This window comes from Paenibacillus sp. Soil522 (assembly GCF_001428245.1).
GTDB lineage: Bacteria > Bacillota > Bacilli > Paenibacillales > Paenibacillaceae > Pristimantibacillus.
The window spans coordinates 1-45573 of sequence record NZ_LMRV01000052.1 but is presented as its reverse complement, the minus strand read 5'-3'; the positions used below and the strand labels follow the sequence as shown (position 1 = coordinate 45573).

42 protein-coding genes and 1 other annotated feature are annotated in these 45573 nt (G+C 47.9%); of the genes, 13 read left to right on the top strand and 29 right to left on the bottom strand.

The window, feature by feature from the left end; genetic code table 11:
- Positions 1-132: 132 nt before the first annotated feature.
- Both ASG81_RS17245 and ASG81_RS17240 read right to left on the bottom strand, forming a co-directional pair.
- Positions 133-564, bottom strand: coding sequence for a CBS domain-containing protein (locus tag ASG81_RS17245; RefSeq protein ID WP_056636691.1), 432 nt, complete (start codon positions 562-564; stop codon positions 133-135).
- A 67-nt stretch (positions 565-631) separates the two neighbouring features.
- Entirely contained in the window at positions 632-1780 is a 1149-nt protein-coding gene (locus ASG81_RS17240; protein ID WP_056636698.1) for an amidohydrolase, read from the bottom strand.
- A 406-nt stretch (positions 1781-2186) separates the two neighbouring features.
- Between ASG81_RS17240 and ASG81_RS17235 the strand changes: the two genes are divergently transcribed.
- Positions 2187-2531: a YugN family protein gene (locus tag ASG81_RS17235; protein ID WP_056636689.1), complete on the top strand. Its 345-nt coding sequence runs from the start codon at positions 2187-2189 to the stop codon at positions 2529-2531.
- 10 nt (positions 2532-2541) lie between these two features.
- Positions 2542-3690 carry a putative lipid II flippase FtsW gene (gene ftsW, locus ASG81_RS17230; protein WP_056636687.1) on the top strand — a complete coding sequence of 383 codons (1149 nt, stop codon included), beginning with the start codon at positions 2542-2544 and terminating at the stop codon, positions 3688-3690.
- A gap of 63 nt (positions 3691-3753) precedes the next feature.
- Here ftsW and ASG81_RS17225 read toward each other — a convergent pair whose 3' ends face one another.
- A complete protein-coding gene (locus ASG81_RS17225) occupies positions 3754-4137 on the bottom strand; it encodes an Asp23/Gls24 family envelope stress response protein (RefSeq protein WP_056636685.1) in 384 nt (127 codons plus the stop codon).
- A 207-nt stretch (positions 4138-4344) separates the two neighbouring features.
- Between ASG81_RS17225 and cax the strand changes: the two genes are divergently transcribed.
- Complete coding sequence (gene cax, locus ASG81_RS17220; RefSeq protein WP_056636683.1) at positions 4345-5403, top strand: calcium/proton exchanger; 1059 nt, start codon at positions 4345-4347, stop codon at positions 5401-5403.
- 59 nt (positions 5404-5462) lie between these two features.
- Here cax and ASG81_RS17215 read toward each other — a convergent pair whose 3' ends face one another.
- The 5 genes from ASG81_RS17215 to ASG81_RS17195 form a co-directional block, all read right to left on the bottom strand.
- Entirely contained in the window at positions 5463-5750 is a 288-nt protein-coding gene (locus ASG81_RS17215; protein ID WP_056636681.1) for a YlaN family protein, read from the bottom strand.
- 137 nt (positions 5751-5887) lie between these two features.
- The gene (locus tag ASG81_RS17210; RefSeq protein ID WP_056636679.1) at positions 5888-6130 is read right to left on the bottom strand and encodes an HPr family phosphocarrier protein; all 243 of its coding nucleotides are present in this window, start codon (positions 6128-6130) and stop codon (positions 5888-5890) included.
- 138 nt (positions 6131-6268) lie between these two features.
- The gene (locus tag ASG81_RS17205; RefSeq protein WP_056636677.1) at positions 6269-7384 is read right to left on the bottom strand and encodes an aminopeptidase; all 1116 of its coding nucleotides are present in this window, start codon (positions 7382-7384) and stop codon (positions 6269-6271) included.
- A 34-nt stretch (positions 7385-7418) separates the two neighbouring features.
- Positions 7419-8156: a hypothetical protein gene (locus ASG81_RS17200; RefSeq protein ID WP_056636675.1), complete on the bottom strand. Its 738-nt coding sequence runs from the start codon at positions 8154-8156 to the stop codon at positions 7419-7421.
- Between the two features lie 134 nt (positions 8157-8290).
- A complete protein-coding gene (locus ASG81_RS17195) occupies positions 8291-10258 on the bottom strand; it encodes a sensor domain-containing diguanylate cyclase (RefSeq protein ID WP_235548914.1) in 1968 nt (655 codons plus the stop codon).
- A gap of 331 nt (positions 10259-10589) precedes the next feature.
- Here ASG81_RS17195 and rpsD point away from each other — a divergent pair, with 331 nt between their 5' ends.
- A complete protein-coding gene (gene rpsD / locus ASG81_RS17190; protein WP_056636670.1) occupies positions 10590-11192 on the top strand; it encodes a 30S ribosomal protein S4 in 603 nt (200 codons plus the stop codon).
- Between the two features lie 51 nt (positions 11193-11243).
- On the opposite strand, the gene ASG81_RS17185 is transcribed toward rpsD, so the two are convergent.
- The 4 genes from ASG81_RS17185 to ASG81_RS17170 form a co-directional block, all read right to left on the bottom strand.
- Entirely contained in the window at positions 11244-12755 is a 1512-nt protein-coding gene (locus ASG81_RS17185) for a flotillin family protein (RefSeq protein WP_056636668.1), read from the bottom strand.
- A gap of 26 nt (positions 12756-12781) precedes the next feature.
- Positions 12782-13312 (bottom strand): protease, encoded by a 531-nt coding sequence (locus tag ASG81_RS17180; protein WP_056636665.1) that lies wholly within the window; start codon positions 13310-13312, stop codon positions 12782-12784.
- A 132-nt stretch (positions 13313-13444) separates the two neighbouring features.
- Complete coding sequence (gene tyrS, locus ASG81_RS17175; protein WP_056636664.1) at positions 13445-14701, bottom strand: tyrosine--tRNA ligase; 1257 nt, start codon at positions 14699-14701, stop codon at positions 13445-13447.
- 53 nt (positions 14702-14754) lie between these two features.
- Positions 14755-15073: a binding site (T-box leader), on the bottom strand.
- A 199-nt stretch (positions 15074-15272) separates the two neighbouring features.
- Positions 15273-15575 (bottom strand): helix-turn-helix domain-containing protein, encoded by a 303-nt coding sequence (locus ASG81_RS17170; RefSeq protein ID WP_056636662.1) that lies wholly within the window; start codon positions 15573-15575, stop codon positions 15273-15275.
- 200 nt (positions 15576-15775) lie between these two features.
- Here ASG81_RS17170 and ASG81_RS17165 point away from each other — a divergent pair, with 200 nt between their 5' ends.
- Together ASG81_RS17165 and ASG81_RS17160 are read left to right on the top strand one after the other, a co-directional pair.
- Positions 15776-18814 (top strand): transglycosylase domain-containing protein, encoded by a 3039-nt coding sequence (locus ASG81_RS17165; RefSeq protein WP_056636660.1) that lies wholly within the window; start codon positions 15776-15778, stop codon positions 18812-18814.
- Positions 18815-19111: 297 nt separating this feature from the next.
- Positions 19112-19495, top strand: a complete 384-nt coding sequence (locus tag ASG81_RS17160; RefSeq protein ID WP_056636657.1) for a VOC family protein — start codon at positions 19112-19114, stop codon at positions 19493-19495.
- Between the two features lie 79 nt (positions 19496-19574).
- Here the strand turns inward: ASG81_RS17160 and acsA are convergent, their stop codons facing one another.
- Entirely contained in the window at positions 19575-21299 is a 1725-nt protein-coding gene (gene acsA, locus ASG81_RS17155) for an acetate--CoA ligase (protein ID WP_056636656.1), read from the bottom strand.
- 242 nt (positions 21300-21541) lie between these two features.
- Here acsA and ASG81_RS17150 point away from each other — a divergent pair, with 242 nt between their 5' ends.
- Both ASG81_RS17150 and ASG81_RS17145 read left to right on the top strand, forming a co-directional pair.
- Positions 21542-22177 (top strand): GNAT family N-acetyltransferase, encoded by a 636-nt coding sequence (locus tag ASG81_RS17150; protein ID WP_056636654.1) that lies wholly within the window; start codon positions 21542-21544, stop codon positions 22175-22177.
- Between the two features lie 127 nt (positions 22178-22304).
- Complete coding sequence (locus ASG81_RS17145) at positions 22305-23483, top strand: acetoin utilization protein AcuC (protein ID WP_056636652.1); 1179 nt, start codon at positions 22305-22307, stop codon at positions 23481-23483.
- 138 nt (positions 23484-23621) lie between these two features.
- On the opposite strand, the gene ASG81_RS17140 is transcribed toward ASG81_RS17145, so the two are convergent.
- The 4 genes from ASG81_RS17140 to ASG81_RS17125 all read right to left on the bottom strand — a co-directional run bounded on the left by ASG81_RS17140 (position 23622) and on the right by ASG81_RS17125 (position 26722).
- Positions 23622-24320: a 5'-methylthioadenosine/adenosylhomocysteine nucleosidase gene (locus ASG81_RS17140; RefSeq protein WP_056636649.1), complete on the bottom strand. Its 699-nt coding sequence runs from the start codon at positions 24318-24320 to the stop codon at positions 23622-23624.
- Between the two features lie 5 nt (positions 24321-24325).
- Positions 24326-25330, bottom strand: coding sequence for a catabolite control protein A (gene ccpA / locus ASG81_RS17135; protein WP_056636647.1), 1005 nt, complete (start codon positions 25328-25330; stop codon positions 24326-24328).
- A 381-nt stretch (positions 25331-25711) separates the two neighbouring features.
- Positions 25712-26125, bottom strand: a complete 414-nt coding sequence (locus tag ASG81_RS17130) for a hypothetical protein (RefSeq protein ID WP_056636645.1) — start codon at positions 26123-26125, stop codon at positions 25712-25714.
- A 159-nt stretch (positions 26126-26284) separates the two neighbouring features.
- Positions 26285-26722: a VanZ family protein gene (locus tag ASG81_RS17125; RefSeq protein WP_056636644.1), complete on the bottom strand. Its 438-nt coding sequence runs from the start codon at positions 26720-26722 to the stop codon at positions 26285-26287.
- A 52-nt stretch (positions 26723-26774) separates the two neighbouring features.
- Here ASG81_RS17125 and ASG81_RS17120 point away from each other — a divergent pair, with 52 nt between their 5' ends.
- Complete coding sequence (locus ASG81_RS17120; RefSeq protein WP_056636642.1) at positions 26775-27305, top strand: type 1 glutamine amidotransferase domain-containing protein; 531 nt, start codon at positions 26775-26777, stop codon at positions 27303-27305.
- Here ASG81_RS17120 and ptsP read toward each other — a convergent pair.
- The 6 genes from ptsP to ASG81_RS17090 form a co-directional block, all read right to left on the bottom strand.
- Positions 27302-29044, bottom strand: a complete 1743-nt coding sequence (gene ptsP, locus ASG81_RS17115; RefSeq protein WP_056636639.1) for a phosphoenolpyruvate--protein phosphotransferase — start codon at positions 29042-29044, stop codon at positions 27302-27304. The two genes, ASG81_RS17120 and ptsP, sit on opposite strands and share 4 nt — an antisense overlap.
- Complete coding sequence (locus ASG81_RS17110) at positions 29041-30927, bottom strand: glucose PTS transporter subunit IIA (protein ID WP_056636637.1); 1887 nt, start codon at positions 30925-30927, stop codon at positions 29041-29043. The genes ptsP and ASG81_RS17110 overlap by 4 nt, the downstream gene beginning before the upstream one ends.
- A gap of 171 nt (positions 30928-31098) precedes the next feature.
- A complete protein-coding gene (locus ASG81_RS17105) occupies positions 31099-31743 on the bottom strand; it encodes a hypothetical protein (protein ID WP_056636635.1) in 645 nt (214 codons plus the stop codon).
- A 142-nt stretch (positions 31744-31885) separates the two neighbouring features.
- Positions 31886-32320, bottom strand: a complete 435-nt coding sequence (locus ASG81_RS17100) for a CoA-binding protein (RefSeq protein WP_056636633.1) — start codon at positions 32318-32320, stop codon at positions 31886-31888.
- 53 nt (positions 32321-32373) lie between these two features.
- Positions 32374-33669: a 3-phosphoshikimate 1-carboxyvinyltransferase gene (gene aroA, locus ASG81_RS17095; RefSeq protein WP_056636631.1), complete on the bottom strand. Its 1296-nt coding sequence runs from the start codon at positions 33667-33669 to the stop codon at positions 32374-32376.
- A gap of 78 nt (positions 33670-33747) precedes the next feature.
- A complete protein-coding gene (locus ASG81_RS17090) occupies positions 33748-34272 on the bottom strand; it encodes a shikimate kinase (RefSeq protein ID WP_056636694.1) in 525 nt (174 codons plus the stop codon).
- Between the two features lie 145 nt (positions 34273-34417).
- On the opposite strand from ASG81_RS17090, the gene ASG81_RS17085 reads away from it, so the two are divergent.
- On the top strand, positions 34418-34741 hold the full coding sequence (locus tag ASG81_RS17085) for a hypothetical protein (protein ID WP_056636629.1): 324 nt from the start codon (positions 34418-34420) through the stop codon (positions 34739-34741).
- 13 nt (positions 34742-34754) lie between these two features.
- On the opposite strand, the gene gndA is transcribed toward ASG81_RS17085, so the two are convergent.
- From gndA to ASG81_RS17055, 6 genes are all read right to left on the bottom strand, one after another.
- Positions 34755-36167 carry an NADP-dependent phosphogluconate dehydrogenase gene (gene gndA / locus ASG81_RS17080; protein ID WP_056636628.1) on the bottom strand — a complete coding sequence of 471 codons (1413 nt, stop codon included), beginning with the start codon at positions 36165-36167 and terminating at the stop codon, positions 34755-34757.
- Positions 36168-36453: 286 nt separating this feature from the next.
- Positions 36454-37050 carry a hypothetical protein gene (locus ASG81_RS17075; protein WP_056636626.1) on the bottom strand — a complete coding sequence of 199 codons (597 nt, stop codon included), beginning with the start codon at positions 37048-37050 and terminating at the stop codon, positions 36454-36456.
- Between the two features lie 251 nt (positions 37051-37301).
- Complete coding sequence (locus ASG81_RS17070; RefSeq protein WP_056636692.1) at positions 37302-39002, bottom strand: proline--tRNA ligase; 1701 nt, start codon at positions 39000-39002, stop codon at positions 37302-37304.
- A 365-nt stretch (positions 39003-39367) separates the two neighbouring features.
- Positions 39368-40528, bottom strand: coding sequence for an ABC transporter permease (locus tag ASG81_RS17065; RefSeq protein WP_056636623.1), 1161 nt, complete (start codon positions 40526-40528; stop codon positions 39368-39370).
- The gene (locus ASG81_RS17060; protein WP_056636621.1) at positions 40521-41690 is read right to left on the bottom strand and encodes an ABC transporter permease; all 1170 of its coding nucleotides are present in this window, start codon (positions 41688-41690) and stop codon (positions 40521-40523) included. Before ASG81_RS17060 ends, ASG81_RS17065 begins: the two co-directional genes overlap by 8 nt.
- 12 nt (positions 41691-41702) lie before the next feature.
- Entirely contained in the window at positions 41703-42647 is a 945-nt protein-coding gene (locus ASG81_RS17055; protein ID WP_056636620.1) for an ABC transporter ATP-binding protein, read from the bottom strand.
- A gap of 221 nt (positions 42648-42868) precedes the next feature.
- On the opposite strand from ASG81_RS17055, the gene ASG81_RS17050 reads away from it, so the two are divergent.
- The 3 genes from ASG81_RS17050 to ASG81_RS17040 are packed head-to-tail and all read left to right on the top strand — an operon-like array spanning position 42869 to position 45349.
- Positions 42869-43999 (top strand): sensor histidine kinase, encoded by a 1131-nt coding sequence (locus tag ASG81_RS17050; RefSeq protein WP_056636618.1) that lies wholly within the window; start codon positions 42869-42871, stop codon positions 43997-43999.
- A gap of 40 nt (positions 44000-44039) precedes the next feature.
- Entirely contained in the window at positions 44040-44681 is a 642-nt protein-coding gene (locus ASG81_RS17045; protein WP_056636616.1) for a response regulator transcription factor, read from the top strand.
- A gap of 26 nt (positions 44682-44707) precedes the next feature.
- Positions 44708-45349, top strand: coding sequence for a DUF1054 domain-containing protein (locus tag ASG81_RS17040; RefSeq protein ID WP_056636614.1), 642 nt, complete (start codon positions 44708-44710; stop codon positions 45347-45349).
- Positions 45350-45573: the final 224 nt, after the last annotated feature.

Genomic DNA, 45573 nt, shown 5'->3' with positions numbered 1-45573 from the left:
TCTCTGGTGCGCTATACTGTTCTTTTGACATGAAAAAGCTCCCCTCACAGCAGCAGGTTTTATTATTTAACCTGTCTACTGTATGGGGAGCATATCACTACGCCCTCCGGCAGCCTTATTTATTTGAACACATTAGTGAACCGCTGCATGCTCCGGTTCGGAAATCGCACTTAACGCTTCCCCTGCTTCATTGACGAAAATTTCACGAATTGCCAAATCTCCGATTGCCAGCACGCCGATCAGCTCGCCGCCTTCGACCACTGGAAGCCTGCGGATTTGCTTTGCTGCCATCAGTTCCGCTGCCTCATCTGTTGAAGTGTCGGAAGTGATGGTCTCAACATCCGTTGTCATGACTTCCGAGACTGCCGTTGATCCGGAATGCTTCTCCGCATAGCCGCGAACGACCAAATCTCTGTCCGTAACGACACCGATCAGCTTCTTGCCGTCTACAATCGGAACGAATCCGATATCATGCTGCTTCATCTTCACGGCAATTTCGTATACGTTATCCTGCATCGTAGCTGTGACACAATCCGTAGACATGATTTGTTTAATGGTTTTCATGTGGATACCCTCCTCGATAATCAGTTCGAGGTTTAGTATGTCCGTCTTCGCGTTCGCATATCCGAGTTTAAGAAGATGGAGCAGATCCAGAGGCGGCATAATCTTCCGCCATCCCGATCAGGAGTCTTGCTGCGCGAAGCATCGCTCTTTCATCGATATCAAATTTCGGATGGTGATGGGAGTATGCGGCGCCGCAATTTTCGTTTCCGGCTCCTACAAACATGAAGCAGCCCCGCACCTTCTCCAAGTAATAGGAAAAGTCCTCCGCAACCGTTATGGCTTCCGACCGTATGACAGCCGCTTCACCGAATAATTGCTCCCCTACTCTGAAGAAGCGCTCGGCCTCCCCCTCATCGTTCACCACTGCCGGATATCCGATTCGCATCTGATAATCGAATTCCGCGTCATGCATCTGGCAGACATGAGTCACAAGTGATTCCAAACGTTCATGGATCATCTTCCTCGTCTTCTCGTCAAACGTTCTGACGGTACCCTTAAGCCTGCAGCGTTCCGCGATAATGTTGTTCGTTGATCCCGCTTGAAATGAACCGATTGTCACTACTGCCGGATGAAGCGGGTTTACATTGCGGCTAACAATCGATTGAACCGCTTGAACAAGCGTTGAGCCGATCATAATCGCATCGGTGGCTTGATGCGGCAATCCGCCATGGCCTCCGCGTCCGATTATATCAATAACGAACTCATCCGCTGCGGACATGAATGGTCCTGCTTTAGACGCGATTAAGCCATGCGCAAGCGGCGTCCACAAGTGCACGCCATAAATGGCGTCTACGCCGTCAAGCGCCCCGTCATTAATCATTGGCAACGCTCCGCCCGGAGTAACCTCCTCAGCCGGCTGGAACAACAGCCTGCGCTCACCGCTAATTCCGGCGCGATTAACCGAATAATAGGATGCGATAGCAAGCAGCGTAGATGTATGGGCATCATGGCCGCAAGCATGCATAACATTAGGCACCTTCGATGCGTAATCGCATATTTTCTCATCCTGTATGGGAAGCGCGTCGATGTCCGCCCGCAGTGCAACAGTCGGCCCTGGCTTATCCCCTCTAAAGACTGCAATTAACCCATGTCCGCCAACACCTGTCCGAACCTCGCAGTCCAAATCGCTTAACTGGTTCGCAATCCAGCTTGACGTTACACGTTCATGGAACGACAGCTCCGGATATTGATGGAGATGCCTGCGCCAATCAATCATTTTGGGATACAGCTGCCCAAGCTCCAGATCTACGATATCCTTTGTTTGCAAATCGCAACCCCCTAACATTTTTGTGAAACAACTATCCTGTAGACATAAATTTTTCATTTTGCGTTTTGTTTCACATAGTTCTCCCCGGAAGCCTCACTTCCGGACGAATGGGATCATTTCATCTAGTTTACCAGAAAAAAGCCTGATTAAGAAAGCTTATACGCCATTCAATAGATAGGATTCATACATTTCTTCAAAATGTCACTTTTGACCGCGGTCAGGGGTGGGAGTAAGGGTTGCGCTTGCTGGGGAAACATACTATCATGAGAAAAGAATGCATAACTCTGTCTTTTAAATTGGAAGCATATGCTTACGAAGTCAGTTTTGCTTCACAAAACCTTTGGGAGGAACTATCATGATTATTGAAAATACCGGCTTAAACGGTGTTAAAAGCGAACTGGACCATTTAGACGAATCTACTGAAAAGGTTGGCTTTGTCCGTTGGCAGTGGGAATATTATCGCGCTACATACGATTTGAAACTAGAGGACCGTGCTAGCGGCTCCGATTATTATTTAAGAATTACGACTCGTGCGGTTGAAGGCAAGCTGGAATCGCCGCATGCCGTGCTCGTTATTGAATCCGTCTACATCGGACGCTCCACTTTCCCGCATGGTCTTGAGTATGAGTCCCCGGTACCGCAGCCTATCATGAATACGGCAACGCAAAGACTTCAACAATTGAAACAGCTGCTAACGTAACGGTGAAAACATGAAAGCCACGCAGAACGGTAGCCGTGGAAGACCGGACTTTCTGCTTCTCATCTTAACTCTTCTGCTCGTAGGCTTTGGACTTGTAATGGTGTTTAGCGCAAGCTCCAGCATTGCGGTCGTAACGAAAGAAGATGCCCTGTATTTCACCAAGCGCCAGTTCATGTGGGCTGGCCTTGGCATCATCGTTATGTTATTTATGATGAATCTTCGCTACCAAGTATTTAAACGCTTGTTTATGCTCTTTTTTATCCCTGTCGTTATCATGCTTATGCTCGTACCTTTTGTCGGCCAAGAAATCAATGGCGCACACAGCTGGTTCGGAGTAGGATCGCTCGGCATTCAGCCGACAGAACCTGCAAAGCTCGCCATCATTTTGTATCTCGGCGCCCTCATTACGAAGAAGGGCGACAAATTCCGCAGCTTCAAAAAAGGGCTGCTGCCGGTAATATTAATTGTCGGCTTTATCTGCGGTCTCATTATGATGCAGCCTGATCTCGGGTCCTGCATTGTGCTTGCCGCAAGCGCATCCGTAATGATTTTGGCCGGCGGCGCGAATTTAAAGCAAGTTTTCGTATCCGGAATGCTGGTCGTCGTGCTGCTTGCTGTCATTTTCAGTATTTCCATGGCGATTTCTCCAGATGCTTGGGCTTACCGGATCGACCGGCTTACGGTTTTCAGAGATCCGCTCAGCGATTCGCAAGATTCCGGCTGGCATCTTGTATCCTCGCTTCAGGCATTCGGTCACGGCGGATTAACAGGTGCCGGATTTGGTGAAAGCGTGCAAAAGCTGCATTATTTGAAATATCCGTATAATGATTTTATATTTGCAATCATTGGCGAAGAATTCGGCTTTATCGGCAGTACAATTTTCTTGCTCTTTTATCTATTTTTCTTATGGCGCGGACTCATTGTTGCCCTGCGCTGTCCTGATCAATACGGTACTGTAGTTGGCGTCGGAATTGTGGGCTTGATCGCAATCCAGGCGTTCGTCAACATAGGCGGCGTTACCGCTACGATACCGCTTACCGGCGTCACGCTGCCATTTATAAGCTATGGGGGCTCATCACTGCTATTTTGTCTTATGTCTATCGGCGTACTGCTAAGCATTTCGAGAGAATCGAACCGTGTAGAGAATACAAAGCGCTAAACGCCACAAAAAAACGGTACCTCTTATATAAGAGATACCGTTTTTTCTTATCGCTGCGTAACCTTACTTTAACCGCAACTGCTGCGGATCCTCAATCTCTTCCTCTTTAAAGGCAACCCCTTCAACCTTTACGTTCACTTCCACCACGTGCAAGCCTGTCATGTTTTCTACCGATTCTCGTACATTAAGCTGCAGCTGGCGGCAAACCTCTTGAATCGGGATGCCATAGTGAACAATGATTCGAAGATCAATTGCAGCTTCCGTCTGCCCTACTTCGACAGATACGCCCTTCTGCACATTTTTTCCGCTTAGACGTTTAGCGAGTCCTTCTGATATCCCACCCGACATTGCCGCTATACCTGGCGTTTCAAGCGCTGCGAGCCCAGCTATCGTTGCTACTACATCATCTGAGATTCGGATAAGACCTGTTTGAAGTTCTTCGGTCATGTGACTCACTCCTCATTTTTCCATATACGTTTATTGTAATAGAACCTCACCCGTGAAGCAAGAACAGCGCTACTAAATGGAAGCGATTAGCCGCTTTTTATAGATAAGAATTTGTAAGTTTCACTTGTTGCTGGTAAAGTTTACATGGGTGATGATTTTCGATATAGTATTAACAGGTTTTCAGCATATCGCGAAGAGGTGTTTAGTTTGAATCAAAAAATGTTTTTTTCCGGGTTAATTATAATGTTTGTGCTCAGCGGGATTGGCCATTTCGCCCACTGGGACAACACGGTACAGTTCGTCATTTCAGCGATCGCCATTATTTTCGTGGCTGGGTTCCTTGGCAAAGCTACAGAGAGCGTGGCGCACTATGCCGGGCAACGGCTCGGCGGATTTCTAAACGCGACCTTCGGAAATGCCGCCGAGCTCATTATCGCTATTTTCTTGATAAAGGCCCAGCAATTCGACATGGTAAAAGCGAGCTTGACGGGCGCTATTATCGGAAATCTTTTGCTTGTGCTGGGACTTAGCATCTTACTTGGCGGACTGAAATACAAGGAGCAGAAATTTAACAATCGCTTAGCAGATCACAATTCAACGCTCATGATCATGGCCGTTATCGGCCTCTTCGTACCGGCCGTATTCGTCGTATCGCAAAATTTCACGATTGAGAAGGATCAATTTCTAAGCCTTGCGGTTGCCGGCATCCTGATCATCTCCTACATATTGTGGTTGATATTTTCTATGGTCACCCACAAGGATATGCTTTCTGATGAGGTCATGAATGCCGATCACGGCGAGGAGCCGGCCTGGTCCAAAGGGATGTCGATCTTCTTCCTCCTCCTTGCTACCGTTATGGTAGCCTTTGTGAGCGAATGGCTCGTTCATACCCTTGATGCGTTTGCGGAGAAATTCGGCCTGTCTGAGCTGTTTATAGGAGCATTCGTTATCGCTATCGTCGGTAATGCCGCAGAGCATAGCGCAGCCGTTATTTTGGCCATGAAGAACAAGATCGGCGCCGCCGTCGAAATCGCAATCGGAAGCAGCCTGCAAATCGCTTTGTTCGTAGCTCCCGTGCTCATTCTCATCAGCTTCATGTTCGGCAACACGATGGATATCGTCTTCACGCCTATTGAGCTGACCGCAATCGGCGTATCCGTCTTTATCGCCAAATCAGTATCTCGTGATGGACAGACCAACTGGTACGAGGGTGTGCTGCTTCTTATGGTCTATATCATTCTTGGCGTAGCCTTTTATCTTGTTTAAACTAAGCTGCATACGGAACAAGAGAATATAAGAAAAGAAAAGAGTAGTCTCCGCGGAGACTACTCTTTTCTTTCCAAGGCTTCGTATAACATAGCTAAATTCCGCTCTAACCTGCTCACTATTTCCTTGCCTGCTAATTCTGCAATTAGGCCTGCGCGAACAGCAAAGTCGATCTCTCGCGAGAAACCATACATTTGCGTATCTAGCACTTCTTCGTACAGCGGACATTGACGGGTTGTCAAGTTTTCCATTTGAACTTCGATTAATTTTTCTATTTTACTCGCATCTTCCTGAAGGAGACGAAGCGCTTTCTCATGCAATTGTACCGTAATTTCCGGTGAAGACATCGTTTTCCCCCCTGTGCGCGTATCCGCCATCTTCTATACCCTTTATATTAGACGAAAAAGAGTGATTATACAAGTTCAAAACGAAAAGCACCTCTTCAACAATGAAGGGGTGCTTTCTCTAAAATATTATATTCCTACTAATCCGTAATAACCGTAACGTTCAAGTTATGCTTCGCAAATACATTAGCCATTGCTGTTTTTGCTTCTTCAGCATCAGGACCGTGTACATGCAGTTCGTAAGCATGTCCGCCCACTAGTGTTGTGAATAGTCCGAGTATGCTTTTTACATCGATATATTTGCTCTCGGCTTGCAGAACGATGGACGAAGTGAATTGGCTAGCCGTTTGGGAAATTTCTACAATAGCTGCATTGTTGGACATGGGAGATCCCTCCAGTTAAATTAGTAAAGCTTACCTTTGTCACCATGATAACCCGAATTGTAATATCCAGCAAGAGGTAAAATGAAAATCACTTTATTTCCCATCAATTACATAGGAATGTAGTGTCAGAGTCTTAGCTTATTTCAAATTTTCGGCATTTAGTCCTTCCAGCTCTGGAATAACGAAAACGCCATCCTTACGAATGAGCACATCGTCGAAATAAATTTCTCCGCCGCCGTACTCAGGACGCTGAATTAGCACTAAATCCCAATGAACAGAGGAGCGGTTGCCATTATCTGTCTGCTCATACGCCTGACCGGGAGTGAAGTGAAGACTGCCCGCAATTTTCTCATCAAACAAAATATCATTCATCGGATGCAAAATATGCGGATTAAATCCAATCGCGAATTCCCCAATATAACGCGCGCCCTCGTCCATGTCTAAAATCTCATTCAAACGAGCCGTGTCATTGCTTTCTGCTTTTACGATTTTCCCGTCCTCGAACGTGAGCGAAATGTTCTGGAACGTTACCCCGGAATAAACGCTAGGCGCGTTATATGTAATCGTTCCTTGCACGGAATCGCGTACAGGCGCGGAGAAAACTTCGCCGTCGGGTATATTGCGGTGGCCGGAGCATTTTTTGGCTCCGATATTTTTGATCGAGAAGCTCAAATCGGTTGACGGCGATACGATGCGGACACGGTCCGTTTTGATCATTAGCGCCTGCAGAGGATCCATCGCTCTGTCCATTTTAGAATAATCCAAATTACATACATCAAAATAGAAATCCTCAAACGCTTCCGTGCTCATATTGGCCAGCTGTGCCATCGATGCGTTTGGATAACGTAAAATGACCCATTTCGTTTTTTTGACGCGCTGCTCCATATGTACCGGATTTCTGTAAATCTGCTCGTATAAGCGCATATTAGCTTCAGGAATTCCTGCCAGCTCGTTTACATTATCGCCGGACCGCACTGCAATATAGCCTTGCATATTTTTCATGCGCTCCAGATCAAACGACGCCCACAGCTCCATCTGCTCCTTGGAAGCATGCTGCAGCAAAGTACGAAGAACGGATCGGTCGCTCGATTCTACAAATGGTCTGCCGCCCCGTCGCGCAACCTCTTCTATTAAACATTTTGTGAGCTCTCGTTCTGAACCGATCATGTCAATCAACACATTTTCTCCAGGCTGAACATCGATGGAATAACCGACTAAATTTTGTGCCAGCTTTTGCAATCGTGGATCACGCATGTTCATATCCTCTCCTTCTTACTTGCGTGCTGAGCTAATCCATCGTAACACGTTTCATTGATTGTTGAATAGTATCGCTCGAAGCACCATTGAAGGATTGAAAGCGAACCGTTGTGTACCTTGACTCTGAAATTGGTTTTTTATCATACTTGTAGCTGAAAGACGTTTTTTCCTCCATTTTTAGCGGAAGCATCCGGTCTCGGTCAATGACCAGCTCATACTCCGTGACCGCTTGCATGGACGCAAGCATATCGTCTAATTGCTTGTGAGAACGCGTAAGCTCCTCCTTCCATTCCCGGCGGTACGGACTCCCCACTGCAGGCATCTTGGCCCCGAGCTGATCGAGCTGCTGGTGAAGCCGCTGCTCCCATCTTTTCTTCGTGATGCCGGTATGCTCGGTAATCATCAGCGTGACCGTTTCCGGATCGTATGTGTCGTTTGCCATACGAACCTCTTCGTTTGCATGATTTAATGTTTCAAGCACTTGTACGGGATTCCAGTTCAGCGGCTCTTCGCTGTTCGTCTGCAAGGTCAATTGCTGATGATCCACCACCTTGCCTTCGAATATTTCAGGTTTAAATTCCAAGCCATCCTCCGTCTTCATGCTCATCGATCCTGTAAAAGCATACTGATCCATGGCCGCAAGTCCCGAATAGGATAAAGACAGCCATTCCTCCGGCGAGCGCTGCTCGCCGACTTGGCTGCAGCCTGACATCATCAATATGCATGTAAAAATGAGAAAACTTGCTGCAATTGCTTGCTTCCGCTTCATGCTCATACCTCCCGTCCAACCTGTTACTATAGTATCGTCCCTATCCAGCCTACTCCTTATTCCAAACATGCACAAAAAGAAAAGGATGCCGGCTAAGGCACCCTCAAGTTCTATTGAATAAAAATAAGCTTAATTTAGCTCTGACCTACAAAAATGCAATTTCTTCCATTGTTCTTCGCTTCGTAAAGCGCCATGTCGGCACGGTAAAACAACGATTCTACGCTAACTTTCTCATCCTCAAACGTCCATTCGGATACCCCGCAGGATACGGTTACGACCGGCTCCGTCTCTTGCTCGACATGCAGCCGAATCCGCTCAGCGACGCGATAAGCCTGCTCGGCTCGAATGCCCGGCAAGTAAATAGCAAGCTCCTCGCCTCCCCATCGTGCCGCAATGTCGCCTTGTCTTATGGATTCTCGGATAATGTTACTCACATGAATGAGTATCCGGTCGCCGATTTGATGTCCGTACGTGTCGTTTACCCGCTTGAACAAATCAACATCCACGAGGATAAGCGAGCCGAATCGATCCTTGCGTTGACGGCTTTGAATTTGTTCGTTTAAATAATGACGGGCATGCAGCCCAGTCAAATTGTCGGTTATGACCATGCGTCGAACTTCAGCATGCAAGGAAGCATTCGATACCGCTATTCCAATGTGCGTGCTCATCACTTGAAGCAGCTTATAATTTTCGTACGAGAAAAAATTTGGCGTCTTGTGCGTAACCATAATGATGCCGGCGACCTCTCCCTCAACCATAATCGGCGCAGCGATAAGCGATCTTGAACCTGTATTGTCCATGATCTTGGAGGTTACGACACGAGTCTGCCAGTAATCGGATATAATTAACGGCTCCCTCGTTCGGTAGACCATGCCGCAAAAGCCATAATCGTGTGAGAACTTATCATTTGCAAGTTCAGGGAAATTGCTTGACATGACGACAAATTGATTATTTTCATTGTTTAACTGCAGGACGCAGCAATAATCGGCATCAAATATCGTTAAAAGCTCGCTAGTCGCAAATTGAAAAATTTCTTTAAGCTTCAGCGACCGGTTTAACCGTTTCGTAAGCTCATTAATAAGACGAAGCTCATTGATAAGTAAATTAGACTGCTCGTACAACTTCGCATTTTCGAAGGCTGAGCCTGAAGTTTCGGCTAGCAGCAGAAACGCGGACAAGTCTGCTTCATCCCATTCGCCTGGACCGATAGACATGCGCAGCACGCCGTACGCAGCTTGCTTGCCAGTCATCGGAACAGCCAGCCGGAGCGTGCCGTCCCGGTCTTGCTCGGTTACCGATTTCCCGTTTAAAAACGCTTTGGCCACGAGATCATGCTCAGCATTTTTAAAAACAAGCGGCTTTACGCGCGGATCGCCATTTAAATGATCTTGTGACAAATACAAATAAACCTCGGAGCTCGGGTAAACAATTTCTAAGCTGCGAAGTAATTCCGACAGTACGGAGGACACATCAATTTGATCATAAAGCCGTTTGGCCGCTTGAAACAAGAAATCTCTTCTGCTCGCTTCCTGCTCCGCCCGCTGCTGCTGCAGGAGCAGATCCTTGACATAAAGCTGTTCGAACTTATGGTAAAAGCAGCTGCGGAAATGTAAGGAGGACATTTGAAGCTGCGTGATGTCCGTCTGGGAACCGATCGGCGATACGTATGTGAAAACACAAAAAACAGCGCCATCGTTTCTCCTTTGCAGGGGAAACGCTGCAAAGGACATATCTTCTGTTTCACAAATGCTTGGCCGGCCGCTGCACAGAACGGTGCGGACTGCCTTCTCAAGCGCAGCATCACGCTTCCGCCCCGCGTTATACAACCCAGCCGATGCAACCTCTTCTGCTTGTTTATTGAATAGCACAAATTGACCAGCCTCAAACGAGGATAATCCTGCAGCTTCATTTATCCATTGAATAAAGCTTTCTTTGAACAAAGGAAATAGCAAAGGCTCGTCCGCATCGCTAATATCTTCACTACTAAACCAAACCGGTTGCGGTTCTGCTGATGTATTCACAATTGCTGATGTTTTACGATAGGCAAAATTGCTATTCATTCGATCAACCATGCAGCCCCAACCCTTCCATCTGTCAACCAAGGAGATGAGCTTCCTACATCACTCAATAATACAATCATCATACTTCATTTTTGAGATTTTCGCACTACTGACCCTGTAAAATATAGGACTAATGATGCCCTTACTGCATCATTAAAATTGTAGTGATAACCTTGACAATGACTATATATTTCATATATTATTTATTGATGAATAGATGGGCGTACGGTTTTGTGTCACCCTCATGAAATACGTTCGCTGTAGGCCAGCGGCTGACTAGCCTAACAGGGACGAGCATGCTCGGACGTTGAACGTATTCGGCGAAACACAACCCCATTCACAAATTTATTTGATGAAGGAGTTAATATTACGTATGTCACGTTATACAGGACCTAAATTTAAACTAAGCCGTCGCCTTGGAATCTCTTTGAGCGGAACGGGCAAAGAACTTGCAAAGCGCGCATTTCCACCAGGTCAACACGGCCCTAACCAACGCAAAAAGTTGAGCGGTTATGGCGTTCAATTGCAAGAGAAACAAAAGCTTCGTCACATGTACGGTTTGAACGAAAAACAATTCCGCAACTTGTTTGACAAAGCGGCAAAAATGAAAGGTAAAGCCGGTGAAAACTTCATGGGCCTCCTTGAAAGCCGTCTTGACAACCTCGTTTACCGTCTTGGCCTTTCCAACTCCCGTGCAGGAGCTCGTCAGTTGGTATCACACGGTCACGTTACTGTAAACGGCAAGAAAGTGGATATCGCTTCTTACAGCGTTACTATCGGTGATGTTATCGGTTTGCGCGAGCGCAGCCGCAGCCTAAGAACAATTAAAGAAGCTATGGAAGGCCGTCATCACCTTCCGAACTACTTGGAGTTCAACGATCAAGCATTGGAAGGTAAATTCCTTCGTCTGCCTGACCGCGGTGAGCTTTCCCAAGATATCGACGAGAAACAAATCGTCGAGTTCTACAGCCGTTAATTATGAAAAAAACCTTGAACCATATGGTTCAAGGTTTTTTTATGTCCGCGATTACGACTGATCAGGAAGCTTGGGTCCAATTTCGACAGGTCTATTGCTGCTAGCCGGTGTGTTTATCGCCTTGGACGTTAATCCTTTAATGAGTGCATTTACATCTATGCCGGATACGCTCTTCAGCATTTCAGGCGCGGTAGACATCAATGAAGTAACATAATGGCTAAGTCTCGCAGCCCCTTCACCGTTACCCGTGTCTACGACAGTAAGCTTATCGATGCTGCTAATCGGTTCCGCTATTTTACCGGCGAGCTCAGGCAGCATTTTTACAATAATATCAAGCACGGCTGCTTCACCGAATTTCTCAAACGCTTCAGCCAGCTTCTCCTTCGCTTCTGCTTCCGCTAAACCGCGAAGACGGATAACGTCTGCCTCCGCCGTTCCCTTCGCTCTCTCCGCTTCAGCAACGGCCAAGCCGTCCAAGCGCTTCTGCGCAGCTTGCGCCTTCGCTTCCGCCTCTATCCGGTACTGCAAGGCATCCGCTTCACGAAGGAGCTTCGCTTTGTTCGCTTCAGCCGCCTGCTCAACCGCGTAACGGTCTGCATCGGCTTTCTTTTTCACTTCTGCATCGTACTGCTTCTCGCGCCGCAAAATTTCCTTTGCCTCAAGATCAATCTCACGCTCTTTGCGTACGAGCTCAACCTTCATCTGTTCCTCGACTACGCTTTGCTTCGCACGCGCTTCTTGAATGGAATACGCCTGATCCGCTTCTGCTTTCGCTGTATCCTGATCGCGCTTAAAGGATGCAACCTTCATCTCCTTCTCTTTCTCTGCTTCAGCGATGTTCGTATCGCGCACGAGCTCGGCTTTTTGACCCGCCTCAGCCGCAAGCGCTTTTTGAATTCTAGCATCCCGCACCGCTTCGGCTTCCGCAATTTCCGCATCCCGCTTTACAGCAGCGATTCGCGGCTTACCGAGCGCATCTAAATATCCATGCTTGTCGCGTAAATCCTTGATCGTGAAGGAAACGATTTGGAGACCCATTTTCTTCAAATCCTTAGCCGCTACCCCTTGTACCTCTTGCGCAAATTTATCACGATTGCGATAAACCTCTTCTACCGTCATGGAGCCTAGTATGGCGCGCAAATGTCCTTCCAGCACCTCCTGCGCTTCGCCCTTCAGCGCTTCAGTCGGCTTACCCAGAAATTGTTCCGCAGCCGTTGCCACATCCTCAACCGCACCGCCGATTTTGATAATCGCTACGCCGTCTGCCATGACCGGAACGCCTTGCTCCGTATAGACCTCCGGGGTGGATACATCAAGCTTGTGCGACAGCAAGGATAAAAACTCGGCCTTCTGGAAAATCGGCAGTATAAACGCCCCGCCGCCTCTAATGATTTTTACTTTACGGCCCGATTCGTCCGTGCTCGCATTTCTGGAACCAAGAAACGAACCCGTTACGAGCATCGCTTCATCCGGACTAACCGTCTTATAACGCGCCCAGAAAGCAAGACCTAATACAACGAGCACACCGACAACTATTGCAGGAATAATAAAATAATCCGGCATCGATTTTCCCCTCTCAAAAGCAAAATTTAAAATAAATTTACTTCTGAAACATAAAGCGTGCTGTCTCTGATTTCAACAACGACAACTCTAGCACCTCTCCCAATTTCGACGCCATCAAAGCTTGCGGCGATTTGATTCGTAAAGCCTGCTCCTACCTTGAGCATCACTTCTCCATAGCCGGACGCCGGAATCGGGACCAGCACTTCCCCAAGCATGCCGGATAAATCATTAAGTGAAAAAGCGATTGAATTTTCACTTTGCTCCATCGGCTTAATATACAGGAAAAATACGGCCGTTCCTGCTATGAGAGCAATTAACAAGGCGATAATTACAATGGCTGCCGCTCCAAGTGAAGTGTAGCGCCCGAGCAAGATTCCTGCTCCGCCAAACACGGTAATGCCGCCAACGAGCGCAGTCGGTGACAACCAAGAATGACCGTCTAACGATAAAAAATCGAATGCACCGTCCAGCGTCTGTCCCAGCCAATCTCCGAATACAACACTTACGAGCGCATAAAGAATTCCGGCGATTAGACATGACAAAAATAGCGTCTCCAACTTCCCCCTCCTCTCTTTTCATCCATATCCTGCTAATGCTTCCGTTATTTATTACGTTGAAAAACCGTATTTTGTTTCCACAAAAATAAAGCTTGCTGAATTTTATCCATTCAACAAGCTTTGTTAGAACAATTATCCTAATTTGATTTTTACGAATTTACGTTTGCCGACTTGAAGCACATCCCCGTTCTGAGGCGTCACTTCGGCATTGATATCCGTTATTTTCGCTTCATTTATACGTACGGCTCCTTGCTGCACACTGCGCCGAGCTTCACTGCTCGTTGGCTGTAAGCCAAGCACGGTAAGCAGCTTTACGATGCGAATTTGACCCTTGTCAAGTTCATCCGGCGAAACTGACACCTCTTCGATATCATCCGGAAGAGCGCGCTGCTGAAATACGGTAATAAAATGATTTTCCGCTGCTTTGGCCGCCTCTTCGCCGTGGTACATTCGCACAAAAGTTGCTGCGAGCTGCATCTTCGCATCGCGCGGATGAACGGAGCCGTCTTCAATACCTGACTTTAACACCGCCAGTTCCTCGTTGCTTAAATCGGTTGCAAGCTCGTAGTACTTGAACATGAGCTCATCGGGAATCGACATCGACTTGCCGTAAATTTGGTTTGGCTCCTCATCGATACCGATGTAGTTGCCCAAACTTTTACTCATTTTATTCACGCCGTCCAATCCCTCGATCAACGGCGTCATAATGGCTACTTGCGCAGGTTTATTATATTCCTTCTGCAGCGTTCTACCCATGAGCAGGTTAAACTTCTGATCCGTACCGCCAAGCTCAACATCAGATTCAAGTGCAACCGAATCATAGCCTTGCATAAGCGGGTAGAAAAACTCATGAATGCTGATCGGCAAGCCGGAAGTGTAGCGCTTTGTGAAATCGTCGCGTTCCAGCATGCGCGCAACCGTTACTTTCGCCGCCAGATTAACGACATCAGCGAAGTTAAGCGGCGCAAGCCATTCCGAATTGTAATAGAGCTGCGTTTGCTGTGGATCTAATATTTTGTAAATTTGCTTCTGGTATGTTTCTGCATTCCGCTTCACATCTTCTTCTGTCAGCTGTTTCCGTGTTTCCGATTTACCGGTAGGATCGCCGATTCTGCCCGTAAAATCACCGATTAAAAGCTGAACCTGATGACCCAGCTCTTGGAATTGACGCAGCTTATGCAGCACAACAGTATGGCCGATGTGAATATCAGGCGCCGACGGGTCAAGACCCAGCTTTACCTTAAGCGGCGTGCCTGTTGCAACTGCATTCGCTATTTTGTTCTTCAACTCGTCCTCCGGCACAATTTCCTGAGCGCCGCGGCGGATTACGGCAAGCTGACGCTCAACCTCGCTTTGCTGCTCCTTCGATAAACCTTCCCACTTTACCATAAAACTTTTCCTCCTCGTATGCATCTATATAGACATAAAAAATCCTTCCAGCCCCAAGGGACGAGAAGGATTAGCTCGCGGTACCACCCTCGTTAGAGTACGCCTGCATTTCAATGAAAACTTTCAATGAAAATAGCGATACTCTCACTTCGTTGTTGATAACGGAGACGGTCTCCGAAGTGAACTACTACGGCTTCGTGCAGCACCACTTGGCCCCATGGCTTAGCATTGGCTGTCGCTGATCGAAAGCAATACGGTTCCTTCACTTAGCTCCAGGCGGTAATTCAACAAGCGGCGCATACCGGTTTTCACCACCCACCGGCTCTCTGCAATTACGATTCGCTGTCTACTTGTGCCCTTCAATGCCTTGATTTGATGAAACTTTATAGTTTTTATACCATAGCACTCATAGGAAGTCAATGCTGGTGAACTACCCCCACTTCAATACGTTTGAAATTGGGGCTGCCTGGTCAATATCTCTAGTGAGACAAATTTACCCAGGCTCAAAAAGTGGAACCCACCTCTGCTTGTACGGATTAACCCGCTAGTTTGACGAGATTTAGGGCAGCATTCACGTCTCGGTCATGATGGGTGCCATAAACAGGGCAGCTCTAATCACGAACCTTGAGGTTTTTAACTTCTGTATGTTTGTGGTCGCAGACGCTGCAACTTCCTTGAGGAAGGGGTATTCCGCTTTGTAGAAAGCGGGTCTTTTGGGCTTTTGTTTGACGCCATGTTCCTGAAATTCTTGATGAGCGAGTTGTCGATCATAAAGCATTTTGTTATATACGAACCGAACACAACCAAAGGTTTTTGCAAAGAAAATCCTTTGTTCTTCACTGGGGTAGATACGATATTTATAGGCTCGCAGCAAATTAGGCAACCTCCTTTACTAAGGAAAAGTATACCACACATTACGAACGTGCGTTTGCCTTCCGAACAAAAAAAAGCTATTTATCCCCACCTTCTGCTGTCGCTTAGAAGATGGGGCTTCTGGCTTAAGAAGTTAAAACATGCGTTCCTTTGGCGATTTATGTTATAATAGGTGTGCTATTTGGAGGAGGAGTCATAAAAATGCAAGAGGAACATCAATCGCCGCCAATCAAAAGAAGCAAATGGCGTACATTCGGAATTGTAACTTTTATAACAGTCAAATGGATCGTATATTTTGGAATCTTCATCGGATTGCTAGCCGGCGGCGCAGTTACCGGATATGTCGCGGCACTCGTGAAAAACGAAGAAGTAAGACCGCGGACCGTCATTGAAGATAAGGTCAGCGAAAATTCCATTACCGGCTTCGTTTACTTCAATGATGATACACTTGTCGGACAGCTGAGAACATCTGAGGATCGAATGATTATTACATACGATGATTTGCCGCCTCAGGTAATCAATGCCGTTCTCGGCATTGAAGACAACAATTTTTTTGAGCACAAAGGCGTGGACATCAATGGACTTGGACGTGCTGTGAAGCAAAAGCTTCTTAACGAAGACACGCAGACGGGAGGAAGTACGCTTACTCAGCAGCTCGCGCGCCGCGTATTTCTAAGTCTGGATAAAACCGACAGCCGAAAAATCAAAGAAATATTTTTATCCCTGCGTATGGAGCGTTATTTAACGAAGAAGGAAATTTTAGCCGCATATTTGAACAAGGTACCGTTCGGGAATGGTTCCAGCGGCTACAATTTATTCGGGATTAAAGCCGCTGCCAAAGGTATTTTTGATATCTCTGATCTAAACCAGCTAAATATTGCGCAGTCTGCCTACTTGGCAGGTCTCCCGCAACGGCCGTCAGCTTATACGGCATTTACAGGCAAAGGCCAATTCAATCAAGCAAACTTCGATTTAGCGCTCGGCCGGCAGCAGACCGTGCTGAAGCGGATGTTGGAGACGGGCCGCATTACCCGGCAGGAATACGATGAAGCGCTCCAATTCGACATTAGGAAGTCGCTCGCTAAGCCAACCGAGAAGGCATATACGACCTATCCATATCTGATGCTGGAAGCAGAGCGGCAAGCGGCTGAAATTATGCTTATGCAGCAGAACCCGAAATTAAAGAAAGCTGATTTGAGTGAAAATGCCGCTCTAATCGAAGAAGCCCGTGATCATCTGCTTCGCGGCGGATATCACGTTTATACGACAATTGACAAAGATATTTACCGGCTCATGCGTGAGATCGGCAGTAATGAAGAAAACTTTAGTCCGTACAGCGAGGAGAAAGGTCTCGAGCAAATCGCTGCAGTCATGCTGGACCATAAAACCGGTGCCATCGTCGGGATGCTCGAAGGCCGCGACTTCTACGAGGAGCAGCTAAACTATGCGACTCAAATGACAAGGCAGCCCGGATCGACTATGAAAACGCTAGCCGCTTATTTGCCGGCCATTGACCAAGGTCTTATCCAGCCAGCCAGCATTATTGACGATGCGCCGGTCGTTCTCAAGGACGGCCAGAAGGGCTTCCATATACCGATGAACGTTAACCGGAAGTTTGCGGGTCTCGTTACGGCGCGCGAAGCATTAAACCGTTCATTGAATTTGCCAGCCTTGAAAATCTTTAATGAGGAAGTCAAAATCAAAAATGCTTGGGAATTTGTCAAAAAGCTCGGCATTACGACGCTCCAGCCGGAAGATGCATATGCACAGACCGGCGTAATTGGCGGACTAAGCATCGGCGTATCCGTAGAAGAGATGACGAATGCTTATGGCTCCATTGCGAACAAAGGCGTTTTCAATGACGCTTATATGATATCTAGAATTACCGATGCCAACGGCAAGATCGTATACGAACACAAGCTTGAGCCAAAACGCGTTTTCTCGGAGCAAAGCGCCTTTCTGATGACAGATATGCTGTCAACCGTTATTTCCAGCAAAAACGGCTCCGCTAACAAGTTGAAGTCGCAATTCAAGAAATACGGTGAAATTCCGATTGCCGGTAAGACAGGCTCGACCCAAAGCTATGGAGACGTATGGTTCATGGGCTTCTCGCCTGATATCACATTAGGCGTGTGGGCCGGCTATGAGGAGCAGGTTAACTCCTTGTCTGAGAAAGGCAAAGCGAGAGCCCGCTCGATATGGGCCTTAATAATGAACGAGCTGGCCGAAACAAAGCCTGGAATTTTCGTAACCGATAAATTCGAACGTCCTTCCGGTATCGTCAAGGCGACGGTATCCAGCGCAAGCGGCTTGCTTCCAAGCCAATTGACTAGGGAATCCGGCATGCTCGTAACCGATTGGTTTAACAAAAAGGATATACCTAAGAAAACAGATGATGCGCTCGTGAAGATGGCGTATATAACGTACGAGGGCGTAAACTACGTCCCTAACCCTGCTACACCGAGCGACATGGTTAAGGAACAAATCGTCATTAAACGCAAAAAACCTTTAGACGTCCTTATGGATGAGATCAGAGCAGCGCAGTCGAAATTACCTGCAAGCAGCCGGCGTCCAATGGGGGTATACCTGCCTGCCGATGCAGAAGATAATGCGCCATCCAAGCCTGATCCGCGCGTCGATGACGGTGCAGTACCCCCGCCTCCTGCAAGCGTTAAGCTGCAATCTTCGGATGGTGTGCTCATCTTGACGTTTAGTGACAGTCCGGTTAAGGATGTAGTTGGCTACCGCGTGTATAAATCGGTTAATCAGGGCGCTTATGAGAAGCAGGGCGAATCCATCATTGCAGGCGACAGCAAGCGCATGAAGCTATACACCTCCAACGCGCAAAGCTATACCTATTACGTGACTGCGGTTGATGTCGCTGGTAAGGAATCAGCACCTAGCCAGCTGGTTCAATTCGGAAACTATACAATCAACCCTGGGCAGCCTGGGGGCGGGAATGAACCGGGCACAACGGAGCCAGCAGCACCTATAGGCTTTCATGCTGTGAAATCCGAGCTTAGCGTTCTCTTAACATGGATGGCTAACAATGTAACTGACCAAGTAACGCAATATCATGTGTACTACAGCGCAAATAACGATGGACAGTATACAAAACTCGATTCCACCTCAGAAACATCTTATGAATATGTTTCGCCGCTCGTATCCGGAACCTTTTTTGTGACAGCGCAAAACGCGAACGGCGAGTCAGCTCCGTCCACGAGGAAAACCGTTAATTAGCGTCCAAGCGCTATTCGAGATAGGTGCAGTCTCACACTCATATTATTTTGCCAAAAAGGTAGCCGCCTCGTTTGAGGCCGCTACCTTTTACTATAATTACTACCTGATTACTCAGAAATATCATCATTATGAATCTGCACGGATGAATGTCAACCTATTTTTTTCAAAACTAAACACATAAGCATCATTTTATCCGATAATCTCTACTTGACAGTTATTTTTCTTATCCTTATGATAGAAATCATTGATCAATAGAAGGAAAAATTTTATAACTTATTGTAGGAAGGAACAATTACGATGACAAACAGACGTATTGATCACGTTGGGGTAATGGTCAAAAATATTGAGGCCTCCATTGCCTTTTATACCGAAATTATCGGATTTGAGCTAAAAGGGCGTACGCCGCATTCCAATGGCATCATTGAGCTCGCCTTTCTCGGCTTTGGCCAATCGGGCGAGACGGATCTGGAGTTAATCCAAGGCTATAACGACAGCCTTCCGAATGAGGGCAAGGTGCATCATTTTGCCGTGTCTGTTCCCGATGTGCAAGCTGAGTTCGATCGCCTGAAGCAGCTCGACGTTTCCTTTGTGGATGATGGCATTACGACACTTCCGAACGGCTTCAAGTACTTTTTCGTAAGCGGGCCTGATGGTGAGTGGATAGAATTGTTCCAGCGCTGACTCGAAACTGGCATGCAAAGTAATAAGCAAAAAAGAGGATGCCTCCCGATCGGAAGACATCCTCTCTTCTATTTTATGCCTAATCTTCGATCGTGGACAAATCACCCGTTGGCAGGTTCAGCTCCCATGCCTTCAACACTCGGCGCATAATTTTGCCGCTTCGCGTTTTTGGAAGCTTATCCTTAAACTCGATTTCTCTTGGTGCAGCATGAGCGGATAAGCCAACTTTTACGAACTGAGAAATTTCCTGCTTCAATTCATCGGATGCCTCGAACCCTTCCCGCAGCGCGATAAAAGCTTTAATGATTTCTCCCCGCATCGGATCAGGCTTGCCGATTACGCCAGCCTCCGCTACTGCCGGATGCTCGACCAGCTTGCTCTCCACCTCGAACGGCCCAACCCGCTCGCCGGCTGTATTTATCACATCGTCGATACGTCCTTGGAACCAGAAGTAGCCCTCCTCATCCATATAAGCTGAATCTCCCGAGATGTACCAGCCTTTAAGGTAAAAATATTCATCGTACTTAGAAGGATTATTCCATACCTTCCGCATCATGGACGGCCAAGGGGTTTGAATGGCCAAATTACCCATTCGATAAGGTGGAACCTCATTACCGCTATCATCTATGATCGCAGCCTTAACACCCGGCAGCGGCTTGCCCATCGAGCCTGGCTTAATATCCATGCTTGGGTAGTTACAAATGAGCTGGCCTCCAGTCTCGGTCATCCACCATGTGTCATGAATGCGCTCACCGTATACCTTCAGCCCCCAGCGAACAACCTCCGGATTCAGCGGCTCTCCGACGCTGAGCACATGCCGCAGACTGGATAGATTAAACTGCCGCGAGATATCATCCCCTGCTCCCATAAGCATGCGGAAAGCCGTAGGTGCGCTGTACCATACAGTTACGCCGTATTTCTGAATGACGCTATACCAATCACTTGGACTAAAGCGTCCTCCGCGAATGACATTTGTAGCGCCATTCAGCCACGGTGCAAATATACCGTATGATGTACCGGTAACCCAGCCCGGATCGGCAGTGCACCAATAAATATCATTTTCTTTCAAATCAAGCACAATTTGACCCGTGTACAAATGCTGAACCATCGCATTTTGAACATGGTAGACGCCTTTCGGCTTACCCGTAGAACCTGACGTATAATGCAAAATCAGGCCGTCTTCAAGATCGAGCCATTCGATCTCCGCTTCATCGGACGCACTCGCCATCTCTTCCGCGAAATCGATAATTTCCTCTGACTTCGGCACATCCTTGCCAAATACGATGACATGCTTCAGGTTCGGCAGCTCATCGCGCTTTATTCGTTTATATAAGGCAGGTGTCGTTATAATCGCTGAAGCTTCGCTATCAAGCAGTCTGTCCTTTACCGCTGTTTCCATAAAGGCCTCAAATAGCGGCCCTACGACCGCGCCAACCTTCCATGCGCCAAGCGCGCTAAAATAGAGCTCAGGCGTTCGAGGCATAAAAATAAATATACGCTCGCCTTTGCTAATGCCCAGTTTGCGTAAAACGTTTGCAAAACGGTTGGATTGCTTGCTCAGCTGTTCAAAGGTGTAAGATTCATCGCGTTCATTATCGCTGTAATATAGTGCGGTTTTATCGCCTTTGCCCAGCTCGACATGCCGATCGATGGCTTCATAAGCCATATTCACTTTTCCTGTTGTATGCCAGCTGAATTGACTCTCGATCTGCTTCCAGTCAAATGTGCCGACCGCTTCTTCATAATTCGGTAAATTCGGATTTTTTGCTGTCGCTGGAATTCTTTCTTGATGCAAGTTGATCATACTATCACTCTCCCATCAAATCTGTATGTCTTATCCATAAGAATACGCTTTCAAAAAATAGTCATTGCTTGAGGCAAACAAGCTGACATCCACTCGCGTTTTCCATGATTTAAACCGCCAAACTCATTATAGCATATCCTTTTTCTATTCGACTACGCTTTTCAATTTCTCAAATGTTTGTTATAAAGAGTTATAGAGAGTTATGATCTGGCAGCAGCTGAACAGCAAAGGGGGCTTCCGCCTTGGAACATCGAAAGCGTTTGCAGCGGGAACAGCTCGCTTTAGACGCAGGCCGTGAGCTAGTTATAGAAGGACCAGTTCCGCCGGAACGGCTGGAGAGAATGACGATGCATAAGTCGCTGGATGCGTTCCGCAGACCGCATGAACAGCATGATGCGCTTGTTGAGATCGCCGGCCTGGATGAAGGACGAATTATTTTGGCGCGCGAAGGAGACATGATCGTCGGCTATGTCACCTTCCACTATGCCGATGAGCTTGAACGCTGGTCGGAAGGCGGCATGACGGATCTCATCGAGCTGGGGGCGATAGAAGTAGCAGATGATTATCGCGGCTGCGGCTTGGGAAAACGATTGATTCAGCTTGCTTTTGCAGAGGATCAGTTAGAAAACATGATCGTATTTACGACTGAATATTACTGGCATTGGGATCTGGAAGGCACCATGCTCAATGTTTGGAACTATCGCAAAATGATGGAAAAATTGATGCAATCCGTCGGAATGATCTGGTTCGCTACGGATGATCCCGAAATTTGCTCCCATCCGGCTAATTGCCTGATGGTGCGAATCGGCAAGGAGGTTCCGCTTCGCTCTGTTGAGCATTTTGACAGGGTTCGCTTTCGTCAACGGTTTATGTATTAAGCTTATGCTTACGATGCAGGTTTGCTGCGCAAACCTTAGCTTATGCTTACGATGCAGGTTTGCTGCGCAAACCTTAGCTTATGCTTACGATGCAGGTTTGCTGCGCAAACCTTTTAGGAGGACAGGGATGGCTTCAAATGCTATTTTCATTCATCATTCGGACTCTAGCGGATATAAATTTGGGGAGGAGCATCCTTTCGATCCGCTGCGGCTTATGCTAACGATCGACCTGCTCAAAGAAGTACAGGCTTTATCTGAGGAGCAAATGGAAGCTCCTCCCGCTTATTCCGAGGACGAGCTTCTGCCGCTCGTGCATAGAACGGACTATTTGGCTGCCGTCAAGCAATTGAGCGAGCAAGCGCTTCTCGAGGATAGCAGCACGCTCGCCCGGCAATTCGGGCTTCACACCGAGGATACGCCATATTTTCCAGGTATGCACAAGGCTGCCGTAACGATCGTCAACGGCTCAGTGGCCGCAGCTGACGCTGTTATGGCGGGCCGGACAAAGCACGCCTATCATCTCGCCGGCGGACTTCATCACGCGTTCCCTGACCGTGCTTCGGGCTTTTGTGTATATAACGATGCAGCAGTCGCTATCAAACACATCCGTCAAACTTATGGCGCAAAAGTGCTTTATATCGACACCGATGTCCATCACGGAGACGGTGTTCAATGGGTGTTCTATGACGATCCTGACGTTTGTACTTATTCCATTCATGAAACCGGCAAATTTCTGTTCCCTGGTACAGGCTTCGTTCACGAGAAAGGCGTGGACCATGGCTTCGGAGCCTGCTATAACGTCCCGCTCGAACCTTATACCGAGGATGAATCCTGGCTTGAGAGCTTTAACGTCACGTTGCGCAAAGTAATAGCAGCCTTTGAGCCGGATGTCATCATTAGTCAGCACGGCTGTGACGCGCATGCTTACGATCCGCTCTCTCACATCCATTGCAGCATGCGGATCTATGCGGAAATACCTGCCATCATTCATGAATTAGCCCACAAGCATACAGACGGTCGTTGGATTGCGCTTGGCGGAGGCGGCTACGATATTTTTCGCGTCGTTCCTAGAGCTTGGTCTTTAGTGTGGCTTACGATGATAGACCATCCAATCGCTCAAGCAATAGCGGCTGGAGAGGCGCCGCTGCTTCCCGATAGCTGGTTGAAACGCTGGGCATCCATTAGTCCGCTCGAGCTGCCGTCGAAATGGCTGGATGATCGAGCCGATATCGAACCTATGCCAAGACGCGCGGAAATCACCGACAAAAATAGAGTCGTGCAGCGTATCGTTATTCAGGATATTTAAATCAACCACGCCTGCTGTTTAAGCGGGCGAAATCTAAAATCCTACCGCTAAGCAGAACATGTTCGAATCATCGTCGCATAACAAAAAAGAACCAACTCCGATACATGCATCGGAGCTGGTTCTTTCCATACCGCGTATTTAAATATGTTGAACGATATCATCAATAATTTGGTAGGAATGGTTAGAGGCTGTTACTGTAAACTCCGAGAAATTTACATGAGCCGAACCATCTGCCTTGTCCGACATCGAACGGATAATGACAAATGGCGTTTCATTCATATCACATACTTGTGCTACCGAAGCGCCTTCCATCTCCGCACATGCCCCTTGCAATGTCTCATGAAGCAGCTGTACCGTCTCACGGCTAGCAATAAATTGATCGCCTGACAGCACTTTGCCCTTAATACTGCGTCCTGAGAATAGTCGTTCGCTTGCTGCTGAAGCGAGCCCGATTAAAATATCATCAGCAGGAAACTCCGATCTCGGGTGAAACGGAATCGTTCCACGGGCAAAGCCGAGCGGCGAGCAATCCATATCATGCTGTATGCAGCTTGTAGAAACGACGATATCGCCGATGTTCAGCTGAGGATCAACTGCTCCCGCTACTCCAGTAAACAGGACGCAATCAGCTCCAAGATCAAGCAATATTTGCGTGCAGACGGCAGCATTAACTTTACCTACGCCTGATTTGCAATAAATGATCGATTTACCATGAAGCGTGCCTTCATAGTAGGTAATGCCCGCCTTCGTCACCTGAGACGCTACGTTCACATGCTCATGCAGCAGTTCAATTTCTTCCGCCATAGCGCCAATAATCCCTATTTTGTTAAACGACATTTCTTTTATATTCCTCCAACCGATTGACGCACAACGATTTCATGCGGCAGTACTACTTTGGATTGATCTACATTTTCTTTTTTCATCAGCTTCGTCAGCAAACGCATGGAAACAGCGCCGATATCATACATCGGTTGAGCTACTGCTGTAAGCTGAGGGCGAACCATCGATGCCATCCGGCTATTATCAACGCTAATTACGGAAATATCTTCAGGAACCTTCAAACCGGAATCCTGAATGCTGTGAATCGCGCCAATCGCCATTTCATCAGTAGCGGAAAAGACGGCCGTAGGACGCTCGTCCAGCTCTATAAAATATTTCATCGCATCTGCACCTGACTCATAACGATAGTTACCGATGCGGACTAAAGAATCATCGTAGGCAATGCCGGCGCCTTCAAGCGCACGCTTATAGCCTTGGAATCTTGCATAGCCAATCGAAGGATCCTGCAGCGTACCGCTGATCATCGCAATTCGTTTATGGCCTTGATCAAGCAGCTTCTGAACGGCATCGAAGGCGGCATCCTCATGGTTAATGTCCACAGAAGGAATCTGACCGCTTTCATCGGAAGTCGCGCAAAGCACGATTGGAACATTTGCCGTCTTGAAAGCTTGCAAATGCTCTTCTGTAACTGCCCCGCCCATAAAGAGCAGACCATCAACCTGCTTCTCCAGAAGGGTGTTGATAACGCGGATTTCTTTGTCTTTTTTCTTATCCGCATTACACAAAATAATATTATAATGATACATATTCGCAATATCCTCAATTCCACGTGCTACCTCGGCAAAAATAGCATTTGAAATGTCGGGAATAACAACTCCAACCGTAGTCGTTTTCTTGCTAGCCAAGCCCCTTGCCACGGCATTCGGACGATACCCTAGTCGCTCTATTGCTTCATATACCTTCTTGCGTGTTGCCGGCTTCACATTGGGATTGTTATTTACAACCCGTGAAACCGTAGCCATCGACACTCCCGCTTCTCTTGCTACATCATAAATGGTTACCGTCACAGTGGTTCTCTCCATTAGCTCAGATTTTTAAATTACGTACGCCACATATTAACGTAATCATAGCATAAAGGGATTGGCAACGCAAAGCAAAAGACGTCAAAAACCGTGATATTCCGAGCTTTCATTGATTTTTCAATGCGCAACAATAGATAATGGCCTGCATTGTTTGTCAGGTTAATTATGGGTAAACTGTATAATACTTACTTGACCAGAAATGCTTGAAGCATTCCGCAAACGGAGTGCTGCAGCTCCGGCTTATGCATAAGCTGTCGAACATACTCACAGCCTATAGAAAAAATTTCTCGGCAGGCGGTTTCTCTTGAATAAAAAAGAACCCTCGCTTGAGGGTTCTCGCTTCAGTAAAAACGTAAATCCGAGCAGCTATGTAAGTAGCGTGCGACGACTAATTTGCTCAAGTCTCTTATTGATATCCGTAATCCAAGCCTCGTCGTTAAGAGATTGAGCAAGCAAATACAAATCAAGCAGCTCGTTAATTCGCTGCTCGATCAATCTCTCGAACGCGGGTTGGTCCGCCTGTACCTTCTCCGCTTTCGCTTCCACTAACAAATTCGCCCATTCGTTACATTCATTAAAAAGAAATGTTTGCTTATCTGGTTGAGCTCCGAGTTGTGCGATTAATCCGGTTAAATCCGGCTTTACCTCCGGAAACACCTCACTGCGGTTGCAGCTTGTACAGGAAAAAATGGGTACGTTATCAATCTCGACCTTCCCCGAATAAATAACTGTGCGCAGTTTCATCTTCATGATGTCACCACAATGACACCGCTTATGCAAAGTGGTCCACTCCTTCTTAATAGCAGCTATCGCTGCTAAACATTGCTTTCAGAGTTACAATAAATAAATTATTCGACCATTTTCGCACGAATTCCTGCTTAGTCAGCCATGTAATTTTTACTACTGAAACCATATTTTCGAGTCTCCAGATGCTTCCATTTAAAGCGCCGCTTTTCTCCAAACTTTTCGTATCGGCGGCAATGCTGCCAATGTTGTCCATAGCGCTGCCCCGATTAGATCATTGCGCACATCCAGCGGGTCTGGCATTCTTCCGCCTACAAAGGATTGATGAAATTCGTCGGTTATTCCATATAGGCCGCAGATTAGCACGATGATAACCTTCATCCAGAACCGGTCTCCCTTGCTTCCGATTCCATAATCAAGCGTTGCTGCCAGAACGAAATAAGAAACAAAATGGCCCCAATTGAAATCTTCCATAATGGGAAGAAACTTTTGAAAGAATGGCAGCAATGTACTGATCTCATCGCTAGTTCTCGAAGATAGTATAAATATAATGGCCATCCAAGTGACTGCCGGCAAAAATCGCAGTAATCTTAAATATGAAAATGAGCTTGATAAAGGATCTGTTTGCTTCATTGTGTCTCCTTCGTTACAATAATAGAGATCTTTAATAGATGGAGGGGAAAATATGTCATTACAAAACAAAACCGTCATCTGCTTGCTTGACGACGAGTTTGAGGATTTGGAGCTATGGTATCCCGTATATCGTGCTCGCGAAGCCGGTGCGACCGTTCTGTATGCTGGTCCTGAGAAAGGTAAAAAGCATATCGGCAAATATGGCGTGCCTGCAGTGGCCGATTTGTCATTCGATGAAGTGAACAGCGAGGACATTATCGGTTTATTGGTTCCAGGCGGCTGGGCACCCGATAAGCTGCGCCGCTACCCGAAAGTATTGCAGCTCGTGCAAGAGTTAAATGCAGCGGATAAGCCGATTGGTCAGATCTGCCATGCTGGCTGGGTGCTCATTTCGGCGAAAATTTTAGAGGGCCGCAAAGTAACCTCAACACCCGGCATACGTGACGACATGGAAAACGCAGGCGCAACATGGTACGATGAAGCCGTCGTTGTGGACGGAAATCTCATCTCCGCGCGTCGCCCGCCAGATCTTCCTCCCTATGCAAGAGCATTTGTGGATGCATTAGTACAGCGAATGGGTTAACCATTCGCTGTTTTTTTGTCTATGCGCTGCATAAAGGCATTTAATTGTTCTATTACTTCGGTGCTTGTGCGGCAGGCTTGCAGCTGCTGAAATACCTCTCTGCTCTCATCCTGGGAAGTACAAAGCAGTCTTTCCTTTACTTGCAAAATGGAGTGCGATGACATACTGATTTCATCCACGTCCAAGCTAAGCCAAATCGGCAGCGCTCTTAAATCACCCGCAAGCTCCCCGCACACGCCGACGGATATTCCGGCACGTTTGGCCGCTTCAACCGTCATTCGCAGCATCCGGATCAAAGCAGGATGATAGGGCTCATACAAATGAGATATTTCTTCGTTCATCCGATCGACTGCTAACGTGAACTGAACCAAATCATTCGTTCCTATGCTGAAGAAATCGACCTCTTCTGCAAGCAAATCCGCAATCATGACAGCTGCGGGCACCTCGATCATAATCCCTATCTTAATCCCTTTATCATAAGGGTGGCCAGCTTCCTCAAGCTCACGCTTCGCTTCATCCAATACCGCATTTGCGGCACGCACCTCGTCTACAGATGAGATTAACGGATACATCAGCTTCACCTGACCGTAATGGCTTGCACGCAATATTGCGCGCAGCTGCGTTTTAAATAAATCCTGCCGGTCTAACGAAATCCGGATCGCTCTATAGCCAAGGAAAGGATTGTCCTCTTCGGGCAACTCAAAATAATCAAGCTGTTTGTCGCCTCCGACATCAAGCGTCCGAATAACGAGCGGCTCGCCTCCGAGCTTCTCGGCAACGCTGCGGTATACCTCGAATTGCTCCTCTTCCCTCGGGAACCGATTGCGATCCATGTACAAAAACTCGGTTCGGAACAAGCCAACGCCGTGCGCCCCGCTCGACAAAGCAATTTCTAGCTCCTTAAAGGAACTAATGTTAGCGGCAAGCTCCAATCTCTTACCATCCGGCGTTACAGGACGATGGCCTGCAATGCCATGCAGCCTTTTTTTCGCTTCCGATTGAGCATTGTGCAGCTCTGTATAGGCATCAATGATTTGCTGCACAGGTTCAATAAATACCGTTCCATCGCTGCCATCGATAATAATCGTTTGACCGGTTTGAATCGGCTCCTCCAGCTTCGTCTCAACGCCTACAACGAGCGGTACGCCGAGCGCCCGTGCCATGATAGCCGAATGCGAGGTCGTGCTTCCTGCAAGCGTCACAATGCCAAGCACATGCTGCGGATTAATATGTGCGAGCTGAGAAGGCGAAAGCTCCTTCGCGATCAAAATAAAAGGCTGTGTATCCGAAGGCAGCGTAATTTCCGGTGCGCCAAGCAGATGCTTCAGCAAGCGGTTGCCTACATCCTTAATGTCAAGCGCTCGTTCCTTCATATACTCATCATCAAGCAAATCAAACATCGTAACAAAATGATCGATCGCTTCCTTAACGGCTACCTCAGCCGCTTTATACTGGCGTTGGATGATGCCTTGTATTTCATTCATAAAGACAGGATCGTCCAAAATGGCTATATGAGCATCGAAAATATGTGTTTCCTCCGAACCGACAACATCGCGCAGCTCATCCTTAATCTGCTCGATTTCCGATTTAGAGGTACGAATGCCTTCGTATACACGTTCGAACTCGCGGGCAAAATCAGCTACATCAATTTTTTGCTCCGGTAACTCCCATTCCCAATTCGGAAGCACAAACGATCTCCCAATCGCTATGCCTGCTGACGCTCCTATTCCTTTAATCATTGTGTTTCCCCTCCACCATTTCTCTCTTTAAGTACAACAGACATTACTGAGGACTGCCCTTTTTTCACTGCTTTAAACGGCGCAAACCGCCACGAGTGCACAAGATCGGAATTCGTAATGATCATCGGCGTAGCAAGCGATTTGCTTTCTCTCCGGACGCGCTGCAGATCAAACTTTACGAGCAGCATGCCTGGCGTGACTTCGTCGCCTTCTTTAACAACTGCATTAAAATAAGCTTTGCCTGCCAGCTTCGAGGTGTCGATCCCAATATGAAGAAGTACCTCGAGCCCTTCAGGAGTAAGAATGCCGATCGCATGCATGGTCGGATAAATATGAATGACTTTACCTTTAACCGGAGAAACAAGCTCTCCTTTGTCGGGGATGAATGCGACCCCTTGTCCAACAAGCTTTCCTGCGAATATCGGATCAGGCACCTCATTAAGCGGAATCATTCGTCCTTGCATTGGCGAGTGGAACAAAACTTGGGCTTGATCGCGATGGATGGTCTTGACCATTGCTTCACGGATAAGCTCAGAGTAGGTGCCAAATACGACCTGAACATGTCCGCCTCCCAGCTTTATAACGCCTGCTGCGCCTAGATTGCGAAGTGCATTTATATCGAGCAGCTTATCGTTGGATACTTTAAGCCGCAGTCTTGTAATACAGGATTCCATCTTTTCTATATTTTGTTTCCCGCCGATGGCTTGCAAAATAAGCGGTGCGCGATAAGGAATGTCGCCTGCCCATTCGTCAAGCTGCGAGCCTTCCTCACGACCTGGAGTCGGAATTCGAAATCTCCGAATCGCCCAGCGAAACAAGAAGTAATAAATAAATCCGACGACGATCCCGATCGGTATGATGAGCCAGCCCCGAGTCGCCAAATGCTCATTAATGACAAAGTCTATTGCCCCGGCCGAAAATGAGAAACCATGCTTAATGCCGAGCTCATAGGTAACCCACATGATAATACCAGACAATATAGCATGTACGACATATAAATACGGAGCCACGAACAAAAATGCGAACTCAACCGGCTCTGTTACGCCTGTTAAGAAAGATGCGAGCGCGGCATAAAGAAACGTTTTCTGAATTTTCGGCTTTAAATCCTCGCGCGCTTCATGAATAATCGCAAGTGCTATGGCAGGCAAGGCAAACATCATCGTCGGATACAAACCAGCCATGAACACCCCGGCTGACGGATCTCCTGCAAAGAAACGCGGCAGGTCACCGTAAACCAGCTCGCCGGATGCTGTCTCAAAGCCGCCTATTTGAAACCAAAATACATGGCTAACTAGATGATGTAATCCGAACACAACTAAGATTCGGTGTACAAATCCATATAAGAACACACCGAAGCCGCCACCCGATGCAATAATATCGCCTAGCTCAATGAGCAGCTGTTGCAAATAAGGAGCTATCTTTGTCATCCCTATCGAGAATAATAAGGAAATAAAGCTCACGAATAACGGAACGAACCTGGGACCGCCAAAAAATTGTATGTATTCCGGCAATCGGAGGTTTTTGAATCGTTCATGGCTTACACCAGCCATAATTCCGATAAGAGTGCCGATAAGTACGGTCGGTTCAATCTGAACTTCAACTGACCCTGTGATCCCGCTGTAAATAAACATACCAACAAGCGCTGCCATACCTGCTGCAAGCGCATTCCCAGTTAATCCAAGCGATATGCCCAGCGCAAAGATATATGGTAAAAACGTAAAAATCGTTTCGCTTGCTGCTAATAAATAACCTTCCATGATTGGCAGTCCTATGTACGCCCATGGCAGCTTGCTCAAGCTTAAAAAAATAGCGGCTCCTGGCAATACAATCATCGGTAGCATAAACGCTCTGCCGAGCTGCTGCAGGCTTCCTATGAAAACCATCTCGCACCTCCTTTTGTTTTGCGCTGCAAAACTGACTCCTGAATTCGTCAATAATTAGTTCAATATATCTATATCGATGTTAAGCGTTTGCTACGATTTTGTCAAAATAAAACGACGAGCCTTAAAGGCCCGCCGTTGTTGATGGTTCTTTTCACTTATTTCTTTTCGATGTTAACGATTGCCGCCATAGTAAGACTGGTTTTGTGCATTTGATGCTGTGAAGCCGCCTAAATGAGAAATAACCGGTCCTGCCTGTTGGTAAGTATTTGTTGCTTGCAATACTGGGTTTTGCGAAGCTGTATACGATTGAGTCGGTGTCATGCCATAACCGCTTTGTGCATTTGATTGGTTAAAACCGCCAAAATTAGATGCTGCAAACTGTGCATTTTGTAAGCCATAGTTTGCTGCGGAAGTCTGATTGAAAGATTGTTGACGGCCTTGTTGACTATCTTGACCAGCTTGAAAGCCAACGTGCGAGATAACAGGACCAAAGCTTCCAAACGCCATTGCTGGTGATTGAGCGTAGCTTTGAACCGGTTGATGCGAAATGAATGAATTGTTCGTACCTGCCGGATTAGTCATATTCGAATAACCTGTAGGTGCATATTGTTGTGTACCTTGGTTATAGGAATTAAACGCTTGATAACCGCTTGGCTCGTTCGAAACAATTGAATTCGTTTGTCTGCCAAAAGTCGGTTGGCTGAGCTGTCCTTGGTAGTGAGATTGCACATTGCCGATAGGCTGAAATTGCGAGCCTTGGTTTTGGAATCCCTGTTGACCTTGGAAATTACCCGGTTGTTGCGAAAATTGATTCACGTCGTGTCCTCCTTGGATTACAATCATAATGTCTTCAAGTGAATGCCGCCCGCTTCGCTTTCGTTGTCCATACGGAAAGCAATTTCGGCACTCGCTCTTGAAGCCTTCTTATTGTGTAGGAGTGACCCTTTTTTTATAACAGTTATGTTTTGGATTTTCCTCCAGGAAGCAGGATAGAATCCTCAACCTTAATACAACGGTCCATTATGACTTCCAAGCCGCCTGCAGCCGCGATAGCTGCCGCTTCCTCGTTTGTTATGCCAAGCTGGAGCCAAAAGGTCTTGGCGCCAATAGCGACCGCTTCCTCTGCTGCCGGAGGCGTATACTCGCTTCTGCGGAATACATTAACGATGTCAACTGGTACGGGAATATCTTTAAGCGACGCGTAGCTTTTTTGTCCCAATATGGTATCGGCGTTAGGATTGACAGGAATAATCGTATAGCCCTTCGCTTGCATGGCCTCGGATACCATATACGACACCCGTTCGGGATTGTCTGACAAGCCGACAACGGCCACTGTTGTGCTTCTCTCTAAAATACCCTTAATCTGCTCACGAGTAGGATTCTCAAATGCCATCATAACACCTCAATCATTATTTTTTGAACAAAAACAATAGCGTCTTTCTACATTTAGTCTTCAACCCACTCGACATTTGCACCCAATGCTTTCAAATGATCGAAATATATCGGATAAGATTTCGCTACGTGATGAGCGTCGCGAATGCGGATTGGCTGTTTCGCGCGCAAGCCAACGATCGTCAATGCCATGATTACGCGATGATCGTAATGTGCATTAATCTCCACACCGCCTTCTACGCCCTCCGGACGGCCATGTACGATGATCTCAGCCTGAAGCTCTTCTACGTTCGCGCCTGCTTTGCGCAACTCATTCAAATAATCGGTAATCCGGTCGCATTCTTTGTAGCGCAGATTTTCTACATTATAGAAACGGGAAGTCCCCTCGGCAAAAACAGCCGCCGCAACCATCGCAAGTACTGCATCCGTTGCATGGTCGCCATCGAACTCAACAGCTTTCAGCTTTCCGTTTCCTTTCACATGAACGATCCCTTTCTCATGCGTAAGCGGAACCTCCATCATCTTCAATACATCAACAACGGCGCGTTCGCCTTGCTTGCTCTTCACTTCCAGACGGTGCACGATGACGTCCGATTCGGTTACGGCAGCAGCTGCTAGAATGGCTGCGGAGCCAGGGTAGTCCCCTTGTACGGAATAAGTTTTAGCAGCATAGCTTTGACCGCCAGGAACACGGAACCGCATGTAATCTTCATCCGCATGAATAACGATGCCGGCTTGCTCCAATACTTCAAGCGTTTGACCGACTACAACCTTCGATTTCAAGTCATGCAGCACTTCGATTTCACTATCCTCTTCTAATAGAGGAGTCAGAAACAGGAGCGCGCTCAAAAATTGCGAGCTTATGTTTCCTGATACTTGAATTTTTCCGCCTTTAGGAGCGCCGCCTTTCATGCGAATAGGAAGCTTACCATCATTGTGATCGATGGACACGCCCATCGCTGTTAACGTTTCAATCAAATCGCTGTGCGGACGCTTCCCAAGTGAATCGGGATAACGGTTAATGAAAGTTACGTCCGGGCACAACGCAGCAATAGCCATCAAAAACCTTAATACAGCACCTGCATTGCCCACATCAAGCTGATCGACTGGCTTCGGATGACGGCCAAAGCCGGTAATGACGATCTTCTCTTCATCCTCATCTACAATCGCACCTAGATCGCGGATGCAACGACGCATCGCATCGCTGTCCTCGCTATGGGCAGGATAATAAATCGTGCTCGTCCCTTCCGCGAGAGCGGCTACCAACAGGTAGCGGGTTGTATAGTTTTTCGAAGAAAGCGCTTGTAGTTCGCCTTCAAGCCTTGGTGTCGGTGTTACGATTACGTCCATAGTTCGTATGATCTCCCTTAACAATAATATATACTCTTTAACCGCCCGAGCGGCCGGTCAGAGTGATGATAACTCCGGTTATTGCTGAATAACCCATTGTTCCAATATGGCCGCAACGACCTCTTCTGCTGACATATTAGTAGTATCGATCGTAAGATGCGCAAAATCGTAAGCATGCTTGCGCTGCGCAAGCAGCAGAGTAACCCTCTCCACCGCATCGCCTTGCAGCAAGGGACGCTCCGTGTCCGACTTCACCCGAGCAATAATTTGCTCCGGACTTGCCTTCAGCGCGACGACATAGCCGTTTTTCAACATGAGCTCCCGGTTTACCGCGCTTAGTACGGCACCACCGCCTGTAGCTACAACGGCACACTCTTCATTTGCCAAAATCGATTCAAGCACCTTGGTTTCAATTACCCGAAAGCCCGCTTCCCCATCGTCCGCGAAAATGTCAGAAATCCGCTTGTTTTCAAGCCTTTCGATTTCCTCATCGCCATCGACCCGCTTCCAGCCCAGCTTCTCGGATAACAGCCTGCTGACGGTTGACTTGCCGGTTCCCATAAACCCGATTAGCACTAATTTCTTCAATTGCTGCCTTTCCATCGTAACCGTTTCACCCTTTTCGTTCTTGCTAAACCATTTTTTCTTCAACATCATATCATTTTTTTGTAATTGTAGGGTATAAAAAAGTTGCTAATGCCGTATGGATGATAATAATGTTTAATCAAGGATAGGAGTGAAGTTAACGGTGACCAGTGATCTTCATTTGTCCGCAACCCACCCGACTGAGAAACGTATCAATCGCATCCTCGATCCTGCTCATCCACTCTGTCGCTCTGATGTCATTTGGATGCTTGAATTTATTAAAAAAAAGGTGGCTGACGAAGATCCCGCCTTACTGGATCTTTCGCAGCCACGCTTAATGCAAAATTTTCTTTTCTTTGCCGAAGCAGCCATGTCACTCATTCATCGCAGACATTACAGCGCTCAAGAGGCAGATCGGCTTCGCGATTGGCTGCGTCAAGCAGCCTTTGGATTGAATCAGGACAATCCCCGCAAGCCGATGCTCTAACCGGCTTCCCTAATTAAGATTGCATCCAGTTGAAGTGGAAAGAGCCTTCTTTGTCCAAACGTTTGAACGTGTGTGCGCCGAAGTAGTCGCGTTGCGCTTGAAGCAGGTTCGCAGGCAGACGCTCTGTACGGTAGCTGTCGAAATAAGCGATCGCGCTTGCGAAAGCAGGAACCGGTACTCCGTTTGTAACAGCTAAAGCAATTACTTCGCGCCATGCGCCTTGGTAGGACTCTACGATGTTTTGGAAGTAAGGATCCAGCAACAGGTTGCGCAGGTTAGGATCACGGTCGTAAGCATCTTTGATGTTTTGCAGGAAGCGAGCACGGATAATGCAGCCGCCGCGGAAGATCATTGCGATTTCGCCGTAGTTAAGATCCCAGTTGTATTCTTCGGAAGCTGCACGCATTTGAGCGAAGCCTTGTGCGTACGAGCAAATTTTACTTGCGAACAACGCTTTGCGCACAGCTTCGATAAATGCTGCTTTGTCGCCTTGGAAAGGCGTTTTCGCAGGCCCGTTAAGCACTTTGCTTGCAGCAACGCGCTCTTCTTTCATAGCAGACAAGAAGCGGGTAAATACGGATTCTGTAATGATTGAAAGCGGAACGCCAAGATCGAGCGAGCTTTGGCTTGTCCATTTTCCAGTTCCTTTTTGACCAGCGGAATCAAGGATAACATCAACCATAGGCTTGCCAGTCTCAGGATCGTATTTCGAGAAGATGTCTCTTGTGATCTCGATAAGGTAGCTGTCCAGCTCGCCTTTGTTCCACTCGGAGAAAATTTCGTGAAGCTCTTCAGCACTAACGTCAAGAACGTTTTTGAGCAGGTCGTATGCTTCGCAAATCAGCTGCATATCGCCGTACTCAATTCCGTTATGTACCATTTTCACATAGTGGCCAGCGCCGTCAGGTCCGATATACGTGCAGCAAGCGTCATCGCCTACTTTTGCGGAGATTGAAGTAAGAATCGGTTCAACAAGCTCGTAAGCGGATTTTTGGCCGCCTGGCATGATCGAAGGTCCTTTCAAAGCGCCCTCTTCGCCGCCGGAAACGCCAGTACCGATGAAGCGGAAGCCTTTAGCTTCAAGATCTTTGCTGCGACGCACTGTATCAGGGAAATAAGCGTTACCGCCATCAATGATGATGTCGCCTTCAGCCAAATGAGGAACGAGGGAATCGATTGTAGCGTCTGTTCCCGCACCTGCTTGAACCATGATCAAAATTTTGCGCGGCACTTCAAGCGATTGTACGAATTCTTCAATCGTATAAGTTGGTACAAGGTTTTTGCCTGCTGCTTCTTTAACAAGATCGTCCGTCTTTTCACGGGAGCGGTTAAATACGGAAACTGTAAAGCCTCTGCTCTCAATGTTAAGGGCAAGGTTTTTACCCATTACGGCCAATCCAATTACACCAATTTGCTGTTTTGACATCTGGTTCTTCCATCCTTCATCGTCTATTTTGGGCCACAATAGTTTTATTTTACTCTTTTTATGACAAGAAGAAAACTATCTAAGAGGAAAAATGTCGTTTTAAAGGCATCAGAATTATTGACCGATTCACAAAGAATATCTTATATATGTACGAAAACCTAACATGAATGACAGAAATGCCGCCTGTTTTCACACATTAAGCGCAACCTAAAAACGATCAAAGGCTGTAGGTGCTTCACAGCTTTTGATCGTTTTTAGGTTTTCATAGCGGGATCAGCGTCTATCATCAAAGCTCTAGTTGCAGCATTTCTGAACGAAGTGCAATCAGCCGTTCTTTAGATTCAGCAACCGCTTCCTCATCGTTGCCTTGCAGCGCATCAAACAGCATCGACAGCTCATAATCCAGCTCATAGCGCAGTACGACGGCTCGTTCCTCGGCGCGCTTCGACTGAAACGCTCTAATCATTTCTTCTATTGTAACAAAAGGCTTCTTCTGATAAATAATCCGATGTTCCATACCGGACACCTCCACGAGTCGTATAATCTCACCGAACATAATACTCTCAATGACGATTTGACGATCTTTAATGCGCTTCACTACCGCATGTCCACGTGTGTCATTGATCAACTTTTCAATCAATTCTGATAATTTCTCGTCTTTGATGATGTAATCTCCGACAATCTTATAGCGATTCTTCATTCGCTGGAACTGAAGCTTGACGAGCTTGCGGCCGGTTCGAATGGATACTAGGAACTGCCCTTCTGTCTCACTCCAATACAAGGAGTAACCCTCCTGAATAAGATCGCGGATGAGATTTTGGATTTGCCGGCGGTCAAATCGCAGCTCCAAATTGCAGTATTCGACTTCATGGCTTTTATTCACGGCAATCCCTCCCTTACCTCAGTTTAGTTGACGAAATGTTCTGATAATTTGTTCTTATCTTCATCTTATACTCCATCTTATGTAATGGCAACTTGGATTATTGACTAATTTTACGATTATAAGCGGCTAAACTTAAAAAAGGGCGCGGCCGTCTCGAAATGATAACGGCTCGTTCCCTTTTTGCTTCATTATTCCATAGGCAGCAGTGGAAAATATAATAGCTGGCTATCCATTTCCGGTCTGCTTCCTTACTATTTTAGCGCTGCCGCTATCGCTTCCTCTAAGTCCAGCTTCTGTACAATTGCTTCATTCCTAAGCTTAAGCTCTACAATACCCTCAGCGGCATGCTTCCCTACGACGATGCGAATCGGTATGCCGATGAGATCGGAATCCTTGAATTTGACGCCTGGCCGCTCGTCGCGGTCATCCAGCAGCGTCTCTACCCCAGCCTCTTGAAGTCTAGACGCAATATGAAGCGCCAAATCCATTTGAGCCTGATCCTTCGCAGACACCGGAATGACATGAACGCGATAAGGTGCAATCGACTTCGGCCATATGATTCCGTTGCTGTCCGAATGCTGCTCAACGACGGCGGAAAGCAGCCTTGATACACCTATTCCGTAGCAGCCCATAATTAATGGCTGCTCCGTACCCGAACCGTTCAGAAATTTAGCGTTCAACGTTTCGCTGTACTTCGTTCCAAGCTTAAAAACATGGCCGACCTCTATTCCGAGGTGGAACGTCAAGCGTCCTTGCCCGCAGCGCGGACAGCAGTCGCCGGCTATCGCATTGCGATAATCGCCTGCCTGCGCATTCGCCAAATGATCGTCCGGGTTTACGCTGCCAAAGTGATAGTCCTTCTCGTTGGCTCCCGCTATACCCGCATCCATTGCCAGTACTGCATGGTCTGCAAGGATAGGGATATTTAATCCGATCGGGCCGGCAAAGCCGGTCGGCGCGCCGGTTACGCGCTCTGCCGTCTCTTGATCCGCAAGCTCCAGATTGTTTGCAGCCAAAGCATTCTTTACCTTTATCTCATTTACCTCATGATCGCCTCGTACGATGACGGCAACGGGCTTTCCGTCGGCTGTATAAATTAATGTTTTCATAAAAGCGTCCGCGCCTAGGCCAAACGCCTCCACAAGCTGGTCCACCTTTTTAATGTCCGGTGTATGAAGACGTTCAAGCTCTTTCTTCTGCGAAGCCGGCCCGTTATTTTCTTTATGCCCTATGCGGTACTCGGCTTTCTCAAGATTTGCCGCATAGCTGCAGGCATTACATGCGGCTATTGTATCTTCGCCGATATCGGCGAGCGCCATAAATTCATGCGTCCCGCCTTCGCCTCCTATAGACCCTGCATCCGCTTCTACCGCGCGGCAATGGAGGCCGCAGCGCGTAAAGATGCGGTTATAGGCCTCATACATGCTCATATAACTGCGGTGAAGACCGTCCCAGTCCGCGTCGAAGGAGTAAGCATCCTTCATTAGAAATTCTCTGCCTCGCAGCAAGCCGTACCGGGGACGCTTCTCGTCGCGGAACTTCGTTTGAATCTGGTACAGCGTCATCGGCAGCTGCCGGTAAGAATTCACCTCGCCGCGGACTAAGGCGGTAATCACCTCTTCGTGAGTCGGACCGAGCGTAAACTCCCGTTCGTGACGATCGCGCAGCCGAATCAGCTCAGGCCCGTAGACTTCATAGCGGCTGGATTGCTGCCACAGTTCGGCCGGCTGCAACGCTGGCATTAACACCTCTTGCGCGCCCGCTTGATCCATTTCCTCCCGCACGATTTGCTCGAGCTTTCTGAGCACGCGGCGACCAAGCGGCAAATAAGTATAGATGCCAGCCGCAAGCTGTCTGATTAATCCTGCCCGCAGCATCAGCCTATGGCTGGCCGCTTCCGCATCCGATGGCGCTTCGCGCAGCGTCGGCATGAATAGTTGGCTCTGTCTCATCATTGATTGCCCTCCGATTGTTCAAATTCCGGTTCCGGTAGAAAAACAAAAAGAACGCACTCGTAAGGGACGAATGCGTTCGTGGTACCACCCTCATACAGCCGCCAAAACATCAGGACAGCTCTCAATTTGATAACGGAACGAAAATTCCGGCAGCGGCTGCTTCTTCAATACCGCTGCAGCTCGCAAGGTAGGAATTAGTCAATCGTTCATAGAAGCCTTGCAGCCTGCGGGCTTCCTCTCTGTTATAAACGGTTGCTGACTAATATAGCCTTGGTCGGCGCTGTTAAAATATCGTTAACTTTTGACAAACTTACAATATAACGATATCGAAGTCAAGCAGATTTTGGCACCGAATGAAGTGTTCATAATTTGCTCGTGCGGTTCGGTCTAAGCACGGCCGATCCAAAGGCGATCATTACGGCCGCGAATAGAAGCAATATTAGAAGCTGCAGTCCGATATCTCTAAAGCTGCCCCCGCCGCCTAAACGGTCAATCGCTGCAATGGCCCATTTTTGCGGCGTAAAATTAGCGAGCTTTTGCATAAAATCAGGCAGGAAAGATAGCGGGAAAAAGCAGCCGCTGATCATGCAGGTCGGAGTAATGATTAAGGTGTTGATATGAGACAGCTGGGTGCTGTTGCGTATAAGCCCCGCTACCGCAGCTGCCAGGCCTACGGCCGCCAGCAAAAAGAATTCCAGCACAAGCAGCATCGGTCCGAAAGAGATGCCCGGCGAATAGCCGAATACGAAATAAGTTAAGCCGAGAACGATAACGAGCTGAATGGTACCCACAAGCATGCTGCCCATAAAATTGCCGAAGGCGATATCAATAGCGCGCAGCGGGGCGGTGAACATTCTAGCCATCGTGCGCTGCTCCCTATCCTCCATCACAAGGCCGATTGATTGGCTGACGAGCAGCATAAGAAACATCAAGATGAGACCGATCATCATCGGATTGGAAACGATATTGCCCAGCTTCATACCGGCGTTCTCCGCCACAGCCTTCGGCGACGCCTGCGCTTCAAGCAAAGCGGTTAGCTTCGTTATGTCTGCTCCTGCACCGGCTCCTGAGCTCTGAACAAGAGCGACTGAGGCAGCCAGCTTATTGCCTTCCGTTTCCAGCATGGCTGCCAGCAAAGCATTCCACAATTGCTCATTCATCCGGTAGAGAACCGCCTTGGACACGCCTCCTTCCAGCCATTCCTCCGAGTAATCGGAAGGGATACAGATGGCGGCATCTGCTTTCCCGTCTATAACCATGTTCTTAAGCTCCTGCTCCGTTACGTTCGGCTCCAAATGAATCTCGTATAAACTTTCCTGCTCTAATGAGGAAGCAAGGTAGCCGCCTAATATGCCGGAATCCGCGTTGTTTACGGCAATAACCGCTTTTTCTCCTTCAAAGCTGGCGAACAGCCCTGTCATGATCGATAAAATGATTGCGGGGAGCATCACGTTCATAATTAACCCGCGGCGGGATCCCATCGTCCTGCGTATGAGCTGTGCCGCGATAAACAAGCTAGGCATGCTGACTCACCACCTTAGGCAGCCTGACGACTGCGATTATAGAAAGTATGAATGCGATAAGTCCAAGCATCCCGATTTCACTCCATACAGCCGATGTGTCCGTACCGCTCATGATCGCTCGGAGGCTGGTATTAGCCCAATGATTTATGGTTAGTTTATCGGCACCCCCAATCATCGTTTCAATTCCGGTCATCATTCCGCCGCTCAGAAAGGTCATGCTGAATACAATAATGGTAAACAAGGTTTGCGTTGTTTTTCTAGTTCGGGCGAATGACGCAATCGTGATCGCCAGCCCTTCCCCTGCCGCAGTCGTAAACAGACAAATCAGTGTAATCCATCCAAAATGGCTGCCCCACTCTACGTCGTAAACATAGGCTGTGAACGCTACGATTACGACCGCTTGCAGTGCAGCAAGCATGACTGCTCCAACAATGATGCCGAACACGATCGCTCTAAACGAGCCAGGAATGGCATACATCCGCTGCAGCGTGCCGCTCTCCCTCTGATTCAGCAAGGCAAGCGCCCCCGACATGCCGCCATAAAGCAGGAACATAATTAAGTAGGCCGCTGAATAGTATTGAATCGCAGAGGTCTCGCCGAATTCTTGACTATCCCCCGCCCCTAGATTACGGGTCGCAATGGGAGATTCACCTGCCGCAGCCTGGCTATCCGCTACATCGGCTGCTGCTGCAAGCTCTGGTCCAAGCGTCTCCATAGCCGCTAGCCGCAAATTCACTTTTGCCATATAGCCGTTTACAACAGTATCCGCTGCAATATTTTTCTCTTCATATCGTCCTGAATACGTTGACCATTTCGCCGTTTCACCTGCAAGCATGCGCTTAGAGAAATCTGCTGGAATAAACACGCCGTAATCGGCAATCCCTTCGCGCACAAAGTCCTGCACTTCACCCTCCGATTCGGCTTTAAGAACCTTAATAAAGGGCTTAATGGCCTCATCGTTCCAGAACGAATCGATGCTTGCTCTCATTTCCCCCTGGTCCGCAGTGTAAAGCGCGACCTTAGCGGGCTTCATTTCCGTATCAAACGCGCTTCCAAGCAGCAAAATCAGCAATAATGGCAATCCAATCAATATGATAAGTACGGAACGCATCCGGCTGTATTTGATCAGCTCATAATAAGCAGTCGTCCACCATGCACGCATCGTAAGCACCTCCTATTCGTCACGCAAATTGCGCCCGGTCATTTGCAGAAAGAGCGACTCGAGATTCGGCTCTACCCGCGTCAGTTTGCGAAGATTAATGCCGTGCTTCTGAATAATAAATAATAAATCCTGTAAAATGGAAGGCGATTCCTTCACCGACACTTCAATCGTCATGCCGTTGTCGTGCTCATCCAGTTTCTGCACGCCAGGATGCTCCTCCATCTCAGTAAGCGCAGTTCCCGATTTCCGGTCGAGCTCGAAAACAAGCTTCTCTTCCTGCCCTACCTGACGCTTTAATTGTTCCTTCGTACCGCTTGCGATCAGCTTGCCTTGATCAAGAATACCGATTTTTGTACAAATCGCTTCAACCTCTTCCATGTAATGACTCGTGTAAATAACGGTCGATCCCAGTTTATTCAATGTTCGTACCGATTCCAAAATATGATTCCGCGACTGCGGGTCGATTCCTACCGTAGGCTCATCCATGATAATAAGCTTTGGCCTGTGCATGATGGCGCATGCGATATTGAGACGTCGCTTCATTCCGCCAGAGAACGTCGACGGCTTATCCTTGGCCCGCTCCAGCAATCCGACGAATTGCAGCGCTTCATCTACGCGGTCGCGGAGCAGCGAGCCTCTAAGGCCGTACAGCTTTGCAAAAAAAGTTACATTTTCCCTCGTCGTTAAGTTTTCATAGATAGCCAGCTCCTGCGGAACTAAGCCGATCCGCTTCTTCACCTCTAGCGGCTGCTTCCGGATAGAGTAGCCATCAACCAATATGTCGCCGCCGCTAGGCGCAAGCAAGCCTGACAGCATATGGATTGTCGTGCTCTTGCCTGCGCCGTTTGGACCAAGCAAGCCAAAAACTTCTCCTTCGCCGATATTTAATGTAAGATGGTTAACCGTTAATGCCGTATCGTATTTTTTGACGACCTCGCGAAATTTGACCAGACTCATCAATGCTCATCCTCCCGGTTTGTTTCTGATAAACCAATTGTACGTCATGGCGGACAGCGGTACAGGTCTCATTCGTCACCTTCTGAAGGTGACAAAAGTCATCTCTTGCCTTAAGCGTTAACAGCAGCACAAAAGTTGGATGAAAAGCTCTCTTCATTATCGTTCGTCCATGTAACATTATGCTATAATGAAGCAAATTCAGCTGCGGGAGCTATATCGACATGAATATCATGCTATTTCGGATTCGGGCTTTGCTGGTGGCGGTCCCTTCTATTATTAGCATCGTGAACGTAAGCGCAGGCTCCTATGCCATTTACACGAGCTGTGTGCTGGTTGCCCTGCTCCTAATAAAGGTTGGCTCCATGTTTCCTAAATACAGCAATCTCTTTCTGCTTGCGGAGTTGATCGGCTTCGCCTGGTTTTCCTATACGTATGGCGAAGTCCTGTTTCTCTATCTGTTCTCCACGCTTCTTTCGATATTCCGCTGCAGGCCTGCACCCGCTGTCTGCCTCCTTTGGTCCTCAATCGGACTCGCGGCTTTACTTTCAGGCTTGCACGGCAGAGACATGGATATTATTTTTGCCGTCGCCGTGCTCTGGGCCACTATGTCGGCCATTCTTTATGCTTCCAATGAGTTCGAGGATAAGTGCCACCAAATAGAAGACTTATATGAAGCGCTGGCCGCCAGCCATGCGGAGCTCGACGCAGCGAGACTCAGAATGCAGGATTATGCCTCGCAGGTTGAGTATAATGCGCAAATCGAAGAGCGGAACCGCATCGCCAAAGATATTCATGATGACCTGGGCCACCGGCTGATTCGTGTAAAGATGATGTCTGAAGCCGCTCTTCATTTATTCGATGCGGATGCGTCAAAGGCAAGGAGAACGGTTGAGCAAATACGCGATCAGCTGCAGGACAGCATGGAGCTGATGCGCCGCACGGTGCGAAGGCTTGCGGCAGATGGCGGGAAGGACGCCAGAAGATATGCGCTCGATCGGCTCGTGGAAGAATCAGCTGCAGCATTAGGAATAACCGTAAGCTTCCGGGTGACAGGGAACCCGAGGCCGCTTTACCCAAGTATGGAGCTTGTCTTATTCAAGAATGCGCAAGAAGCGATTACGAATGCCGTTCGGCACGGAAAGGCGACAGCCATTGCGGTTGATCTCGAATTCCTGGCCTCTAGCGTCGCGCTTACGATCGCTAATAATGGCAGCCTGCCAAGCGAGCCTCTAGAGGCAGGTCTTGGCATGAAGGGCATGAGAGAGAGAATTGCACTGATCGGGGGCCGGCTGGAGTGGCAGAAATCCGACCGGTTCTCGGTTACGACGACGCTGCCGCTGCTTGGCGGTTAACGAAGATAGCGCGCGTTTAGAAATGGAGATGTTCGAGCTGATGATCCAAGTGTTGATAGTGGATGATGACCCTTTTATTCGAGAGAGCATGAACGTCATTTTGGAGCTGGATAACGATTTGCATGTCGCCGGCGTATGTGCGAATGGGCATGAAGCAGAAGCGTTTGTCCGTCAGCATCCCGTCGATGTTGTGCTTATGGATATTCGGATGCCGGTCTGTGACGGCGTGGAGGGCACAAAACTGCTGCGCGCACTCGACCACCCCCCTGCCGTCATCCTCTTAACGACCTTCGATGATGATGCGTATATCGCACAAGCGATCCGTAACGGAGCGAACGGCTATTTACTCAAAAACGTTCCTCCCAGCCGCATTATCAGCGGCATAAAGACGGTGCATGAGGGCTCAGTGCTGATTCACCCCGATATTGCCCGCAAGCTGGCCGGGATGTTAGAAACGCCTCGGGCCGATACAGTCAAACCGGTAACGGTTACCGGTCTTACACAAGCAGAGGGGCAAATCGTTCGCCTGATCGCGGATGGCCAATCGAACAAGGAAATTGCCGCCTCTATGTTTTTAAGCGAAGGCACGGTCAAAAATTATATATCTGAAATATTAAATAAGCTTGAACTTCGTGACCGAACTCAAATCGCTATCTTTTATTTGAAATTATTGCACCAATGATTCTTTTATTGAAGGAGACCAATACGATGACAACACAGACCGCCGCCCTGGCAGGCTTCACGCAAGCCGACTTCGACGTTTTTGGAATCGAAGGGCTTGAAGATAGAATGGCAGCCATTCAAAATCAAATTCAGCCCAAGTTTCGCGCAATCGGCGAACGGCTTAGCGTCGACGCAGCTGTTCACGCCGGCAATGAAATGTATTTGCATGTAGCCAGACATGCAAGGCGCAAAGTAAACCCGCCTAAGGATACTTGGCTCGCCATTTGCAGCAATAAACGCGGCTACAAAGCACACCCGCATTTCCAGCTTGGATTGTTCGACGACCACTTATTTTTATGGCTGGCGCTTATTTATGAAGTGCCGAACAAATCCAATATTGCTACGGCCTTCCTGAACCAAATCGACGATGTGATCGCTGCCGTGCCAAAAGATTATGTGCTGTCACTGGACCACATGAAGAAAGAGTCTACGGCGGTCAGCGGCATGTCGAAGCAGGATTGGAAAGACGCACTCATTCGTTTCCGGGACGTTCAAAAGGCGGAGCTGCTAATCGGCCGCCATGTGCAGGCGGATGATGCCATTCTCCGCGACGGCGATGCGCTGCTCGCGCTGGCTTCCTCCACTTACGAGACGCTCATGCCGCTTTACCGAATGGCAAGCATATAAACAAGCGTAAACGGCTGTCGCCGTCCATGGCGGCAAAAGCCCGTTTCGCGGTGAAATATAAGTTTATTTATAAATGTGAAACTAATAAATTCTTATATTTTAACAAAAAGGCTGTACCCCTGGGTCATGATATGCTCCCCATACAGTAGACAGGTTAAATAATAAAACCTGCTGCTGTGAGGGGAGCTTTTTCATGTCAAAAGAACAGTATAGCGCACCAGAGA

Excerpts from the sequence above, each read along its gene's own strand:
- ASG81_RS17245 (WP_056636691.1), bottom strand. The coding sequence starts at position 564 with ATGAAAACCATTAAACAAATCATGTCTACGGATTGTGTCACAGCTACG.
- ASG81_RS17240 (WP_056636698.1), bottom strand. The coding sequence starts at position 1,780 with ATGATTGATTGGCGCAGGCATCTCCATCAATATCCGGAGCTGTCGTTC.
- ASG81_RS17235 (WP_056636689.1), top strand. The coding sequence starts at position 2,187 with ATGATTATTGAAAATACCGGCTTAAACGGTGTTAAAAGCGAACTGGAC.
- ftsW (WP_056636687.1), top strand. The coding sequence starts at position 2,542 with ATGAAAGCCACGCAGAACGGTAGCCGTGGAAGACCGGACTTTCTGCTT.
- ASG81_RS17225 (WP_056636685.1), bottom strand. The coding sequence starts at position 4,137 with ATGACCGAAGAACTTCAAACAGGTCTTATCCGAATCTCAGATGATGTA.
- ASG81_RS17215 (WP_056636681.1), bottom strand. The coding sequence starts at position 5,750 with ATGTCTTCACCGGAAATTACGGTACAATTGCATGAGAAAGCGCTTCGT.
- ASG81_RS17210 (WP_056636679.1), bottom strand. The coding sequence starts at position 6,130 with ATGTCCAACAATGCAGCTATTGTAGAAATTTCCCAAACGGCTAGCCAA.
- ASG81_RS17205 (WP_056636677.1), bottom strand. The coding sequence starts at position 7,384 with ATGCGTGATCCACGATTGCAAAAGCTGGCACAAAATTTAGTCGGTTAT.
- ASG81_RS17200 (WP_056636675.1), bottom strand. The coding sequence starts at position 8,156 with ATGAAGCGGAAGCAAGCAATTGCAGCAAGTTTTCTCATTTTTACATGC.
- rpsD (WP_056636670.1), top strand. The coding sequence starts at position 10,590 with ATGTCACGTTATACAGGACCTAAATTTAAACTAAGCCGTCGCCTTGGA.
- ASG81_RS17185 (WP_056636668.1), bottom strand. The coding sequence starts at position 12,755 with ATGCCGGATTATTTTATTATTCCTGCAATAGTTGTCGGTGTGCTCGTT.
- tyrS (WP_056636664.1), bottom strand. The coding sequence starts at position 14,701 with ATGGTAAAGTGGGAAGGTTTATCGAAGGAGCAGCAAAGCGAGGTTGAG.
- ASG81_RS17165 (WP_056636660.1), top strand. The coding sequence starts at position 15,776 with ATGCAAGAGGAACATCAATCGCCGCCAATCAAAAGAAGCAAATGGCGT.
- ASG81_RS17160 (WP_056636657.1), top strand. The coding sequence starts at position 19,112 with ATGACAAACAGACGTATTGATCACGTTGGGGTAATGGTCAAAAATATT.
- acsA (WP_056636656.1), bottom strand. The coding sequence starts at position 21,299 with ATGATCAACTTGCATCAAGAAAGAATTCCAGCGACAGCAAAAAATCCG.
- ASG81_RS17145 (WP_056636652.1), top strand. The coding sequence starts at position 22,305 with ATGGCTTCAAATGCTATTTTCATTCATCATTCGGACTCTAGCGGATAT.
- ASG81_RS17140 (WP_056636649.1), bottom strand. The coding sequence starts at position 24,320 with ATGTCGTTTAACAAAATAGGGATTATTGGCGCTATGGCGGAAGAAATT.
- ASG81_RS17125 (WP_056636644.1), bottom strand. The coding sequence starts at position 26,722 with ATGAAGCAAACAGATCCTTTATCAAGCTCATTTTCATATTTAAGATTA.
- ASG81_RS17120 (WP_056636642.1), top strand. The coding sequence starts at position 26,775 with ATGTCATTACAAAACAAAACCGTCATCTGCTTGCTTGACGACGAGTTT.
- ptsP (WP_056636639.1), bottom strand. The coding sequence starts at position 29,044 with ATGATTAAAGGAATAGGAGCGTCAGCAGGCATAGCGATTGGGAGATCG.
- ASG81_RS17110 (WP_056636637.1), bottom strand. The coding sequence starts at position 30,927 with ATGGTTTTCATAGGAAGCCTGCAGCAGCTCGGCAGAGCGTTTATGCTA.
- ASG81_RS17100 (WP_056636633.1), bottom strand. The coding sequence starts at position 32,320 with ATGGCATTTGAGAATCCTACTCGTGAGCAGATTAAGGGTATTTTAGAG.
- aroA (WP_056636631.1), bottom strand. The coding sequence starts at position 33,669 with ATGGACGTAATCGTAACACCGACACCAAGGCTTGAAGGCGAACTACAA.
- ASG81_RS17090 (WP_056636694.1), bottom strand. The coding sequence starts at position 34,272 with ATGGAAAGGCAGCAATTGAAGAAATTAGTGCTAATCGGGTTTATGGGA.
- gndA (WP_056636628.1), bottom strand. The coding sequence starts at position 36,167 with ATGTCAAAACAGCAAATTGGTGTAATTGGATTGGCCGTAATGGGTAAA.
- ASG81_RS17070 (WP_056636692.1), bottom strand. The coding sequence starts at position 39,002 with ATGAGACAGAGCCAACTATTCATGCCGACGCTGCGCGAAGCGCCATCG.
- ASG81_RS17065 (WP_056636623.1), bottom strand. The coding sequence starts at position 40,528 with ATGCCTAGCTTGTTTATCGCGGCACAGCTCATACGCAGGACGATGGGA.
- ASG81_RS17060 (WP_056636621.1), bottom strand. The coding sequence starts at position 41,690 with ATGCGTGCATGGTGGACGACTGCTTATTATGAGCTGATCAAATACAGC.
- ASG81_RS17055 (WP_056636620.1), bottom strand. The coding sequence starts at position 42,647 with ATGAGTCTGGTCAAATTTCGCGAGGTCGTCAAAAAATACGATACGGCA.
- ASG81_RS17050 (WP_056636618.1), top strand. The coding sequence starts at position 42,869 with ATGAATATCATGCTATTTCGGATTCGGGCTTTGCTGGTGGCGGTCCCT.
- ASG81_RS17045 (WP_056636616.1), top strand. The coding sequence starts at position 44,040 with ATGATCCAAGTGTTGATAGTGGATGATGACCCTTTTATTCGAGAGAGC.
- ASG81_RS17040 (WP_056636614.1), top strand. The coding sequence starts at position 44,708 with ATGACAACACAGACCGCCGCCCTGGCAGGCTTCACGCAAGCCGACTTC.